The sequence below is a fragment of the Caballeronia sp. AZ1_KS37 genome (assembly GCF_023631165.1).
Lineage (GTDB): Bacteria > Pseudomonadota > Gammaproteobacteria > Burkholderiales > Burkholderiaceae > Caballeronia > Caballeronia zhejiangensis.
Genome location: NZ_JALQDP010000028.1, coordinates 1 through 57,671 on the forward strand (window position 1 = coordinate 1; position 57,671 = coordinate 57,671).

General features: G+C 63.2%; 42 protein-coding genes and 2 pseudogenes (1 of these 44 running past the window's edge). 23 read left to right on the forward strand and 21 right to left on the reverse strand.

Going from position 1 to position 57,671, the window contains the following annotated elements; all coding sequences use genetic code 11:
- From sdhB to gltA, 3 genes and pseudogenes are all read left to right on the forward strand, one after another.
- A pseudogene (sdhB, locus tag NCS00_RS14650) lies at window positions 1–77 on the forward strand (succinate dehydrogenase iron-sulfur subunit); the annotation flags it as partial.
- 1 nt (window position 78) lies between these two features.
- Complete coding sequence (locus tag NCS00_RS14655; protein ID WP_008354055.1) at window positions 79–348, forward strand: FAD assembly factor SdhE; 270 nt, start codon at window positions 79–81, stop codon at window positions 346–348.
- Window positions 349–484: 136 nt separating this feature from the next.
- On the forward strand, window positions 485–1,786 hold the full coding sequence (gltA, locus tag NCS00_RS14660; protein ID WP_008354054.1) for a citrate synthase: 1,302 nt from the start codon (window positions 485–487) through the stop codon (window positions 1,784–1,786).
- A 90-nt stretch (window positions 1,787–1,876) separates the two neighbouring features.
- Here the strand turns inward: gltA and NCS00_RS14665 are convergent, their stop codons facing one another.
- On the reverse strand, window positions 1,877–2,197 hold the full coding sequence (locus NCS00_RS14665) for a type II toxin-antitoxin system PemK/MazF family toxin (RefSeq protein ID WP_008354052.1): 321 nt from the start codon (window positions 2,195–2,197) through the stop codon (window positions 1,877–1,879).
- Entirely contained in the window at window positions 2,191–2,436 is a 246-nt protein-coding gene (locus tag NCS00_RS14670) for an AbrB/MazE/SpoVT family DNA-binding domain-containing protein (RefSeq protein WP_175983181.1), read from the reverse strand. Before NCS00_RS14670 ends, NCS00_RS14665 begins: the two co-directional genes overlap by 7 nt.
- A 343-nt stretch (window positions 2,437–2,779) precedes the next feature.
- Here NCS00_RS14670 and leuC point away from each other — a divergent pair, with 343 nt between their 5' ends.
- The 16 genes and pseudogenes from leuC to NCS00_RS14750 all read left to right on the forward strand — a co-directional run.
- The gene (leuC, locus tag NCS00_RS14675; RefSeq protein WP_008354050.1) at window positions 2,780–4,189 is read left to right on the forward strand and encodes a 3-isopropylmalate dehydratase large subunit; all 1,410 of its coding nucleotides are present in this window, start codon (window positions 2,780–2,782) and stop codon (window positions 4,187–4,189) included.
- Between the two features lie 24 nt (window positions 4,190–4,213).
- Complete coding sequence (gene leuD, locus NCS00_RS14680; RefSeq protein ID WP_008354049.1) at window positions 4,214–4,864, forward strand: 3-isopropylmalate dehydratase small subunit; 651 nt, start codon at window positions 4,214–4,216, stop codon at window positions 4,862–4,864.
- A 22-nt stretch (window positions 4,865–4,886) separates the two neighbouring features.
- Window positions 4,887–5,954, forward strand: coding sequence for a 3-isopropylmalate dehydrogenase (gene leuB, locus NCS00_RS14685; protein ID WP_250440363.1), 1,068 nt, complete (start codon window positions 4,887–4,889; stop codon window positions 5,952–5,954).
- A gap of 384 nt (window positions 5,955–6,338) precedes the next feature.
- Window positions 6,339–7,460, forward strand: a complete 1,122-nt coding sequence (gene asd / locus NCS00_RS14690; protein ID WP_008354047.1) for an aspartate-semialdehyde dehydrogenase — start codon at window positions 6,339–6,341, stop codon at window positions 7,458–7,460.
- Window positions 7,461–7,609: 149 nt separating this feature from the next.
- Window positions 7,610–9,682 carry a motility hub landmark protein FimV gene (locus NCS00_RS14695; protein ID WP_250440365.1) on the forward strand — a complete coding sequence of 691 codons (2,073 nt, stop codon included), beginning with the start codon at window positions 7,610–7,612 and terminating at the stop codon, window positions 9,680–9,682.
- 1 nt (window position 9,683) lies between these two features.
- Entirely contained in the window at window positions 9,684–10,487 is an 804-nt protein-coding gene (gene truA / locus NCS00_RS14700) for a tRNA pseudouridine(38-40) synthase TruA (protein ID WP_250435446.1), read from the forward strand.
- Window positions 10,484–11,152 (forward strand): phosphoribosylanthranilate isomerase, encoded by a 669-nt coding sequence (locus NCS00_RS14705; protein WP_250440367.1) that lies wholly within the window; start codon window positions 10,484–10,486, stop codon window positions 11,150–11,152. Before truA ends, NCS00_RS14705 begins: the two co-directional genes overlap by 4 nt.
- 48 nt (window positions 11,153–11,200) lie before the next feature.
- Window positions 11,201–12,394: a tryptophan synthase subunit beta gene (trpB, locus tag NCS00_RS14710; RefSeq protein WP_250440369.1), complete on the forward strand. Its 1,194-nt coding sequence runs from the start codon at window positions 11,201–11,203 to the stop codon at window positions 12,392–12,394.
- Between the two features lie 11 nt (window positions 12,395–12,405).
- Window positions 12,406–13,281, forward strand: coding sequence for a DNA-methyltransferase (locus tag NCS00_RS14715; protein ID WP_008354042.1), 876 nt, complete (start codon window positions 12,406–12,408; stop codon window positions 13,279–13,281).
- Between the two features lie 76 nt (window positions 13,282–13,357).
- On the forward strand, window positions 13,358–14,161 hold the full coding sequence (gene trpA / locus NCS00_RS14720) for a tryptophan synthase subunit alpha (RefSeq protein ID WP_175983188.1): 804 nt from the start codon (window positions 13,358–13,360) through the stop codon (window positions 14,159–14,161).
- Between the two features lie 70 nt (window positions 14,162–14,231).
- A complete protein-coding gene (accD, locus tag NCS00_RS14725) occupies window positions 14,232–15,104 on the forward strand; it encodes an acetyl-CoA carboxylase, carboxyltransferase subunit beta (protein ID WP_008354039.1) in 873 nt (290 codons plus the stop codon).
- 78 nt (window positions 15,105–15,182) lie between these two features.
- Window positions 15,183–16,493, forward strand: a complete 1,311-nt coding sequence (gene folC / locus NCS00_RS14730; protein WP_175983189.1) for a bifunctional tetrahydrofolate synthase/dihydrofolate synthase — start codon at window positions 15,183–15,185, stop codon at window positions 16,491–16,493.
- Between the two features lie 41 nt (window positions 16,494–16,534).
- Window positions 16,535–17,398 carry an SPOR domain-containing protein gene (locus NCS00_RS14735; RefSeq protein ID WP_175983190.1) on the forward strand — a complete coding sequence of 288 codons (864 nt, stop codon included), beginning with the start codon at window positions 16,535–16,537 and terminating at the stop codon, window positions 17,396–17,398.
- A 9-nt stretch (window positions 17,399–17,407) separates the two neighbouring features.
- On the forward strand, window positions 17,408–17,941 hold the full coding sequence (locus NCS00_RS14740) for a CvpA family protein (RefSeq protein ID WP_008354036.1): 534 nt from the start codon (window positions 17,408–17,410) through the stop codon (window positions 17,939–17,941).
- 143 nt (window positions 17,942–18,084) lie between these two features.
- Entirely contained in the window at window positions 18,085–19,632 is a 1,548-nt protein-coding gene (gene purF / locus NCS00_RS14745; protein ID WP_008354035.1) for an amidophosphoribosyltransferase, read from the forward strand.
- A gap of 113 nt (window positions 19,633–19,745) precedes the next feature.
- Window positions 19,746–19,847, forward strand: a pseudogene (locus NCS00_RS14750) (PLP-dependent transferase); the annotation flags it as partial.
- Here the strand turns inward: NCS00_RS14750 and NCS00_RS14755 are convergent.
- The 10 genes from NCS00_RS14755 to NCS00_RS14800 form a co-directional block, all read right to left on the reverse strand.
- Window positions 19,829–20,626: a helix-turn-helix transcriptional regulator gene (locus NCS00_RS14755; protein WP_250440371.1), complete on the reverse strand. Its 798-nt coding sequence runs from the start codon at window positions 20,624–20,626 to the stop codon at window positions 19,829–19,831. The pseudogene NCS00_RS14750 and the gene NCS00_RS14755 sit on opposite strands and share 19 nt — an antisense overlap.
- 11 nt (window positions 20,627–20,637) lie before the next feature.
- Window positions 20,638–20,979: an FKBP-type peptidyl-prolyl cis-trans isomerase gene (locus tag NCS00_RS14760; RefSeq protein ID WP_008354031.1), complete on the reverse strand. Its 342-nt coding sequence runs from the start codon at window positions 20,977–20,979 to the stop codon at window positions 20,638–20,640.
- A gap of 107 nt (window positions 20,980–21,086) precedes the next feature.
- Window positions 21,087–22,502 carry a hypothetical protein gene (locus NCS00_RS14765; protein WP_008354030.1) on the reverse strand — a complete coding sequence of 472 codons (1,416 nt, stop codon included), beginning with the start codon at window positions 22,500–22,502 and terminating at the stop codon, window positions 21,087–21,089.
- Window positions 22,503–22,586: 84 nt separating this feature from the next.
- Window positions 22,587–22,832 (reverse strand): hypothetical protein, encoded by a 246-nt coding sequence (locus NCS00_RS14770; RefSeq protein ID WP_144403777.1) that lies wholly within the window; start codon window positions 22,830–22,832, stop codon window positions 22,587–22,589.
- 138 nt (window positions 22,833–22,970) lie between these two features.
- Complete coding sequence (locus tag NCS00_RS14775) at window positions 22,971–25,322, reverse strand: polysaccharide biosynthesis tyrosine autokinase (protein WP_008354028.1); 2,352 nt, start codon at window positions 25,320–25,322, stop codon at window positions 22,971–22,973.
- A 506-nt stretch (window positions 25,323–25,828) separates the two neighbouring features.
- Window positions 25,829–26,932: a glycosyl hydrolase gene (locus NCS00_RS14780; protein ID WP_250440373.1), complete on the reverse strand. Its 1,104-nt coding sequence runs from the start codon at window positions 26,930–26,932 to the stop codon at window positions 25,829–25,831.
- Window positions 26,933–26,998: 66 nt separating this feature from the next.
- Window positions 26,999–28,078 carry a glycosyltransferase family 4 protein gene (locus tag NCS00_RS14785; RefSeq protein ID WP_250440374.1) on the reverse strand — a complete coding sequence of 360 codons (1,080 nt, stop codon included), beginning with the start codon at window positions 28,076–28,078 and terminating at the stop codon, window positions 26,999–27,001.
- Between the two features lie 10 nt (window positions 28,079–28,088).
- On the reverse strand, window positions 28,089–29,243 hold the full coding sequence (locus NCS00_RS14790; protein ID WP_250440375.1) for a glycosyltransferase: 1,155 nt from the start codon (window positions 29,241–29,243) through the stop codon (window positions 28,089–28,091).
- 415 nt (window positions 29,244–29,658) lie between these two features.
- Complete coding sequence (locus tag NCS00_RS14795) at window positions 29,659–29,820, reverse strand: hypothetical protein (protein ID WP_160297408.1); 162 nt, start codon at window positions 29,818–29,820, stop codon at window positions 29,659–29,661.
- Window positions 29,821–30,116: 296 nt separating this feature from the next.
- Window positions 30,117–31,400: a flippase gene (locus tag NCS00_RS14800; protein ID WP_033536876.1), complete on the reverse strand. Its 1,284-nt coding sequence runs from the start codon at window positions 31,398–31,400 to the stop codon at window positions 30,117–30,119.
- A gap of 690 nt (window positions 31,401–32,090) precedes the next feature.
- On the opposite strand from NCS00_RS14800, the gene NCS00_RS14805 reads away from it, so the two are divergent.
- Together NCS00_RS14805 and NCS00_RS14810 are read left to right on the forward strand one after the other, a co-directional pair.
- Window positions 32,091–33,212, forward strand: a complete 1,122-nt coding sequence (locus NCS00_RS14805; RefSeq protein WP_250440376.1) for a sensor histidine kinase — start codon at window positions 32,091–32,093, stop codon at window positions 33,210–33,212.
- A 60-nt stretch (window positions 33,213–33,272) separates the two neighbouring features.
- A complete protein-coding gene (locus NCS00_RS14810) occupies window positions 33,273–34,637 on the forward strand; it encodes a hemolysin family protein (protein ID WP_008354020.1) in 1,365 nt (454 codons plus the stop codon).
- A gap of 744 nt (window positions 34,638–35,381) precedes the next feature.
- Here NCS00_RS14810 and treY read toward each other — a convergent pair.
- The 9 genes from treY to NCS00_RS14855 form a co-directional block, all read right to left on the reverse strand.
- Window positions 35,382–38,327: a malto-oligosyltrehalose synthase gene (gene treY / locus NCS00_RS14815; protein WP_250440377.1), complete on the reverse strand. Its 2,946-nt coding sequence runs from the start codon at window positions 38,325–38,327 to the stop codon at window positions 35,382–35,384.
- Window positions 38,324–40,531, reverse strand: coding sequence for a 4-alpha-glucanotransferase (gene malQ, locus NCS00_RS14820; protein ID WP_250440378.1), 2,208 nt, complete (start codon window positions 40,529–40,531; stop codon window positions 38,324–38,326). The genes treY and malQ overlap by 4 nt, the downstream gene beginning before the upstream one ends.
- On the reverse strand, window positions 40,528–42,426 hold the full coding sequence (gene treZ, locus NCS00_RS14825) for a malto-oligosyltrehalose trehalohydrolase (protein ID WP_250440379.1): 1,899 nt from the start codon (window positions 42,424–42,426) through the stop codon (window positions 40,528–40,530). Before treZ ends, malQ begins: the two co-directional genes overlap by 4 nt.
- Before the next feature lie 46 nt (window positions 42,427–42,472).
- Window positions 42,473–44,698: a glycogen debranching protein GlgX gene (glgX, locus tag NCS00_RS14830; RefSeq protein ID WP_250440380.1), complete on the reverse strand. Its 2,226-nt coding sequence runs from the start codon at window positions 44,696–44,698 to the stop codon at window positions 42,473–42,475.
- A gap of 170 nt (window positions 44,699–44,868) precedes the next feature.
- Complete coding sequence (gene glgB, locus NCS00_RS14835) at window positions 44,869–47,094, reverse strand: 1,4-alpha-glucan branching protein GlgB (RefSeq protein WP_250440381.1); 2,226 nt, start codon at window positions 47,092–47,094, stop codon at window positions 44,869–44,871.
- Window positions 47,081–50,491: a maltose alpha-D-glucosyltransferase gene (gene treS, locus NCS00_RS14840; protein ID WP_051079077.1), complete on the reverse strand. Its 3,411-nt coding sequence runs from the start codon at window positions 50,489–50,491 to the stop codon at window positions 47,081–47,083. Before treS ends, glgB begins: the two co-directional genes overlap by 14 nt.
- Window positions 50,492–50,522: 31 nt before the next feature.
- On the reverse strand, window positions 50,523–53,924 hold the full coding sequence (locus tag NCS00_RS14845; protein ID WP_250440383.1) for a maltotransferase domain-containing protein: 3,402 nt from the start codon (window positions 53,922–53,924) through the stop codon (window positions 50,523–50,525).
- Between the two features lie 335 nt (window positions 53,925–54,259).
- Window positions 54,260–55,909, reverse strand: a complete 1,650-nt coding sequence (gene glgA / locus NCS00_RS14850) for a glycogen synthase GlgA (RefSeq protein ID WP_250435462.1) — start codon at window positions 55,907–55,909, stop codon at window positions 54,260–54,262.
- Between the two features lie 307 nt (window positions 55,910–56,216).
- Window positions 56,217–56,873: a DUF1345 domain-containing protein gene (locus NCS00_RS14855; protein WP_008354009.1), complete on the reverse strand. Its 657-nt coding sequence runs from the start codon at window positions 56,871–56,873 to the stop codon at window positions 56,217–56,219.
- 98 nt (window positions 56,874–56,971) lie between these two features.
- Between NCS00_RS14855 and NCS00_RS14860 the strand changes: the two genes are divergently transcribed.
- On the forward strand, window positions 56,972–57,427 hold the full coding sequence (locus NCS00_RS14860; RefSeq protein ID WP_250440385.1) for a sugar dehydrogenase complex small subunit: 456 nt from the start codon (window positions 56,972–56,974) through the stop codon (window positions 57,425–57,427).
- A 36-nt stretch (window positions 57,428–57,463) separates the two neighbouring features.
- Window positions 57,464–57,671, forward strand: partial view of a GMC family oxidoreductase gene (locus tag NCS00_RS14865; RefSeq protein WP_250440388.1) — the 5' portion only. Its footprint extends 1,388 nt past the window's final position; the window shows 208 of its 1,596 coding nt (coding positions 1–208); it begins with the start codon at window positions 57,464–57,466; its stop codon lies off the right edge, out of view.

Here is a 57,671-nt window from a genome sequence, read left to right on the forward strand (position 1 = left end):
ACGTGTGCCCGAAGGGGCTCAACCCGACCAAGGCGATCGGCAAGATCAAGGAATTGATGGTGCGACGGGCGGTTTGAAATGGACGAATCTCACCAGTCCGACCCTCTTCGCCGCGCGCGCCTTCGTTGGCGCGCAAGGCGCGGCCTGCTGGAAAACGATCTGATCTTCGATCGTTTCTTCAGCCGATATGAGCATGACCTCAGCGACGCCGACGTGGCCGCATTGACCCGCCTGCTGGAGCTGAGCGACAACGAACTGATGGACTTGCTGCTGGCGCGCACGGAGCCTGAAGGCGACTTGGCGACGCCGGACGTAACCCGCTTGCTGGAAATGCTGCGCACCGTGTGATTCCAGCAGGAATTCGCGGAGTTTTGCAAAATAGGCCTGTTGCACTGCACACAGGCCGATAAAACAGTTTTGCCGCGCAGCTTCCGTCGTGCAAATTATCGAAAACCTGTATCCATACTTCGATTGAGGATGTGCTATGACCCCGTCAGATGTTAAAGCCACGCTATCGTTCAGCGACAACTCGCCGAGCGTCGAAATGCCGATCTACAAGGGCACGATGGGCCCGGACGTGATCGACATCCGCAAGTTGTACGGTCAGACCGGCAAGTTCACGTATGACCCGGGCTTCATGTCGACGGCGGCGTGCAATTCGGCGATCACGTATATCGACGGCGACAAGGGCGAACTGCTGTATCGCGGCTACCCGATCGAGCAACTGGCCGTGAACGCGGACTTCCTCGAAACGTGCTATCTGCTGCTGAAGGGCGAACTGCCGAACGAGGCGCAGAACAAGGAATTCGTGGACACCGTCACGCGTCACACGATGGTGCACGAGCAGATGCACTTCTTCTTCCGCGGCTTCCGTCGCGACGCGCACCCGATGGCCGTGCTGACGGCTGCGGTCGGCGCGCTGTCGGCGTTCTATCACGACTCGCTGAACATCAACGATCCGCGTCACCGTGAAGTCTCCGCGATCCGCATGATCGCGAAGCTGCCGACGCTCGTCGCGATGGCGTACAAGTTCAGCATCGGTCAGCCGTTCGTGTATCCGAAGAACGAACTGTCGTACAGCGCGAACTTCATGCACATGATGTTCTCGAACCCGTGCGAAGAGTACAAGGTCAACGACGTGCTCGTGCGCGCTCTCGACCGCATCCTGATCCTGCACGCGGACCACGAGCAGAACGCGTCGACGTCGACGGTGCGTCTCGCGGGTTCGTCGGGTGCGAATCCGTTCGCGTGTATCGCAGCCGGCATCGCATGTCTGTGGGGTCCGGCGCACGGCGGCGCGAACGAAGCCGCGCTGAACATGCTCGAAGAGATCGGCTCGGTCGACAACATTCCTGAGTTCATCAAGCAGGTGAAGGACAAGAACTCGGGCGTGAAGCTGATGGGCTTCGGACACCGCGTGTACAAGAACTACGACCCGCGCGCGAAGCTGATGCGCGAGACGTGCCACGAAGTGCTGAACGAACTCGGCCTGCACGACGACCCGCTCTTCAAGCTCGCGATGGAACTCGAAAAGATCGCGCTGGAAGACGAATACTTCGTGTCGCGCAAGCTGTATCCGAACGTCGACTTCTACTCGGGCATCGTGCAGCGCGCGCTGGGCATTCCGACGTCGATGTTCACCTGCATCTTCGCGATGGCTCGTACGGTCGGCTGGATCGCGCAGTGGAACGAGATGATCGCCGATCCTGAGCAGAAGATCGGCCGTCCGCGTCAGCTGTTCATCGGCCAGACGCCGCGTGAAGCGAAGCCGCTGGCAAAGCGCTAAGCTGATCGAGTTTTAGTTGTATCGAAGCTCCGGCGAGAAATCGCCGGGGCTTTTGCTTTTTGCTCGGCGCGCGCAGAGACGGCGCCGGATTCAATCCGCGAACACCTCCTGCAAGGTATGAAGCGCGTCGGTCAGCGTGTTGTCCGCGATGCTGCCTTCCCGCTTAATGAGCCGCAGCTTGTCCACCGTGCGAATCTGATCCAGAAGAATCAATCCCTGCTTCCGCTTGAAAGCAATGGGAATGCGGAAAGGCGCAGGCTTTCCCTTCGACGACATCGGCGCGACGATGACCGTGCGCAGATGGTCGTGCATCTCCGGCGGCGACACCACTACGCACGGACGCGTTTTCTGAATTTCGCTGCCCAAGGTGGGATCGAGCGCGACCGACCAGACTTCTCCACGCACTACCATTCGAGCTCCCCGTCGTCGTTGCCGAATTCGCCCATGACGAGTCCGTCCTCGCCGCTTTGCGCAATCAGCTTGCTGGCTTCGGCCCAACCTTGACGCGCTTTGTCGCGAGGCCGACGCAGGACGATCGCGTCGTTCTCGACTTCCATGTCGACCTCGTTCTCCAAGCCCAATTGCGCGAGCAGCGGCTTGGGAATCAGGATGCCCTGGGAGTTGCCCATTTTTCTGATGGTGGTTCGCATGTCGTCGACTACTGAAGAGTATGGAAGCACGATGTTATTACCTGTCGAAAGAGCCGTCAATACAATGTTATTACTGCGCGGATCGTGAGCGCTGACGACAGCCTATTGCGCGCATCGTGCGGCGAACATTCGGCCAAATGGCATAGGATCTAAGGACAGCGTCGGGATGCGCTCCAGGTTCAGCCGGGTAGTCGTCATCCGGGTACTGGAACCACTATAATAACTATCTGTTTTTAATGGGTTTTTCCCGTATCCTAGTATCCAATTCTCATCGGGTGGTGGCATAATCGATTCACGAGCCGTACACCGATAAATCCCCGCAGTCACACACGAAAGCGCTCACATGGCACAGACTCTCTACGACAAACTGTGGAATACGCACGTTGTCCACACGGAAGAGGACGGCACCTCGATCCTCTACATCGACCGTCACCTGCTGCACGAAGTGACGAGCCCGCAGGCCTTCGAGGGCCTGAAGCTGGCCGAGCGCCCGGTGTGGCGCATCAGCGCGAATCTGGCGGTGTCCGATCACAACGTGCCGACGACCGACCGCTCGCACGGCATCGCCGATCCGGTTTCGAAGCTGCAAGTCGATACGCTCGACCAGAACTGCGACGCCTTCGGCATCACGCAGTTCAAGATGAACGACCTGCGTCAGGGCATCGTGCACATCATCGGGCCGGAGCAGGGCGCGACGCTGCCGGGCATGACCATCGTCTGCGGCGATTCGCACACGTCCACGCACGGCGCGTTCGGCGCGCTGGCGCACGGCATCGGCACGTCGGAGGTTGAGCACGTGCTCGCGACGCAAACGCTGTTGCAGAAGAAGAGCAAGAACATGCTCGTGAAGGTCGAAGGCCAATTGCCGCGCGGATGCACGGCGAAGGACATCGTGCTCGCGATCATCGGCAAGATCGGCACGGCGGGCGGCACGGGCTACGCGATGGAATTCGGCGGCTCGACCATCCGCGCGCTCACGATGGAAGGCCGCATGACCGTCTGCAACATGGCGATCGAAGCGGGCGCGCGCGCCGGCATGGTCGCGGTCGACGACACGACCATCAACTATCTGAAGGACCGTCCGTACTCGCCGCAGGGCGTCGAGTGGAATCAGGCGGTCGAATACTGGCGTCAGTTCAAATCCGATGACGGCGCGCACTTCGATCGCGTCGTCGAGCTGAATGCCGCCGAGATCGTGCCGCAAGTGACGTGGGGCACGTCGCCGGAAATGGTGACGTCGATCGACGGCCGCGTGCCCGATCCCGACAAGGAAAAAGATCCCGTCAAGCGCGACGCGATGGAACGCGCGCTGAGTTATATGGCATTGCAGCCGAACACGCCGATCGAATCGATCAAGCCGGACAAGATTTTCATCGGCTCGTGCACGAATGCGCGCATCGAAGACTTGCGCGCCGCCGCGTACGTCGTGAAGTCGCTGGGCAAGCGCGTCGCGTCGAACATTCGCCTCGCGATGGTCGTGCCGGGATCGGGTCTCGTGAAGGCGCAAGCCGAACGCGAAGGCCTCGACAAGATCTTCACGAACGCCGGCTTCGAATGGCGCGAGCCGGGCTGCTCGATGTGCCTCGCGATGAACGCCGACCGCCTGGAAGCGGGGGAGCGCTGCGCATCGACGTCGAACCGCAACTTCGAAGGCCGTCAGGGCGCGGGCGGACGCACGCATCTCGTGAGCCCCGCGATGGCCGCCGCCGCCGCGATCGAAGGCCATTTCGTCGACGTACGCAAGCTCGCTTAATCGATCGGGACACTGAGAAAGATCATGGAAAAATTCATTGTGCACAGCGGCCTCGTCGCGCCGCTGGATCGCGAGAACGTCGACACGGACGCGATCATCCCGAAGCAGTTCCTGAAGTCGATCAAGCGCACCGGCTTCGGTCCGAACGCGTTCGATGAATGGCGTTATCTCGACGTCGGTGAGCCCGGACAGGACAACAGCAAGCGTCCGCTCAACCCGGATTTCGTGCTGAATCAGCCGCGTTATCAAGGCGCGTCGATTCTGCTCACGCGCAAGAATTTCGGCTGCGGCAGCTCACGCGAACACGCGCCGTGGGCGCTCGATCAATACGGCTTTCGCGCGATCATCGCGCCGAGCTTCGCGGACATCTTCTACAACAACTGTTTCAAGAACGGTCTCCTGCCGGTCGTGCTGACGGAGCAGCAGGTCGACAAGCTGTTTAACGAGACCTACGCGTTCGTTGGTTTCCAGTTGACGATCGATCTCGAAGCGCAAGTCGTGCGTACCGGCGACGGCACCGAGTATGCGTTCGAAGTGCCGGGCTTTCGCAAGTATTGCTTGCTGAACGGCTTCGACGACATCGGTCTCACGCTGCGTCATGCGGACAAGATCAAGCAATATGAGGCCGAACGCCTCGCGAAGCAGCCGTGGCTGAATAACCGGCTCGTTGGATAACCGCGCATAAAGGAAGCGAAAGATGAAAATTGCAGTTCTCCCCGGCGACGGCATCGGTCCCGAAATCACCGCCGAAGCGGTCAAAGTCCTGAACGCGCTCGGCGAGAAGTTCGAGCTGGAAGAGGCGCCGGTCGGCGGCGCGGGCTACGAGGCGAAGGGGCACCCGCTGCCCGATTCCACGCTGGCGCTCGCGAAGGAAGCCGATGCGATCCTGTTCGGCGCCGTCGGCGACTGGAAGTACGACAAGCTCGAACGCGCGCTGCGTCCCGAGCAGGCGATTCTCGGCCTGCGCAAGCATCTGCAACTGTTCGCGAACTTCCGTCCGGCGATCTGCTATCCGCAATTGACGGGCGCGTCGTCGTTGAAGCCGGAGATCGTGTCGGGTCTCGACATCCTGATCGTCCGCGAATTGAACGGCGACATCTATTTCGGCGCGCCGCGCGGCTTGCGAGAAGCCCCGGACGGCCCGTTCGCGGGCGCGAAGGAAGGCTTCGACACGATGCGCTATTCCGAGCCCGAAGTGCGCCGCATCGCGCACGTCGCGTTTGCCGCCGCGCAAAAGCGCCAGAAGAAGCTGACGAGCGTCGACAAGGCGAACGTGCTCGAAACGTCGCAATTGTGGCGCGACACGATGATCGACGTCGCGAAGGAATATCCGGATGTCGAGCTGTCGCACATGTACGTCGACAACGCCGCGATGCAGCTCGTGAAGGCGCCGAAAGCGTTCGACGTCGTCGTGACCGGCAACATGTTCGGCGACATTCTGTCGGACGAAGCGGCGATGCTCACCGGCTCCATCGGCATGCTGCCGTCCGCGTCGCTCGACAAGAACGACAAGGGCCTGTACGAGCCGTCGCACGGTTCGGCGCCGGACATCGCGGGCAAGGGCGTGGCGAATCCGCTCGCGACCATTCTTTCGGCGGCCATGATGCTGCGCTACTCGCTCGGCAAGACGGAGCAGGCGGATCGCATCGAAAGCGCGGTGAAGAAAGTGCTCGAGCAGGGCTACCGCACCGGCGATATCGCGACGGCGGACGGCAAGGTTGTCGGCACGAAGGAAATGGGCGACGCGGTGCTGAAGGCGCTGTAATCGCGAGAAAGACGATCGGCGCGCTGAAGCATTAAAGCGGCCGATCGTCTCTTTTTACCGATGTTCGCGCACGATCCGCCCGATTTTCACGCATCTGCAGCATGACGCCGTCGAAAACGTCCGGTTATCGTGTATATTGCTTTGCTATGGCGAAGAACTCTCAATTCTCTCTGGATTCCATCGGACGCGGCTCAAAGTCGCTCGCGACGGAACTCGCCATCAGCACGCGCATCGTGGCCACTCGAGCCACGGCTAAAACGCGCATTACGAAAATCTCCATCAAAGCGATCACGATTCGCTGATCGTCCCTCGTGTCCGAGCGTCTTCCCCGCGCGGCCACGCCGGGTAAAGATGCGGGGAAGCGTCCACAGTTAAAGGTTAGTCATGAACGTAGGTCTCGTTGGTTGGCGCGGTATGGTCGGCAGCGTCCTGATGCAGCGCATGCAGCAGGAAGGCGATTTCGACTTGATCGAACCGGTGTTTTTCAGCACCAGCAATGCGGGCGGCAACGCGCCGTCGTTCGCTAAAAACGAGACGAAGCTCAAAGACGCAACGAGCATCGACGACCTGAAAAAGTGCGACGCCATCATCACGTGCCAGGGCGGCGACTACACCAACGAGGTGTATCCGAAGCTGCGCGCGGCGGGCTGGAAGGGCTACTGGATCGACGCGGCGTCGGCGCTGCGCATGAAGGACGACGCGGTCATCATTCTCGATCCGGTCAACCTGGACGTCATCAAGGATTCGCTCGTGAAGGGCGGCCGCGACTTCATCGGCGGCAACTGCACGGTCAGCCTCATGCTGATGGCGCTCGGCGGCCTGTTCCGCGAGAACCTCGTCGAATGGACGACGGCGATGACCTATCAGGCCGCGTCGGGCGCGGGCGCGCAGAACATGCGCGAGCTGCTTCAGCAAATGGGCGTGCTCTACGGTTCGGCGAAGGAAGACCTGGCGGATCCGTCGTCGGCGATTCTCGACATCGACCGCCGCGTGCTCGCCGCGATGAACGGCGAGCGCATGCCCGTCGACAACTTCGGCGTGCCGCTCGCGGGCTCGCTGATTCCGTGGATCGACAAGGATCTCGGCAACGGCATGTCGAAGGAAGAGTGGAAGGGCGGCGCGGAAACCAACAAGATCCTCGGCAAGCCGGCAATGGGTACGCCGGGCTCGATTCCCGTCGACGGCCTCTGCGTGCGTATCGGCGCGATGCGCTGCCACTCGCAGGCGCTCACCATCAAGCTGACGAAGGACGTGCCGCTCGACGAAGTGCACGGCATTCTCGCGTCGGCGAATGACTGGGTGAAGGTCGTGCCGAACGAGCGCGAAGCATCGATTCGCGACCTGTCGCCCGCGGTCGTCACGGGCACGCTGACGGTGCCGGTTGGCCGTCTGCGCAAGCTCGCGATGGGCGGCGAATATCTGTCGGCGTTCACGGTCGGCGATCAGCTCTTGTGGGGCGCCGCCGAGCCGCTGCGCCGCATGCTGCGCATTCTGCTCGACAAGTAAAGTAAACTACGCGCCTGAAGCGCGTGTCTTGCTCGAAAGCGTCGCGTTTCACGCGGCGCTTTTTTGTTTTTGTGGAGCTTTGTTGCAACGCCGTGTTTATCGAGCGGTCTTCGCTTTATGTTTCAATTTTTGCCGCACCCGGAGCCTCAATGATCCATCGAACTCGCCGGTCTTTCGTTTCGTCATCGCGTGCGGCGCTCGCCGCGGCAAGTCTCGCCGCATGCGCGATGTTCTGGGCGAATCCCGGCGATGCGCTCGCGCAGGCCTCCGCCGCCACCGGGCAAACCTACGCGGTCAAGCCGGGACAATCGTTGAGCGATGTCGCCGGCGAACTCACCGGATCCAAAGATCGCGACGTCCGCGCGAAAGCCGCGCGTGCCCTGTTCGACGCCAATCCGAGCGCCTTCAGCAGCCACGACATCAACAAGCTGAAACTCGGCGCGGTGCTGAACGTGCCCGCCGATCTGAGCGGCGCGCCGCCGGCCGCAGCGTCGGCGCCCGAGGCGCAGCAGACCGCGCCCGCCGAAACGTCCGCGCCTGCGTCTTCGTCGGCGGATACCGCCACACCGGCGCCGGAGAGCGCGGCGCCCGCATCGGCTGTGGAGCCGCAAGCCAGCGCGACGGCGGCGCCGGAGCGTGCGACGCCGGAGGCCGCATCGGCAATCGCCGCGCCCGCAAGCGCGCCCGCCACGGCCGCACCGGAACCGGCCAGCCGCAGCGGCGTGGCAGCGGCGACCATCGGTTTGTCGCCCTTCATCATCGCGATCGTGATCGTCGTGATCGGCGTCCTGCTGCTCAGAATGCGGCGCAAGAAGCGAGCAGTCGCGACGAACGACAACGACGTCGATCGCGCGCCCCGTACGTTCGCAAGTCTGGAAGAAGCCCAGGCCGACGCCGACGCCCGCAACGAAGCGCTGCGCAAGGCGCGCGAGGCGGCGGCCGGTGCCCAAGGTAAGTCGCCGGCGCGCGATCAGTCCGGACTGGCTGCGGCCGCCGCGAGCATCGGCAACGCTGAAGTAGCCCAGACGCCCGTCGCTCCGTCCGAAGATGCGTTGCCGCCGACGACCGAGGCAAAGCCGTCGACCGCGGCGGATGAAACACCCGTCGAGGCGAACCGCCCGCAACCGGAAGAGCTGTTCGTGCCTGTTGCGCCGGCTGCACGTCATCCCGATTTCGTACCGCCAGCGGGCGAACCGGACACCCACGAACAGCGTGAGCAGCATGCGCGCGAGATCGAAGCGCGCGAAGCGGCGCGCCGGGAAGCCGAGAAATGGGAAGTCGAAGAGCGCGAAGCCGCGGCACGCCAGGCCGCCGCGCGCGAGGCCGAGGAGCGTGAAATCCGGGCGCGCGAAGCCGCCGCGCGGGAAGCACTCGCACGCGAGCAGGCGGGTCATGCCGGTGCGGATCGCGAGGCCGAATTGCGTCAGGTCACCGAACGCGAAGAGCTGGCGCGTGAGAACGCGGCACGCGAGATCATCGCGCGCGAGGCGGAACTGCGCGAACTTCAGGCGCGCGCCGCCGAAGAGCAAGCCGCAGAGCAACGCGCCGCCGAGCAGCGCGACATCGAAGAACTGGCAGCGCGCGAGGCGGAAAAATCCGGCATCGCGCCGGACGAAGAGCCGGTGCTCGCGCATCGCTTCCCAATGCCGAAGTTCCCCCAGGACGCAATCCAGGCGCTCGGTTCGCTCGAAATGGAACTGCCGCCGCGTCTGGAACTGACGATCAAGCCGCCCGGCGCGACCGGACCGGAGACGGCTGCATCGTCGCTGAAAAATCCGCCGCTCGAGACGCCTCCTGCAGCGCTGGAACAGCCGCCTGGCGGCACGCAGCCAATCCAGCAGGCGCCGTTCATGCCGCAGCCGGTGGCGCATTTCGAAGCAGCGCGGCAAGGCCAGTCGCAAGCCCAGTCCGTTGCGTCTCAAATCGAAGCGGGTACGGCGGGCGCGGCATCGGTCGCTGGCCTGGGCGCGACAAAATTCGGCCCGCTCAGTCTCGATTTCGATCTCGGGCCGACGTCGAACGCGACGGAGGCTTTGCCTGCCCTGACGCCGGGCCAACTGGCGACCATCGCGCGCAATAAGCTCGAATTGGCAGCCGAATACATCGAACTGGGCGATCTTTCGGGCGCGCGCACGTTGCTCCAGGAAGTGATCGAATCGAACGATCCGGCGACGCGCCAGCAGGCCGCCACGCTCTTGTCGACGCTTGCACCGCATTCCTGAGATGCGTATCGCTTTAGGGATTCAGTACGACGGCGCGGCGTTTTGCGGTTGGCAGTCGCAGCCGCACGGGAAGACGGTCCAGAACGAACTGGAGCGCGCGCTCGCGCAATTCGCGCAGACGCCGCTTCCGACCGTCGTCGCCGGGCGCACCGATACGGGCGTGCACGGTCTCGGTCAGGTCGTGCATTTCGATACCGCTCTGGATCGCGCCGAGTTTTCGTGGGTGCGCGGCACGAATGCGTTCCTGCCCGACACCGTCGCGGTGCAATGGGCGAAGCCGATGCCCGACGATTTCCACGCGCGCTTCGCGGCTTTCGAACGCACTTATTTCTACGTTCTCTACGTCAATCCGGTGCGTTCGCCCATGCTCGCGAAACGCGCGGGCTGGGTGCACACGCCGCTCGACGTGGCAGCGATGCGCGATTCGGTCGCGTGCCTGATCGGCGAGCACGATTTTTCGTCGTTCCGCGCCGCCGATTGCCAGTCGAAAACGCCAGTCAAGCATCTTTATCAGATCGATGTACGCGAGCAGGGCGACTTCGTCCACTTTCGCTTTCGCGCCAACGCGTTTTTGCATCACATGGTGCGCAATCTGATGGGATGCCTCGTCGCGATCGGACGGGGCCGTCATCCATCGTCGTGGATGGCGGACGTGCTCGCCGCCCGCGACCGCCGCGCTGCCGCGCCGACTTTCATGCCCGACGGGCTGTATCTGGCCGAGGTCGGCTATCCTGAACACTTCGCGGTGCCGCCGCCGCATATCGCCAGCATGCCCTGGAGCGCCATTTGGGCAGAGCCGAAATGACAGACCGAGATTTGCATCGCACCCGCATCAAGCTATGCGGACTTTCGCGCGTCGAGGACGTGCAGCACGCCGTCGCGCTGGGCGCGGACGCCGTGGGTTTCGTGTTCTATCCGCCGAGCCCGCGTTCGGTGAGCGTCGCACAGGCCGTCGAACTGGCGCGGCACGTGCCGCCGCTCGTGTCGGCGGTCGGGCTTTTCGTCAATGCGACGCCCGAATGGATTCGCGAAGTCACGTCGAACGTGCCGCTCTCGCTGCTGCAGTTTCACGGCGACGAAACGCCGGAACAATGCGAGGCGCTGGCGTCGATTGCGGGTTTATCCTATTGGCGCGCATTGCGAATCGGGTCTGATGCGTCCACAAGCCATTTGATAGAATCGTCTCTCACGTTCAAAGCCGCAGGCGGCCTTTTGCTCGACGCGCTCGTCGAGGGCTTCGGCGGCGGTGGAAAGGTATTCGATTGGTCACTTATCCCAACAGATCTCGGGCATCGGGCCGTTTTGAGTGGTGGGTTGAACACGCAAAACGTCAGTGACGCCATTCGGCGTGTGCGCCCGTACGCGGTCGATGTCTCGAGCGGCATCGAAGTGCCGGGCGCCAAGGGCGTGAAGGATCCCGCCCGAATGGCGGCGTTCGTGCGCGCGGTGCGCGAGGCGGACGCCGGGTGAATCGAACGTGGGCCGCGCTGCCGGCTACGTAACCGAGAGAGTGACGCAATGTACAACTTGCCAGACGAAAGAGGCCATTTCGGCCAATATGGAGGCGTGTTCGTCTCCGAAACCCTCATCCATGCACTTGACGAATTGCGCGTCGCGTATGACGCGGCACGTCAGGATCCCGAATTCATCACCGAGTACGAGTACGAACTCAAGCATTACGTGGGTCGTCCGTCGCCGATTTATCACGCGAAGCGCTGGAGCGAGATGCTTGGCGGCGCGCAGCTCTATCTGAAGCGCGAAGACCTGAATCACACGGGCGCGCACAAGGTGAATAACGTGATCGGCCAGGCGCTGCTCGCCCGCAAGATGGGCAAGCCGCGCGTGATCGCCGAAACCGGCGCGGGCCAGCACGGCGTGGCGACGGCGACCATTGCCGCGCGATTCGGCATGGAGTGCGTGGTCTACATGGGCGCGGAAGACGTGCGTCGTCAGGCGGCGAACGTCTATCGGATGAAGCTGCTCGGCGCAACGGTCGTGCCGGTCGAATCCGGGTCGAAGACGCTCAAGGACGCGCTCAACGAAGCCATGCGTGACTGGGTGACGAACGTCGAAAACACGTTCTACATCATCGGCACGGTGGCGGGGCCGCATCCTTACCCGATGATGGTGCGCGACTTCCAGCGCGTGATCGGCGACGAATGTCGCGTGCAGATGCCCGAAATGGCCGGTCGCCAGCCCGATGCCGTGATCGCGTGCGTCGGCGGCGGGTCGAATGCGATGGGCATCTTTTATCCGTACATCGACGATAAAGACGTCAGATTGATCGGCGTCGAAGCGGCGGGCGACGGCATCGACACCGGGCGCCACGCGGCGTCGCTGATGGGCGGCAGCCCGGGGGTGCTGCACGGCAATCGCACGTATCTGCTGCAGGACGAAAACGGGCAGATCATCGAAACGCATTCGGTGTCGGCGGGGCTCGACTATCCGGGCGTCGGTCCGGAACACGCGTGGCTGAAGGACGCGGGACGCGCGGAATACGTCGGCATCACCGATGACGAAGCGCTCAAGGCCTTCCACGACTGCTGCCGGATCGAGGGCATCATCCCCGCGCTGGAATCGAGCCACGCGCTCGCTTATGGCGCGAAGCTCGCGAAGACGTTGCCGCGCGACAAGGTGTTGCTCGTCAATCTGTCCGGCCGGGGCGACAAGGACATGCATACGGTCGCCGAGCGATCGGGCATTCAGTTCTGAGCCTCAGATAGATGCGCAACGTCATCGACGAGCCGTTGTCCGTCGGCGCCCTGCAGGGCGCCGGCAGCGACATCCGCAACCGCGACTTCCTGGCCGATGCCGAGAATATTCCCGACGCGTCGATCGATCTGATCGTCGCGGATCCGCCTTATGGTCTGGGCAAGGACTACGGGAACGACTCGGACATGTTGTCCGGCGACGCTTTTCTCGAGTGGACTTATCGCTGGCTCGATCTCGCGATTCCGAAGCTCAAGCCGAGCGGTTCGCTGTATATCTTTTGCACCTGGCAGTATTCGCCCGAACTGTTCGTGTTCCTCAAGCGCCGCCTTTTGATGATCAACGAGATCGTCTGGGACCGTCGCGTGCCGAGCATGGGCGGAACGACGCGGAAATTCACGTCAGTGCACGACAACATCGGCTATTTCGCGGTATCGAAGGACTACTACTTCGATCTCGATCCGGTGCGCATCCCTTACGACGCAGAAACGAAAAAGGCGCGTTCGCGGAAGATTTTCGAAGGCAGCAAGTGGCTCGAACTGGGCTACAACCCGAAGGATGTCTGGTCCGTGTCGCGTCTGCATCGGCAGCACGCGGAGCGGGTGGATCATCCGACGCAAAAGCCGCTGGAGATCGTCGAGCGCATGGTGCTCGCGAGCTGTCCGCCGGGTGGGCGCGTGCTCGATCCGTTCATGGGCAGCGGCACGACGGCGGTCGCGTGCGCACGTCATGGCCGGCAATTCACGGGCTACGAGATCAACGCGGATTACTGCGCGATCGCCGAAAGCCGCATTGCCGAAGCGCGCGCTGCACGGCTCGAGCCGGCAGAGCCCGCCCGCGTTCGACGCAAGACACTCGTCGCGACCGGCACCGCCGCCCAAGCCGAATAGCGTCTTTTTCGCTGCTGATCGCGTCAAATGCATTCAAATGCGTCCGACGCCAACGAATACGACTAAGAGAAATCTCATGTCCCGCATCAAGAATACTTTTGCGGCGCTCGCCGCACAGGGCAAGAAAGGGTTGATTCCGTTCATCACCGCGGGCGACCCGAATCCGGAACAAACCGTCGAGTTCATGCACGCGCTGGCGAAGGGCGGCGCGGACGTCATCGAACTGGGCGTGCCGTTCTCCGATCCGATGGCCGACGGCCCCGTCATCCAGCGTTCGTCGGAGCGGGCGCTCGCGCGCGGCGTGACGCTCAAGCGCGTGCTCGCCGACGTCGCGCGTTTCCGCGAAACCGACGACAAAACGCCCGTCGTGCTGATGGGTTACGCGAATCCGATCGAGCGCATGGGCGCCGACGCGTTCGCGAAAGCTGCGAAGGAAGCGGGCGTCGACGGCGTACTGGTGGTCGATTACCCGCCGGAGGAAGCGGAGAGCTTCGGCGCGTCGATGCGCGCCGCCGGCATCGATCCGATCTTCCTGCTCGCGCCGACATCGACGGACGAGCGCGTCGCGGCGGTCGGCAAGATCGCGAGCGGCTATGTCTACTACGTATCGCTGAAAGGCGTGACCGGCGCGGCAAATCTGGACGTTTCCAGCATCGCGAGTAAAATCCCGGCCATCAAGTCGCGTGTGCCCCTGCCGGTCGGTGTCGGTTTCGGCATTCGCGACGCCCAGACCGCGCGCGCCGTCGCCGATGTCGCGGATGCCGTCGTCATCGGCAGCCGCCTCGTGCAGCTGCTCGAAGACGCGAAGCCGGACACCGCGGCCGCGTCGCTGACGAGCTTCATCGCCGAAATTCGTCAGGCGCTCGACGCCGCACAGTAAAATACGCGCCGCCGCGGGCCGCCCGATTCGGGCGTGCGCCGCGCGGCAACCGATCAGTCAAGGAAAAACGATGAGCTGGCTCGACAAACTGCTGCCGCCGAAGATCAAGCAAACCGATCCCAAAAGCCGCAAGGGCATTCCCGAGGGCCTTTGGGTGAAGTGTCCGTCGTGCGAAGCGGTGCTGTATCGCAACGACGTCGAGGCGAATCTGCACGTATGCCCAAAGTGCAGCCATCACATGCGAATCGGCGCGCGCGAGCGGCTCGACCGCCTGCTCGACCCGGAAGGCCGCTATGAAATCGGCCAGGAAGTCGTCCCGGTCGACGCGCTGAAGTTCAAGGACAGCCGCAAGTATCCGGATCGCATCAAGGAAGCGATGGAAGATACGGACGAGACCGACGCCATGGTCGTCATGGGCGGCGCGATCCACACGATTCCGTGTGTCGTCGCGTGCTTCGAATTCTCGTTCATGGGCGGATCGATGGGCTCGGTGGTCGGCGAGCGCTTCGTGCGCGGCGCGCGCAACGCGCTGGAGCAGAACGTGCCGTTCATCTGCTTTACGGCCTCGGGCGGCGCGCGCATGCAGGAAAGCCTGCTTTCGCTCATGCAGATGGCCAAAACCACTGCGCTTCTGACCAAACTCGCGGACGCGAAGCTGCCGTTCATTTCCGTGCTGACCGACCCGACGATGGGCGGTGTGTCCGCATCGTTCGCGTTCCTGGGCGATGTCGTGATTGCCGAGCCGAAGGCGCTGATCGGCTTTGCCGGCCCGCGCGTGATCGAGCAGACCGTGCGCGAGAAGCTCCCGGAAGGTTTCCAGCGCGCCGAGTTCCTGCTGACGAAGGGCGCGGTCGACATGATCGTGGATCGCCGCAAGATGCGCGAAGAAATCGCCCAATTGATGGCGCTGATGACGCGGCAACCCGCCGATTCCGTCGCCTGACCCGAATGTACGTAGCGCCGCGCCGCGCGTGAACCCCGCGAGGTTCTGCGCGGCGCTTTTGTTTTTGCGATCTCGAAAATGAACACATTCCCGACTCTCGACGCCTGGCTCGCCCATCTGGAAGCGGCGCATCCGGTCGGCATCGACATGGGCCTCGCGCGCATCGGCAAGGTGAAGGATGCGCTCGGCCTGCGTTTCGACTGCCCGGTCATCACCGTCGGCGGCACGAACGGCAAGGGCTCTACCTGCGCGATCATCGAAACGATCTTGCTGCGCGCGGGGTATCGCGTCGGTTGCCATACGTCGCCGCATCTGCTGACGTTCAACGAGCGCGCCCGCATCGACGGCGCGGAGGCGAGCGACGCCGATCTGCTCGAACATTTCGCGGCCGTGGAAAAGGCGCGCGCCAGCCTGCCCGAGCCGGTTTCGCTGACGTACTTCGAGTTCACAACGCTTGCGATCCTGCATCTCTTCGCGTCGCGCAAGCTCGACGCGGTGATTCTCGAGGTCGGGCTCGGCGGGCGTCTCGACGCGGTGAATATCGTCGATACGGATTGTGCTGTGATCACGAGCATCGACATCGACCATACGGACTATCTCGGCGACACGCGCGAAAAAATTGGCTTCGAGAAAGCGGGCATATTTCGGACGGGCAAGCCGGCAGTGTGCGGAGATCCGTCGCCGCCGCAGACTCTCATCGAACATGCCGAGGCGATCGGCGCGGATCTGTGGCTCGTCGGACGCGATTTCCGCTACGAAGCCCAGCCCGGCAACGAGCGCCAGCAATGGAGTTATATCGGGCGCGAGCAGCGGCGCTCGGCGCTGGCCTATCCGGCGCTGCGCGGCGCGAATCAGCTCATCAACACGTCGGCGGCGCTGGCCGCGCTCGAAGCGCTGCGCGACCGTCTGCCGGTTTCTGCGCAGGACATTCGCCTTGGCCTGGCGAACGTCGAGTTGCCGGGACGCTTCCAGGTGCTGCCGGGCAAGCCGCAAATCATTCTCGACGTTGCGCACAATCCGCACGCAGCCGCCGTGTTGTCGCAAAATCTCGGCAACATGGGCTATTTTCCGTACACTTACGCGGTGTTCGGCGCGATGGGCGACAAGGACATCGAAGGCGTCGTGAAGCAACTCAAGGGCGAGATCGATCACTGGAACGTGACCGCGCTGCCCACGCCGCGCGCCGCGTCGGCGGAGCAACTGGAACACGCATTGCGCGACGCCGGTGTCAACGACAGCGCCGACAGCAGCGTTTCTCGCTTTGAAACACCCGCGGCGGCTTTTCAAGATGCGTTAAGCCGGGCGTCTGAAAATGATAGAATTTTGGTTTTCGGCAGTTTCTACACGGTAGCCGGCGTCATGGCCTACCGTCGAATGCAGCATAACTAGCAGCATCATTGAGACGGTCGGCCGTCAGCACCAAGCGATACATGGGACTCTTTTCGTTCGGCAAGAAAGACGACTCCGGTCGCGACGCATATTCCGATTCATCGCGCGGCTCGCGTCACACCGTCCGCACGGAACGCCGCACGCGCAGATCCGAGCGCACCGACGCCGACGCGATGATGCTCGATCCCACCCTGCCCGAGAAGCAGCGCGCGCGCCGCAGGCTCGTCGGGGCGATCGCGCTGGTGCTCGCCGCCGTCATCGTCCTGCCGATGGTGCTCGATTCGCGTCCGAAGCCCGTCACCGACGACATTTCCATTGATATTCCCAACCGCCCGGCGCCCGCCGCGAAGCAGTCGCGCGACGCCAACGACGCCGACACGCAAGCCGGTGTCGCGCACGACGCGCCGTCGGGTGCGTCGGGCAGTGTTTCCGCCGGCGTGACGCAGCCGCAAGCCGCGGCACCTGCCGCAACGGCAAAGCCCGAGCCGAAGCCGGAAGCGAAGCCTGACGCGAAAGCCGAAGCCAAGCCGGAAGCGAAGCCGTCGAAGCCCGCAGCCGTGGCGAGCCAGAACGCGAAGCCGCAAGCGGCCGAGCCTTCCGAACAAGCCAACGCAAATACCGCGGCGAACGCCGCGGCAGGCGCGGCGAACACGCCGTCGTCGCCGGCGGGCAGCCGCTTCGTGCTGCAGATCGGCCAGTTCGACGACGAAACCGCCGCGCAGAATTGGGTCAACAAGTTGAAGTCCGCGGGTGTGCCCGCATATCTCGAACATCGCAAGCAGTCGGACGGCGCGACCAAGTCGCTGTTGCGCGCGGGGCCGTTCCCGGATCGCGCGTCGGCGCAGGCCGCGCTCGTGAAGGTGCGGCAGGCCGGCCTGGGCGGCGGCACCCGGGCATCGAACTAAGCCGGCTCGATGTTCACCGCTTTTGACTACGCCGTGATGGCCGTGATCGGCCTGTCCGCGCTGCGCGGCATGTGGCGCGGCCTGTTGGCCGAAGCGTTCGGTCTGGTCGGCTGGGTCGCCGCCATTCTGATCGCGGGACGGTTCGTCGGGCTCGTCGTGCCGTATATCCCGTCGACGTGGCCCGGCGGCGCGCTTACGCAGTGGCTCGTGGCGTTCGTGCTGGTGGTCGGGGCGGTGCTGCTCGTATCGAGCGTGCTGTCGGCGCTATTGACGCGCATCACGGAAGTCACCGGCCTGCGCGGCGTGGACCGCTCGTTGGGCTTGCTGTTCGGCCTCGTCAGAGGGGCTATATTGGTAGTTATTCTGGTCGCCCTGGCTGGCCTGACCGAACTGCCTCAGAAAGATTTTTGGCGCAATGCGCTGCTGCGGCCGATGGCCGAGCAAGGCGTGCGCGAATTGAAACCGCTGCTCCCCGATACGCTCGCCGCGTATGTGCACGTCGCTCCCGAACCGGGCGGCCTGGCGCCCAACGCCGCACAATAGACGAACGGCCGGCTACACGAGGAACGCGCGACGGCTCGAAGACGCTTCGCCCCGGCCACGTCACGGCCAGTTTTTGAGAGAAGCGTCGAAGAGATCCGGGCAACGCCTTGTCTACCCGTTTCGACTCTTTGAAGGACCATGCCATGTGCGGCATCGTAGGTGTAGTTTCCCAAAGTCCCGTCAATCAGCTGATCTATGACAGCTTGCTCCTGCTCCAGCATCGCGGACAGGACGCGGCGGGCATCGCCACGGCGAACGGCAATAACTTCCACATGCACAAAGCCAACGGCATGGTGCGCGACGTGTTCCGCACGCGCAACATGCGCAGTCTGCCGGGCAACGTCGGCATCGGCCAGGTGCGGTATCCGACCGCCGGGTCCGCATCGAGCGAGGAAGAAGCGCAACCGTTCTACGTGAATGCGCCGTTCGGCATCATCCTCGCGCATAACGGCAATCTGACGAACTGGATGCAGCTGAAGGACGAGATGTTCCGCATCGACCGCCGGCACATCAACACCGCATCCGACACCGAAGTGCTGCTCAACGTCTTCGCGCACGAACTGCAGCTCGCGAGCTCGGGCCTGCAACTCGATGCGACCGCGCTGTGGAAAGCCGTCGCGGGCGTGCATCGCCGTGTGAAGGGCTCGTACGCGATCGTCTCGCTGATCGCGGGCTACGGTCTCGTCGCGTTCCGCGATCCGTTCGGCATTCGTCCGCTTGTGCTCGGCAAGCTCGAAACGTCGACGGGCGTCGAGTGGATGGTCGCGTCGGAATCGGTGGCGATCGAAGGCATCGGCTTCGAATTCGTGCGCGATGTCGAACCGGGCGAAGCGATTTTCATCGACGCGGAAGGCAATCTGCACAGCCACCAATGCGCCGAGAAGCCCGAGCTCAATCCGTGCATTTTCGAGCTCGTGTATCTCGCGCGTCCGGATTCGTGCCTCGACGGCGTGCCGGTCTACAACGCGCGTCTGCGCATGGGCGATTACCTCGCCGAGAAAATCAAGCGCGTGCTGCCGGATGTGCCGATCGACGTCGTCATGCCGATTCCCGACTCGTCGCGCCCCGCCGCGATGCAGGTCGCCGCGAAGCTCGGCGTGGAGTATCGCGAAGGCTTCTTCAAGAACCGCTACGTGGGCCGCACCTTCATCATGCCGGGTCAGGCGGTGCGCAAGAAATCGGTGCGTCAGAAGCTCAACGCGATGGGCATCGAGTTCAAGGGCAAGAACGTGCTGATCGTCGACGATTCCATCGTGCGCGGCACGACCTCGCATGAAATCGTGCAGATGGCCCGCGATGCCGGCGCGAACAAAGTGATCTTCGCGTCCGCCGCGCCGCCGGTGAAGTTCCCGAACGTGTACGGCATCGACATGCCGACGCGCGGCGAACTCGTTGCGCACGGCCGCAGCGATGAGGAAGTCGCACGCATGATCGGCGCGGATTATCTCGTCTATCAGGACGTGGAAGACCTGAAGAACGCGATCCGCGACATCAATCCGGCGTTGAAGGAATTCGAAGCGTCGTGCTTCGACGGCAACTACATCACTGGCGACGTGACGACCGATTATCTCGATCGCATCGAGTCCGCACGTCTTGCGCCGCAATCGCAGTCGGATCGCGATGCTGCGAGCGACGCGCAAGAGGGCGGCATGGCGCGCTCACAGTTGCATTTGCAACTATCGGTCGAGTAAGTTTTCGGCGCTTCGAACGAGCCCGCTTCGTCTGCAAGGACCAAGCGAGCTTTTTTGCGTCTCGAGCCTTCGAGCTTCTGCTTTTCGAGCGCGGCGGAAGCGGCCAAGCGCTTGCGTGGGTGCTGTTGAATGGCATGGAGACGCTCGGGTTGCGCGTCGAGAAGCAATCGGCGAATGCGCTCGAAATCGCGCGCTATCACGCATCCGTCATACGCGCCGGTCTGTCGCGTGAATCGGATGAACCGCCGTTGCGCCATTGCCCCGGCGAGATGCCGAAGCGTTTCGAGAACGCATGCGTGAACGCGCTTTGATCGGCGAAACCGACATCGAGCGCGATATCGGTGAGCGACGCGCGCGAGTCGGCGAGCAACGTCAACGCGGTGTCGAGCCGCAGCCGATGCAGATAGCGATGCGGCGTCTCGCCGAACGCTTCGTTGAAGAGCTGATGAAAGCGCCGCATGCCGAAGCCGCAATGCGCGGCGAGATCGGCGATACGCAGCGGCGCCGATAGTTGCGAGCGCAACCATTGGTCGATGCGCGCGAAATCGAGGCCGCGCATCGCGTCGATGGAATCGTCGGTGTCGTGCATCAGCGCGCCGCACAGATGCGCAGCCGCTTGCCATGCGAAGCGGTCCGCGAGATGCGCATCCGCGAGATGCGCGCGACGGGCGACATCGGCGACGGCTTGCGTGATGCGCGGATCGATGACGATCGCGCGCGCCCGTTCGAAGTAGCGCTCGGGCACCGCGACGGACGTGGCGGGCAGATCGAGCACGAGCTGGCGATTGTCGCCCTCGGCCCAGTAATCGTGGCGCGCGCCCGCCGGGATGATCCACGCACCCCTGCAATCGATGCGTGCGCCGTTGCCGTCGACGGCCATCTCCATCGACCCGTCGAGGCCGAGCACGATCTGATGAAAGTCGTGCACGTCCGACGCCTGCGCCGCCTCATAGCGGCGCAACGACACGGCAGGACGATGAAGCGGCTCGCTCATGCGGAAAACGCTCAGACGTCGAGCAGTTCCACTTCGAACACGAGCGTGGCGTTGGGCGGAATCACGCCGCCCGCGCCGCGCGCGCCGTAGCCGAGTTGCGGCGGAATCGTGAGACGGCGCACGCCGCCCACTTTCATGCCCTGCACGCCTTCGTCCCAGCCCTTGATGACCATGCCGCCGCCCAGCACGAAGGCGAAGGGGTCGTTGCGGTCCTTGCTCGAATCGAACTTCTGGCCGTCCGTGAGCCAGCCCGTGTAATGCACGCTGACGGTCTTGCCGGCGACGGCTTCAGTGCCTTCGCCAACGGTGACGTCTTCGTATTTGAGACCGGAATCGGTCGTGACAGTCGACATGGTTGCTCCCTGGTTGCCCGGTCATCGGCGATGGATGAACCGGTGGTCGAAACCGACATTGTAGAACGTCGCAGGGAAGCGGGCGGCGCCCGGAAGCGCCGCGTCGATTACAGATGACGGCTGTGCGGCCCGAAGCGCGAACCGATGCGTGTGCCGATTTCCGGCCTTACGTGCCGGCCGATCGCGGTGCCGATCGACGCGCCGTCTTGCGAATCATGCATCGCGGCGGCGGCGGCCTGATCGCCGATCTGCTGCCTCGCGATCTTCAGCGCGCGCACGCGGACATAGGCCATCGCGACGAGCGTCCACGGCGCGAGATAGGCGAACTCGGGCACGGACACCATCATCATCGTCCAGGTCGCGGCGCAGCACTGGCGCAGCGCCATGCCGCGCGGATCCCAGTCGAGCTTGAACGCGGGGTACAGCATCAACGCGCTGATGAAGACCGTGCCGATGATGCCGGTATTGACGAGCAGCGTCGAGAAGAGATCGGTCGAGCGCACATAGCCGAAGCCGATGCCGAAGAGCTTATTGAGCGGCGCGAGATCGAGCCACAGTTGCATCGAGTGAAGGAACAGCAGACTGCGGTCGGAACCCGACTCGGTCTTCGCTTCGAGCTTGTCGGTCACCATCTGCTTGAAGAGCTCGGCGATGTAATCCTGCAGCAGATACCCGATCACGCACAGCACGAAAAGTCCGATCAGCGCCTTCACCGGGTTGATGCCGAGCTTGCGCACGCGGATCAGCGAATACACCGCATAGCCGATCAGCACCGTCGACGAAGTGGTCATCAGAAGCGACAGTCCGATCACCCACACCGGCCAGCGCACGCGCGACGTCGCGTTGAAGTAGACCCAGAACGGGAAGATGGACATGGCGTACATCGACGGCTCGCCTGTCAGCGCTTTCAAGCGCTGGATCGGAAAGCCTTTGATGTCGATCTGCTGGAAGGAACTGCCGTTCACCGTGCCGTCCGAACGCACGATGCCCTTGCCGAACTGATCGCCGAATGCGCGGTTCGAGATGAAGTCGCCCGGCTGTCCCGTCGCGATGAAGTACGCCACTTCGTAAATGCCGTAAATCGCGAGCAGCGTGACGGCCGCGAGAATCCACTGGTCCCAGGTCGGCTTGTAATAGTGGTACACATACGCCGCATAGAGCACGACCGCCGCCACGTAAAGCGACTGCGTGAACATGCTCTTGCGCATGATGAACGTGAGGGGATCGGTGTCGTCGACGAGCGAGATCTTGCTGAAGTCGGGATCGAAGGGCGCCATGACGTCCGCGAGCTGGGAGGTGCAGACCATCAGCAGCCAGACCGCGATCGCCGCGATCACGAAGTGCATCCAGTTCTTGCGCGCGCGCCCGCCGAACAGCAGCACGAGCGGCACGGACAGGAAGCACATCAGATAGCCGATCGTCGTGCCCTGAATCGATGGCATGACGAGAAACGACGTCACCGGCATCGCGAAGGCCCAGATTCGGTAGTAGAGGTCGGTCAGCGACGCTTTATCTTTCATCATCGAAGGGTAGGATGCGCCCGCTTCATGACGGGCTGTCGTTCGTTATCGGGAGCAAAACGCCTGCCGGATGAATCGTCGGCACGCTCACACTCTGGGCCGGAACGTCGCCAGGAGCGCGAGCAGGATCACGAGCGCGGAACGCAGCGACACGAGCGGCGCGCGCCGGATGACGACCGGTTCTTGCACGGGCGGCGGCAACTGCCGCTCGGGTCGCGCCTTTCGCACGCGATGAAAATCGCAATGCGGACACACGCTCAACGTCGCGCCCACTTGCCTGCGGCAACGCGGGCAGTGCACGAGCCGATGCCCGAATGAAAAATGTCCGCTCATATGCGTCTCTCTCATCGACCCGGTTGACGACGTGCTTACATCGGAAGTCCGTGCAGATTCCACCGTTACAACGTGAAGCGCCGCGTGACAGGCACGCGGCGCGATGCTTCATCCGCTGCGCTCGATTATGCGCCGCGGTTAGGTCATCGACTTGAACGTGCTCGTATATGCCGCCGCGTAACCATAACTGCGGCGATTGCTCGGGCGTCGCGGAATCGCGTTGAAGACCGAGCCGACGAGCCTGCCGCCCGAACGCTGCACCTTCTTCACGGTTTCCTCGATCTCTTCCTCGCTCTGGATGCCGGAGCGCAGCACGAGCACGGTCGAACCCGCATCGCTCGCCACGATCGCCGCGTCGGTGACGACGAGGAACGGCGGCGTATCGACGATCACGAGGTCGAACTGATCGCTCATGCGCGCGAGCATGTTGCGGAAGCCCGGCATCATCAAAAGTTCGGAAGGATTCTCCGGATAGCCGCCGCACGACATGAACGACAGTCCCGGCACGCCGACATAACGGATCGCATCGCCGAGCGCGAGTTCGCCCTTCAGCACTTCCGAGAGACCGCCCGGATTCGACTGCTTGAAGAACGATGCGATGTGGCCGCGCCGCATGTCGCCGTCGATCAGCAGCACGCGCAGGCCGATTTCCGCGAGCAGCACCGAAAGATTCGCCGCGACGAAGCTCTTGCCCGCGGACGGAATCGGGCCCGTCAGCATCACGATATTGTTCGGCGCATTGGCGAGATCGCGATACAGCTCGGTACGCACCGCACGCAGCGCCTCGACGGCCGGATCGTGCGGGAAGCGCGTCGCCAGCACGCGGGCGTCGCGGTCCGTGTCGGCGACGTGCGGCATCGCGAACGCGTCGTGCTCTGGCAGATGAATATGCGGCAACGCCTTCGGCGCGCCGCCGTCCTGCGCGCCGGAGTAGGTGAGCGGCGCGTGCTCCACGGGCGATACCGCAATCTCGTGATCGAGCATCGCCTGCTGACGGCTATACAGCACTTCGCCCAGTACCGGCACCGAAAGACGGCGCTCGACGAACATCGGATCGGTCACACCGATCATCGCGTGGCGGCGCAGGAAGATGAAGAACGTGCCGATGAAAAAGCCGAGACCCGTGCCCGCGGCGATCACGAGCGCCTTGTTCGGTTTCACCGGACGATACGGACGCAGCGCGTTATCGACGATATGCGCGCCGCCGCTCGTGCTTGCGCGGCGCACGGACAGCTCTTGCGCCTTGTTCACCATCCCCATGTAGATGGTTTCGGCCACGCGCGCATCGCGCGTGAGCGTCGCGTTCTGGCGCTCGGACGAGGGCATGCTGTCGAAGCGCTGCTGAATCTGCTTGTTCGATGCTTCGAGCTCCGCGATCTGCTGATCGAGATTGACGACTTGCGGGCTGGTGGGCTGGAAACGCTGCAAGAGTTGCGTGCGTTGCAGCTTGAGCGTCGCGAGTTGCTGCATCGACGTGATGCTGCCTTGCAGATAGGCCTGCGCTTCGTTGAGCGGCGTCACCGATTGCGACTTCGAACGGAACGCGCTCAAGTTGCTTTCCGCGCGACGCAGATCGCTTTCGAGGCGCGGCAATTCTCCGCGAATGAATTCGAGCGTCTTCGTGTCGTTGGCCTGACGCGCGTGCACGGCTGCCGTCAGATACGCCTGGCCGAGCGCGTTCGCGACATCGGCGGTCAGCGCGGGATCGTCGGCGTTGAACGTGATCTGCACGACGCCCGTGTCTTTCGCGGACTCGGCGACCTTCATCGTCTTCTTCATCATCGCGATCGCGTCGAGCGTGTTGAGGCGCGTCACGTCGAAGTGCACGCCCGGATGACCGAGCGCGCTATTGACGAGAATGGACACGCCGTTCGCCGATGCCGGACGACCGATCGTGCCACGCACGAGCACCGCGCCGTCGGGGTCGCGGAGTTCGTACTGGTTGTTGTCGAGCAGAACGAAGTCGAGCTTCTGGTCTTCGAGCGAAGGCGGCACATCGAGGCGGCCGATCTGCAGCGACTCGCCGCCCCATCCGTACGAATCCATGCCGAACCATGCCGGGGAGAGATGTCCCTTCTTCGCGAACAACGAAGCGATCTGACCGAGCACCGGGAACGTGTCCGGCTTGACCTTGATGTCGAAGTGGAACTGTTTCACGACCGGTTCGAGCACGGAGCGGCTCTGCATCACGGAGATTTCCGCGGGCGCGAGCTGCGTGGCCGTGGGTTGAGCCTGCTGCATCTGCGCCTGGTTTTGCGGCGCGATGCCGAGCGCGTTCGGATCAGGTGGATCGACCCGCACCACGACATCCGACGAATAGATGGGCGTGGCAAGAAACGCATAGGCGGTCGCGAGCGCGGCCGTGATCCCGATGAACAGGAACAGCATGCCAAGGTGATCGCGCAGGAGCCTGAGCATGTCGCCCGCGGTGAATTCGCCGTCGTCCTTGCCAGGGCGCGAGGATCCGGAGTTGACATAGAGGGTGTTCAATGGCGCGTCCTCAGTTCGATAAGTCGATAAGTTGAGCGTTGTTTCCCGGGCCGAGAAAAAACAGAAAGCCCGCGCGACATGTCCGCGGTACGTCTTACGTGTTATTTGATCCGGCGCAGGGCCGTCGGAACTTCCAGACAGACTAAAGACGCGAAAGGCTCTTAAAAGCGGGCGAAGCGCGCGATGCTTCGAGTTCGCGTGACGAAGCGCGTTGGCTCGTCGGAGTGCGATATTCCTTGGAAGCACACTCCGTGCCTCAGAACCGCGTCTCGGGATTCGGCGGATGAAACTCGCGAAGCCCTACGAATCGCTTGCTGTAAAACGATACGTTGAGTCCGGAAAAAACGGTGCTGAGTCTATCTTCCGGACACAAACTGCATGCGTCTGTTATGTAGCGAACGTTGCGGGCGTTATAAGCGTGGGGTCGCCGGTTGCGCAAGCCCATTTTCACGCGATAATCGCAAGTTCCGCCCATACTTCATTCGTAACACGAATAGATTGCGGTTTCATGGCATCGGATTGGCCTTGATGAAGTCGCGCACCGTATTGAAGCGCGATTTGCGCGTTTTACCGTCATCGTGGATCACGCCGTAGTTGCCATCGCCGCCAAAGCGCTGATCGTCGTATAGCTCGTACAACGTCACGTTCTGGATGTTGTAGGTCTTCGCGAGCGACACGAATCCCTTCAATGCGTCCTTGCCGATGAGATAGCCCCCCGGGTCCGCGTGCGTGGGCCGCACGCCGTACTCGGTGATCCAGATCGGCTTGCCATAACTGTCGCGCAGGCGTTCGAGCACGTTGACCTTCTTGTCGCCCGCCGCCGTGATCGAACCCATGTTCGAATACCAATGCCATGCAGTGATATCCCACTGCGGAATCGGATGGCCGCGCGAGCCGTCGGGCTGCGTGCCCGCATACAGCATGTCCGTGAAGCCGTAATGCAGCCAGCTGAACGATGTCAGCAGGATCTTCGCGTCGGGATTCGTCTCACGTATGCCTTTGATCAGACCGAGGATCGAGCCGCGCGCCTTCATGAACATCGCGTTGTCGTAGTCCTGCGGATGCTCGCCGCTGCGATCCGAGCCGAGTATCGACCAGTTGTCGTATTCGTTGCCGACCTGGTAGTACGTTACGAGTCCCTTCAGCACGCTTCCCGCCGTCTTGCCGAGCGCATAGCCGCGCTCGAAAGTTTCCTGCTCGTTCGCGCGCTTTTCCGGCTCGAAGGGCGTGACGAGCGCGAGTACGCCGATGCATTGCTTCGCCGCCGCGCGCGCGAAATCCGCCACCATATGCGCGCTTCGTTCACTCGATACATCCTGCGCATACATCGTGACGCCGAGATCGCGGAGCTGTGAAATCTGCAAGTCGTAATCGCTCGTGCCGTAGGCGCCGTGATGTTCCAGATGTCCCGCGATGCCGTAGAACACACCCGTCGATCCGTTTCCGCACGCGATCCTGGGCGTCGCGCTGCTCGCGGCGTCCGCCTTGTGGGTTGTCGAGTGCTTGCTGGAATAGGCGTCGGACGTGCCGCTGCGCGCATAGATCAGAACGGATGCGCAGCACAGCGCACCGAAGAGCGAGACGGCAGCCACCAGAGTTCGCATCGACATTCGGCCCTCATGTAAGCGCGCGCCGTGCTTCGGCGGGCGCGTGGGAATGATGTGACGTCGTTGCCATCATGGCTTGTCGATGAACTGCATCAGCAAGCGGGCGCTTTCCGTCCACCGGAAGCGCTCGGCATGCGCGAGGCCGCGACGTCTCAGGTCTTCGCTCAGTTCAGGCGAATCCAGCAGCTCGCGCAACTTGTTCGAAATGTCTTCGACCGAGTACGGGTCGCAATAGATCGATGCATCGCCGCACGTTTCCGGCAATGCGGCCGCGCGTCCGACGAGTGTCGGGCAACCGTTGCGCATGGCTTCGAGCGGCGGAATGCCAAAGCCTTCGTAGATTGAAGGATAGAGGAAGCACGCCGCATTCTGGTAGAGCGCCCGCAGTTTTTCGTCGCTGACATAGCCCGCCTGCTTGATGTTCGGCGCGCTCGACAGATCGTGCGCCTTGCCGAAGATCGCGGCGTTCTTCATGCCGACGATCACGAGATCGATCGACGGATCGCTCAGACGCATGAACGCCTCGACGAGGCGCTTGAAGTTCTTCGTCGGATTCATGCTGCTCACGGCGAGCACGTAACGCCGCTTCGTGAGCTTGAGCTCGTCGATCACCGAAAGATCGGGCGTGATGTGATCGAGGTGATCGGCCGCGAGCGGCACCACGCCGATACGCTCCGCCGGCACGCCGACATGATGCGCGAGCCGGTCGCGCGAGAACTTCGAATTCGTCAGCACGCAGCTCGACGTGCGCGCGAGAATCCAGAACATCACGTGATACCAGGTGCGAAACTTCCACGAAAAATGCGCGGGCGTATCGAACACCGCGGCATCGTGCATGTAGATGATCTGGTTCGGGCGGAAGATGGAACCCGAGTTCGAAAGATTCACGATACGCGAGCGCCCCGCGAAGAGCGGCAGGACGATCTGCTCCCAGAAGACGCCCTTGCCGAAGCCGAGCTTGACGGTCTGAACGCCTTGCACGGGATCGAGTCCGTCCTGCGGCGGCACCGCGAGCGTCACATGCGAGCCTTGCGGCAACTTTCCTAGCGCGGCGACGAGTTCGCGCGCGACGCGTTGCACACCGGTGGTCTTCTGGCTCGTGAAGCGGCCGTTATAGACGAGCTTGTTCGTGGCGATTGTCGTATCCATGTGCAGGGCGTCAGAACTGTGAATCGGAGCTGGTTTCATACGATGCAACCTCGTTCGCGCCGAGCGGTTCGCGCGTGGGCTTGTCGGAGCCGAACTCGTACATCGAAAGCCATTGACGGAAGATCGCGTCCATCGAGAAGCGCTTGCTTGCGGATGCTCTCGCTGCGGCCCCCATGCGTGCGCGCAACGACGGGTCATCGCGCAACATCGCGATGTACTTCGCCATATCCTCCATGTTCGATGCAACGAAGCCGGTCACGCCGTGCTGCACGACATCGCGATTGCCGACCACATCGGTGACGACGGCGGGAATGCCCGCGACCTGCGCCTCGATGAGTGCGATAGGCATGCCTTCCCACCGCGACGTCTGCACATAGATATCGAGCCCAGCCGTGAGTTCGAGCGCCCGATCGCGCGTGACCCAGCCGCTGCACGCGACGGCATCCTTGGGCGTGTCGGCGGGCAATTCGGTTTCGTTGCCGCCGATCCACAGGAAGCGCACCGAAGGGTTGGACAACTCGCTCGCGAGCTTCACGAACGCTTCATGGTTCTTTTGAAACATCGCACGGCCGCTCATGCCGATGACGATGCCGCCCGCGTTCGTGTCGACGCGCGGCGGAATCTCCGGAACGTTCACGCCGTTTTCGATCATGCGGGCACGTCGCGCATGCATCTTCGTTTCGATCTCCGAGAGCTCGCTTTTCGAACACGCGACGATGGTGCCGCCGAGCTTCGCGGCGATGCGCTCGAAGCTCAGATAAGCAAACTGCTTCGCGGGCGACACGTCGCGGCGCAGGAACGCGAGACCGTGCGGCGAATAGAACACGCGTGCGCGCGGCGCGGCGATGCGCGCGGCCGCGCGTCCGAGAACGCCCGCCTTCGACGAATGCAGATGGATCACCGATGGATCGCACTCCTTCAACTTGCGGACGAGGCTCCAGAGACTCGTCAGGTCATTCTTCACGCTCACTTCGCGGAACATGCTGACGTAGGTTAGCTTTACTGCCGGATGGAAGAGCTTGGCGAAATTATTGGGTGTTTCTTGCCGGATCGAATGAAGGATCGTTACGCCGACGCCAGCGGCCGCCGCGCGATTGGAAAGCTGCGTCAGCATGGACAGTACACCGCCGCCGAAGGCTTCGGTGATATGGACGATCTCTTTCATATTCAACTCTTCGAATGGCGTTGCGCCGAGCGCCCGCGGCGATACGCAATGAGAAGGAATGGTCTAGTCGTTATGGAAAAATGACGTGATACGTTCACGCAGGGCGAACGCATCCGAAGCGGCGGTTCATGGCCACTTCGAGGAACGCGTCAAAAAGCCGGGATATGCGTGGCGAGTACTAATCGCACGATTTAAATACGCGTCCGAAAAGCACACACGAGATCCGGCATAGCATTACTCGTTCCTTGCGCACGGGGATGCCAAGAGCCCCGTCAAGCCTGATGACAAGCCTGGATTTACCTGCCGCAAGCTCCCGGACCAATCAGCTTTGGTCGGATGGGCGCCCCGATGTCGGTCTTTTTTGGAAACATCGTGAAGTCAGCGAAATCGTGCTGACGAATACGGAAAATAAAGCTTATTTGGCGGCCGCAGCATTCTGCTGAGCTATCGCCGTCTCGCAAATCTGCAGAAGGATCTGCAGATCCTTGAGCGGTACCGCGACCGACTGCATGCGCAGGCTCTCGGCCTGATCGGCCAGCCTTTGTACATGCTCGACCGACATTTCTTCTGTTTCCATTCTGCAGGCTCTCTTAATTAAATGCTGCTCATACCATTAAGATAACGACTCGACCTGCATAGGTCGGTTCGTTGACTCACATACTTAAATGCAACTTTGGAGTAGAGCGCAAGTCGAAAGCATCCGCTGCGCTCTTCGGGTGCAAAACAAAGCTTTGTTAAAGCGCGTGATTCGATAAATGCGTTACCAATTAGAATCACTTGTTACTGTTTTTAACACGCCAGTTTCACATTTATGGAAAAGCGAATATGCAGCCTGGGAAAGCTTATTAGCTACGACGTATTTCCCGATAGGGTTCACGTCGTTTCAGACCCGGCACTTCCTCCCGCGATCGGGCGCTGACGCTTGAGCAACGGCACGCCTTGCAGATGCAGCGTGAAGGCCATGGCCGCAGCAACCAGCGTCTCGACGATCAGCACCGTAGCCGCCGCGCCCTGCTCGCCGAAGAGCTTCGCCAGCACGGCAAGCAAGCTGAAATTCAGTACCGCGGAGGCCATCAGCACGCGGCTGAACTGTGCCTTCATGCCGAGCGGCAGCATCGTCTGAACACCGAACAGATCCGTCAGGCCGACCATCAACGGCACGAATGCCATCCAGCGCAACACCTCTACGGTAGGCAAGAACTTCGGCCCATACAAGAGTTTTACTGCAAGCGGCGCGCCGAAGAAGATGCACACCGAGATCAGCGACACGATCAGGCCTTGCACGACGAACATCTTGCGCAGGAATGCAAACGCATCATCCTTTGCGTGATGCATGAGAAAGCTCACGCGCGGATAGGCTGCGGTCTTGAGCGGCTGAAGCATGTTCAACGCGGCACGGATCAGCTTGTCGGCCGCGGCGAAATAACCTGCTGCAACATTACCCGAAATAAATGTCAGGAGCACGATGTTGCTCGATGCATAGATGTCGACGATCGACGTCGCCATGAATACGCTCCATCCGTCCTTCAGACGAACGACGATGGTACGGAGCGACACGCGCACGAAGTCGAGCTCGCGCCGCAGATAAAGGTACGTGCAAATTGCGATGCCCGACAGCAGCGGCACCAGAGCATTGACGGCCATCGCCTTATGGACGTCGTCATGCTCGCGCACGAAGAGATACATCGCAGGAATGCTGAGGGCACGTCCGATGAATACGAACAGGCTCAACATGCCGAGATCTTCGATGCCCTGAAAGTACCACGTCGGAATTAACATTGCACCGACTGCCTGACCATAGCCGATGAGAAGCAACTCGCGGTTCTCTTGCAGATAAGGTACGACCGACGTCAGCGCGATGACAACGAAGAAGCCAGCCAATGCAAGCGCGGCCTGCGTGACGATGGTTTCCCAGAACAGCTTCGAGCGCATTTCGCGGCTCTGACGATTGATCGAGATCTTCGGCGTCGCGGTCAGCGAAAAGCTGTAATTGGTGATTGAGATGAAGTATGCGGTGAAGGCGAGGCCGAACGAAAGGCGTCCGTATTCGCTGGGGCCGAGGACGCGCGCGAGCCATGGCAGCGTCAGCAACGGTGCGAGGTATGTGGATACCTGCAGCGTCATCAATATCGTGAAGTTCTTTCGAAATGAAGCCATTGAACGGTTTTTCCCCGGCTTTAGCGCAGCTTGATCTTATGACTATGACGCAGGGCTACGAACCCTGCATGCTCGCCCGTTACGGGCGGGCCATTGCGTGACAACGCATGAAGCGATTAGTTTCGCTCGTACGTATTGCCGTCAATGCGGCGCGGGCCAAAGAGGTCTGCGCACTTGTGCCTTGGCCTGGCATCAAGCGCGCTGAAGTTGAACGAAATGCGCCGGTTCCGGACCGTCGTACACTTCCGGAGAGTGCGCTGTCTGTGCGACAGAAGCTATTTAACAAGGAAAACCCGTATTTGTCAGTGGGTTTGCACACGTAACACGATGATCGGATGCGATCGTTCGATTGAAATTTTCGCGAAGTGCTGGTAAGCGAAAGGCGCGTGAACCACGTGGCCTTCCCTTCCGACACATGACGTGTCGCAATAGTTCGCCGATAGCATCTTGTGCGAGCGTCGAATGAAAACGCATGCGCATGATGCCGAATCGGTCGTGCACGCGAATTGCTGCGAGCGGCGCAGCGGAGCGCGTTGCGCACCGCTGCCGCAGGCGTGGTAGGCGCTCACATATAATGACTTGCAAGGTTTCTCGCGCGTCCTCGTTCGTCAGGCCAATACGCGCACTGCCACTACGCATCCAGCTTCCGCGACATCAACCGCAACACCGATACACCAAGGATCCACAACCGTGACAACGTCATTTTCCAGTACGGTCGAACCCGAAGGCGACAAGTCCTTCGATGCGGCCGTCGCAGGAAACGACGGCGTGCTGGTGCTCGACGCCGCCCAGCGATGCCTCTCCGCCGACTCCGTTCTCGCTCATCTCTTCGATCTTGATCCCGCCGCGCTGAACGGCCGCGCACTCGCCGAGACGCCGTTGCCGCGTCCGCTCACTGCGGTGCTCGCCGAGGCTGCCGATGCCGCGCTCGCAGGCAACGGCACGCGTCGCGCGCATGTGAGCTTCGGCGAAGACGACGCGCCGCGCGCCTTCTCGATCATCGCGCTGCCGGGCCCGGATTGCGTGACGCTGATCGTATCGCCGGCGAACGCGCCGGACGGCGAGCCCAGCGCAAAGGATCGCATCGCGCATCTGCGAGCCGAGGCTGCGCTTTTCATGCGCGATCATGTGCTGTCGGTCGTATCGCACGATTTGCGCGGCCCGCTCAACGCAATTCATAGCTGGGGTTATGTGCTGGAGCGCAAGGTCGACGCCAACGATGCCGCCGCGCAGCGCGCGCTCGCGGGCATTCGCTCGGGCGTCGAGCAACAGGTGAAGCTCATCGAGCAATCGGTCGATACGACGCGCGCCGAGACCAAGGCGCTACAGGTCGCGCTCGCGCCGGTCGCGTTGCGACCACTTCTGGAAAAGAGCGCGGCGCTCGCGCGTGCCGGCGTCGCGCGCGCACGTGACGTGACGATCGACATCGATTCGCCGCTCGCGGAAGAACAAGTCGAAGGCGATGCCGAACGTCTGTTGCAGACGCTCTGGCTCATGCTCGCGTTCGCCGCCGAAGCGAGTCCCGCGGGCGCGACGGTGCGTGTGTCGAGCAACGTCGAGGGCAGCATGTGGCGCACGGACGTGCAATTCACGGCATCGGCACAGGCGCTCGGCGATACGGCCTCACCGCATGTGTTAGAAGCGTTCGCGCGGCGTCAGGCGCTCGAGCCGCGCGAAGGCGGACGCATCGCATGGGGCCTCGCATTGTGCAAGCGCGTGTCGGAGGCGCATGGCGGCGCGTTCGAGCACAGCGATATCGCCGACAACGCCGAAGTGACGTTATCGGTGCGCGTGCCGGTCGCGGGCATGTAATTGACTTTCGATCAGCTGTCACCCATATACTGACGCTTTCCACTTTCGAAGAGAGTTGCTTTGGCTCAGGTTGTCGCGCTGATCGGCGCATTGTTGCTCGTCGCGTTGAATGGTTTCTTCGTCGCGGCGGAGTTCGGGCTCGTCAAGCTGCGGGCCACGCGCGTCAAGGCGTTGGCACGCACTAATGGCTTGCCTGGCCGACTGCTCGCAAAGGTGCACGGGCAGCTCGACGCTTATCTTTCCGCATGTCAGCTCGGCATCACGCTGGCATCGCTCGGACTCGGCTGGATCGGTGAGCCCGCGTTCGCGGCGCTGCTTCATCCGCTCTTTGCACTGCTCGGCGTCGAGTCGGAGAAGCTGATCGACTCGATCTCGCTCTTCTTCGCGTTCTCCGTCATTTCGTTCCTGCATATCGTCGTTGGCGAACTGGCGCCGAAGTCGTGGGCCATCCGTCGCGCGGAACAGGTGGGCCTGTGGCTTGCCACGCCGCTATATGGCTTTTACTGGCTGATGTATCCGTTCATCTGGGTGCTGAATACGAGCGCGAACTTCGTGCTGCGTCTTTTCGGCATTTCGGCCGAACATGGTCACGACGCGCATTACTCCACGGACGAGCTCAAGCTGATCCTGCGCGGGCGCCGTCATGGCGGCGGCTCCTCGTATAACGAGGACGAGTGGAATACGATCGCGCATTCGCTCGATTTCAGCCGCATGACGGTGTCGGATCTGATGCGTCCGGCGCACGAGCTGGTCGGCTTGCGCAATGATCTGCCGATGCGCGACAACCTCGCCGTGATCGCGCGGCATCGTTTCTCGCGCTATCCGCTTTTCGCCGATGCGTCGGGCGAGCGCGTGATCGGCATGATCCATCTGAAGGACCTTCTGCTTTCAGGCGATGGCGGCGCGCGTGGCATCCACTTCAACTTTTCGAAGGATGCGGTCGGGAAGATCGACAAGCTTTCGCGTCATGTGCGGCCGGTGCAGTACGTTGCGCCGAATCTGTCGGCGCTCGAGTTGTTTCGGCGCTTTCGCAAGGGCGCGCCGCATCTGGCGATCGTTGGGCGCAAGGGCGCGAAGCCTATCGGTTTCATCACGCTCGATAACCTGCTTGGCGCGCTCGTGGGGCAGATTCACGACGAGTTTCGTCAGGGCGATGCCGATTGGTCGCGCATGGATGACGGCACGTTGATGGGCAAGGGCAGCTTGCCGGTTGTTTCGCTCGAGCGCGCGTTGGGGATCGATATCGATGAAGGACGCGCGGAGTCGGTTGGCGGGCTCGTAATCAATGCTTTGGGCGATTTGCCCAGTGAAGGGCAGCGGGTGGAGTTCGATCGGTTCGATATCGTGGTGAAGAAGATGAAGGGGCCGAGGATTGTGCTGGTTCGGGTGTATCCGCGGGAGGAGGCGCTTGAGGAAGCGGAATGACCTTTTTGGGGTTTTCTTCGCTTTCGCTAGTGATTTCGCCGGATCCCGTTGTCGTGTCGGTCTATTAGCACTGCCCCTGTGCGGGGCGGCACTCACTTTCTTTGCTGCTGCAAAGAAAGTAAGCAAAGAAAGCAGCTTCCGATACGCCCGCGGTCACACGCAATTTGGGTAGTCCTCTCGTCCATCGTGGGCTGCCTAAAGAGTGCCCTCATAGGCCCCATCGGGCTTGGCTCGCGCACGGTCTGTCACATCGCACCACACAACAAACTGGTTCAGCACCAAATGGCTCCAGCCCGCTTCGCGGCCGATGGGTCAATCGGGGATGCATGTGCTTCTCTACTAACGTCTCCATCTCACCGCAAGTGCCGCACGTTGGTTTCCCTTGCATACCTGGCGGCAGCGCGTAGCGCTGTGCCGAAGCTATTTCGTGCTGAACCAGCGCGCTCGAAGTTATTGGGCGGCGGACCGCGCGCGATCCAAGCCCCGTTATTGTGATGAGGGCACTCTTTAGGCGAGTGCCGCCTGTGACGAGAGGACTACCCAAATTGCGTGTGACCGCGGGCTTAACGAGCTGCTTTCTTTGCTTACTTTCTTTGCAGCAGCAAAGAAAGTGAGTGCCGCCCCGCACAGGGGCAGTGCTAATAGACCGACGCGAAACCGGGATCCGGCGACAAGCGAAAGCAAGAGCGAAAGCAAAAGAAAAAGCGAAAGCAACAAGCGAAAGCGAAAGCGAAAAGCAGAAACCTAAGCCTTAGGCACCCCTTCCTCAACAAGCAAAGCCACCGGCATAACCCCAAGCGCATCGCGCAAAAACAACCTCGCCCCATCGGCTTTAGGCGCATTAGGACTGAGCCAGTCAAACAAAGCCCTTGAATGCAGCGCTTCTGGCAACACGATGGCGGTATCGCCCCAACGCTCGGCCTCGACAAGCGGCACGTCGCGCCCGACGTCCAGCAGCGGCGCTGCAAGCCGCGTCGCAACAACGACAGCAAACGCGCTCCCCGCATGCCGCGCATACGCAATCACGCGCCCCGCATGCTCGCCCTCGACCTCGAGCGGCAAATACTCGCCCTGCGCAAACAACGACTCGCAATGCTTGCGCAATGCCAAAGCTCGCCGCACGATTGCAAGCTTGACGCGCCCATCGCGCCAGTTCGCCAATTGCTCCGAAGGCGGCCCTTGCTCTTCGATCTCGAGAAGCCACTTGCGACGCAACTCATAATCGACAGGCCGACGATTGTCCGGATCGACAAGACTGAAATCCCACAACTCCGTGCCCTGATAAAGGTCCGGCACGCCCGGCGACGTGAGCCGCAAAAGCGTTTGCTGAAAGCTGTTGATCGCGCCGAGCGGTCCGAGCCGCGTGATGAACGCCGATAACTCACGCAGAAAGCCATCGCGGCGCTGCGGCGCGACGATATCGAACAGAAAGTCCCTGCACGCGTTCTCATACGCTTCGTCGGGTGCAAACCAGCTCGTGCGCGTCTTCGACTCGCGCAGCGCCTTCAGTTGCCATCCGGCGACACGTTCGGCGAGTTCGCGAACGCCCGCTTCGTCATCGGGCGCGAGTGTGGTCGGCCAGCATCCGACGAGCGTCTGATACAGCATCGCTTCCGCCGCCGGCCCCGGCGCCCAGTCGTCGATACCGGTGGTTTCGCCATGTCCGCCGCTCGGGCCGCGTCGCAATGGTGTGTTCAATGTCGACCATTGCCTGAGCGTCGCGGCCCATTCGTCGGGAATTTCGCTCAATGCAGCGATGCGCGCGCGCACGTCCTCGCCACGCTTGTGATCGTGCGTCGCCGTGCAAAGCATCGCGTGCGGAAACGCATCGAGGCGTTCGCGATTGCCCGCGTGAAACGCATCGACGGACAACGCGAACTCGCCCGGATCGGCGCCCACTTCGTTGCGCGAAATCAGCCGTCCGTAGCGATAACACGCCGTATCCTCGACCGCCTTCGCCGCCACGGGCGATGTCAGCTGCGAGAACAGCGTCTGCGCCGCGCGACGCTGCGAGCCGCTCGACGACGGGGGATTCGGCCCCGCCTGCGCCTGATTGCGATCGCGCTCACGTTCGCGATTGCGCTCCGCCGCGCGATCCCGGCCGCGTTCGGGACGGTCGTTGCGTTCGCCACGCTCGGGCTGCGGCAGTTCATCGGGCAGCTTGCCGCCGAGCCATTGCGCGACCTGATCCAGCACCACATGGTCCGCACGCGCGAGCACCGCGCGCGCGGCTTCGAGCGCCTGCGCGAAAAAGTGCTCGTCATCGGGGCTGCGCACGCCGCCCACGGGATAGATGCGATACACCGGAAACTGCACGACGAGTTCCGCGACCGCGCGCCGTATCGACGTGAATGTGAAATCGCGCGTGGTCTGCGCATCGCGTGCAATGCGATGCAGCGCGCGCGTCACGCGATCCAGTTCCGCCGCAAGATTCTCCGCGAGGATCTTGCGGCGCGCGGCGAGCGCTTCGTCGGCGAAGCATGCGCTCTTGCCCGTGATCTCGGCCCAAAGCGCGGCAAGCGGCTCCGCGCCCGCCGGATCGTGCAGCAGCGCGCCGACATCGTTCATGAAGTCGTAACCGGTCGTGCCATCGACCTGCCAGTCGCGGCGCAACGGCTCGCCGCGCGCAAGAATCTTTTCGACGACGAAATACGTGCGCCCATTGCCATGCCGCAACGCCTCGGGCCGTTCCGCCGCCAACTCTTCGAGCCGCGCGCGCAGGCGCTGGCAATACTCGCGCGGTTCGGCGAGACCATCGACGTGATCGACGCGCACACCATCGATCAGGCCTTCGGTGAAGAGCCGGAACACGAGCGCATGCGATGCCTCGAACACTTCAGGCCGCTCGACGCGCACGCCGCCGAGCGTGCTCACATCGAAGAAACGCCGCCAGTTCACTTCGTCCGCGGCGGTGCGCCACCATGCCAGCCGATAATGCTGGCGCTCCAGCAGCCGATGCAGCCGGTCGCGACCCGCCGACGTATCCGGCGAATGCGCCGCGAGAATCGCCTCGATCGCGGCCTGGCCGCCTTCCGTCTGCGCGATGGTGATGAGCGCGGTGCGCGCATCGGCGGCGCGCGGCTGATCGGCGGGCTGCGTCGTCAGGCCGACGAAGCGTTGCGCGAGCTCGGGCGCTTCCTGGAACACGGCGGGGTAATCGACCGGACAGACTGGAAACACGTTCGAGTAATACTCAATGACGAAGCGCCCTTCATCCGCGCGATACGCGAGCTTGATCTTGCCGCCCTGCAACTCGTCGCCGTAAGACGCGCCGAGAAACGGCGCGAGCACCTTGCCGCGCAAGGCGGGATCGGGCGAATGCCAGTCGACGTCGAAAAAGCGCGCATGCGCGGCGTGCCGTCCCCATTCGAGGATGTCCTGCCACCACGCGTTCTCCGAGCCGCCCACGCCCATGTGATTCGGCACGATATCGACGATCAGTCCCATCTCGTGCGCGCGCAGCTTCTCGACGAAGCGCCGCAGGCCGTCCTCGCCGCCCAGTTCGGGATTGACCGCCGTGTAGTCCACGACGTCGTAGCCGTGCGTGGAGCCGGCGGTCGCGGTCGTGATCGGCGAGACGTACGCGTGACTCACGCCGAGCAGCGCGAAGTAGTCCACGAGCGCGGCGGCATCGTCGAAAGTGAAGCCCTTGTGAAGCTGAAGCCTGAGCGTGGAACGCGGTACGGTCATGGTGATTCGGGTTTCGATTTGGGTTCGTTCGGTTGCGCGGAACGCTTGCGCGCGGCATCGACGGCGAGCAGGCGATCGGCGAAGGCATCGTCGAGAAACAGTTCGTCGACGGGCCGCGTGATGCGCCTTCTCCAGTTCGGATGCTCGTCGATGGAGCCGGGCAGATTCGGCTGCTCCACGAGCGCGAGCAAATCTTCGAGCGGATAGGTGACGAGCGGCGCGGGCGTCGCGGCGACGAAGGCGAGCGCCTCATCGACGGGCGCATTGTCGATATCGGGCGCCTCCACGTCATCCGGTGCGATGCCCGCGTCCTGAAACGCGCGCCACAGATGCGCGCGATCTTCGCCGCGTTCCTCGAGCGCGGCTTCGACGGCATCGCGGCCATCGGCGCGCGCCATCGTCTGGCCGATCTTCGAGCGCCACACGATGTCCTCGCCGCGCCACCATCCGGTGACGGTCGGCAGATCGTGCGTCGTCGTCGTCGCGGTGACGCCGCTGTCCCATTCGCGCGGCGGTTTGAAACCCGGCCCGTCCACTTCGCGCTCGAACCACAGCACACGAATGCCAAGCAAGCCGTGCTCCTGCAAGCGCTCGGTAAAGCCGGGCGGCACGGTGCCGAGATCCTCGCCGACGACGATCGCGCGATGCCGCCACGATTCGAGCGCGATCAGCCGCAGCATGTCCTCGAGCGGATAGCGCAGATACGCGCCGTCCTTCGCGCTTTCGCCTTCGGGCACGAGCCACAGCCGGCGCAAGCCGAGTATGTGATCGATGCGGATGCCGCCCGCGCATTTGAACGCGCAACGCAGCATGTCGATGAACGCGGCGAAGCCTTGCGTACGCATCGCGCGCGGCGAGAACGTCGTGAGTCCCCACGATTGCCCGGCCTGGTTGAATAGATCCGGCGGCGCGCCGACCGACACGCCCGTGAGCATTTCATCGCGATACGACCATGCGTGGCTGCCCGCGCTGTCGCAACCGACGGCGAGATCCGCGACGAGCCCGACCGCCATGCCCGCATCGCGCGCGGCGTGTTGCGCGTGCAGGAGTCCCTTCGCGGCAAGCCATTGCGTGAAGAGATAAAAATCGACCTCGCGGCGATGCGCATCGGCGAATTCCGTCACCGCGTCGCTGCGCGGATCGCGCAACGCTTCGGGCCAGTTGCGCCAGTGACCTTCGCCGTTTTGCGCGATCTGCGCGGCCTGCAGCGCTTCGAAGCGCGCGTGGTCTTCGAGCGGACGTCCGCCTTCCTCGACGAATGCGGCGAAGTCTTTCGCGAAGGGCGAATCGCGATCTTCGGAAAACGCGTCGAAGAGGGCGCGCAGAATCGCGAGGCGCGCGTTCGATGCGCGCGGCCAGTCGATCAGCGTCAGTCCTTCGAGTTCGGCGAGTTCCTTCGCGACGCCCGCTTTGTCGATCGCGGCGCGCGCGGCAGGCGCACCGAGCACCGCGGCAGGATCGACGTGCGCGATGTTGAGAAAGAGCCGCGACGACGGCGAATACGGGCTGAACTTGTTCGGCTCGGCGCTGAACATCGCGTGCATCGGGCTGATCGCGACGGCATGTCCGCCGCGCTTCGCAGTTTGCGTCGCGAGCGATGCGAGCGCGGTGAAATCGCCGATGCCGCCGTCGCCGTCACGCCGCAAGCCATACACTTGCGCCGCGACGCCCCACAGCGGCGGCGCCTTCGCCGCATCTTCGTGCAGCGTGCGCCACGCATCGTCGATGGTGTAGCAGCGCGCGGGCGCGACCGCGAGCGTCGTGCGATGGTCGTTGATGACGAGCGTGTGATAGCCCGGCTCCGCGATCGGCGAGAGCAGCGCGGTCTCGCCCTTCGGCGACGTGAAGCGCCCGTCGATCACTTCGCCGCTTTCGAGTTCGATGCGATAGCGCGCGCCCTGTTTCGCCGCCGACACCGGCAGCGCGATGCCGCGATCCACTTCGGCCGTGATGAGCGGCGGCAGCTTGCGGCCGCTCATTTCGGCATCGACGGCGTTCATGCTCTGCTTGATCTGCGCGGCGTTGCCACACGGCAGGCCGAGCTTTTCGAGCAGAATGCGCAGCGTCGTTTCAGGCACGCGCTGCGTGTTCTTGTGCGCGTCCTGCCATTCGATCTCGAAGCCCGCGCGCTCCGCGAGCGCCTCGATGCTGCTCACGGAACGCGTGGCGCCCGTCTGGGTCGTTTTCGTCGCGGCGGCGTTCACGAGACTTTTCCTTCCGCGGATGCCGGTTCGAAGCGGCGCGCGTCGTGCGCAATCGCATATTCGTTCACTTCGCCGGTGATCCACGCGATGAACGTGCGGGCGCCGAGTTCGCCGTTACGCACGCGATCCTGCGCGCGCGCCGGCGTCTCGAAGATGATCTTGCCCGGCGGCTGCTTGTCGAGCGCGACAGCCGCGTCGCCGAGATTGAGCGCGATGGAGAGCGTTTCGCCGTCGCCGAGCTTCCAGCGCGCGACGAGCGCCTTGTCGCCGAGCACGTCCGCGCCGAGCGCTTTGGCGCCCTTCAGACGCGGCGTGATGAGCTTCGCGCGCACCGTCAACGCCGATCGATAGAAGTGCAGCCATTCGAGCCGGTCTTCTTCGTCCTGCTTGTCGCTGATCTTCGGCGAGGACATGTCGAACGTTTTCTCGTCGTTCGGATCGGGAATCTGCGCGCGGCGCTTTTCGTCGGTGAATGCGGAGAACTTCGCGAATTCCTTGCGACGGCCTTCGCGCACCGCATCGGCGAGTTGATCGTGATAGTCGGTGAAGAAGAGGAACGGCTGCCTCGATCCGTATTGCTCTTCCATGAAAAGCAGCGGAATCTGCGGCGAAAGCAGCAGAAGGCCCGTTGCGGCGAAGAGCGATTCGTCGTCGGTCAATGCGCGCAGGCGATCGCCCATCGCGCGATTGCCGATCTGATCGTGGTTCTGCAGGAACGCGACGAAGCGCGTGGGCGGCAGATGCGCGCTCGGTTCGCCGCGCGGCTTGCCGTCATGAATCGGCGACGGATCGCCCTGATACGCGAAGCCTTCGCTGAGAATGCGCGCGAGCTTTTCGATCGGCTTGTCGGAATACGCGCCGTAGTAGCTCTCGTCCTCGCCGGTCAGCAGAACGTGCAGCGTGTTGTGCGCGTCGTCGTTCCATTGCGCGTCGAAATGCGTTTCCAGCAGATTCGCCGTGTTGTGCTCGTTCTCGAGCACGAGATGCACATGACGCCCCGCCTCGACGGAACTGCGGATGCGATGCGCCAGTTCGCGCAGCCATTCGTCATCGTTGATCGCGTGCACCGCGTCGAGGCGCAGGCCATCGAAACGATATTCGTTGAGCCAGTACAGGGCATTGTCGAAGAAAAAGTCGCGCACTTGCGGGCGCTCGAAGTCGATCGCCGGGCCCCACGGCGTGTTCACGCCTTCGCGGAAGAAGGTTTTCGCATACGCGTGCAGATAATTGCCGTCTGGTCCGAAGTGGTTATAGACGACATCGAGAAAGACCATCAGGCCGAGACCGTGCGCGGTGTCGACGAGCCTCTTCAGATCTTCGGGACGGCCATACGCCGAGTCAGGCGCGTAGGGCAACACGCCGTCGTAGCCCCAGTTGCGCGTGCCGGAGAAATCGTTGAGCGGCATCAGCTCGATGGCCGTCACGCCGAGTTGCGCGAGTTCGGGCAGGCGCGCGGTGACGCCCGCGAAACCGCCCATCGCGCCGACGTGCAGTTCGTAAAGCACGGTTTCTTCCCACGGCCGGCCGTGCCAGTTCGTGTGCGTCCATCGATACGCGCGCGGGTCGATGACTTCGCTCGGTCCATGCACGTCCTGCGGCTGATAGCGCGAGGCGGGATCGGGCACGGCGAGGTCCTCGTCGAGCCGATAGCGATACAGCGTGCCCGCGCCGCCATCGGCTTCGGCTTCGAACCAACCGTCGCCGGTCGGCTGCATGTCGACGCGTTCGGGCGTGCCGCCCGCGCGCAGGATTTCCACTTGCACGGCATCGCGCGATGGCGCCCAGAAACGAAAGCGCGTGCGCGGATTGTCGCGTGCGGCGCCCGTTAGATGAGCGCCGAAAGGAAGGCAATACGCATATTGATGCTTGTGCGGATCGATCGGACGTTCGGACATGATTTCCTGCCTCTAATGCTGCGGTGGACTGCGTATGGGTTGTGCGTCAGTGAGGCGAATCGATCTCGGAATCGCGATGCGAGGGCATCGTGCCCGGATCGGGCGGCAATGCCGTCAGAAGACGCGGCCCCTGATGCGCGCCCGCCATCCAGACCGCTTGCCAGTCGGCATCGCCGGTCGGCTCGGCCAGCATCACCACGACGCTGTGCGCGGCCACTTCCAACTCGTTGCCGACGAGAGGCCGCGTCACCGAATCGGGCTCCGCGCTATCCAGGAGCACGTTCCATTCCAAGTGCGGCGCGGGCGGTGTGAACACGAGCGTTTGCGACGATGCATTGAACATGAGCAGCAGCACGTCGATTTCACCGTCGACGCCCGGGCCCGCGCGCCGCAGCGTGAGCGCGCGGCCTTCCGGGTCCTGCCATGCTTCGATCGCGAGCGCGTTGCCGCGTTCATCGAACCAACTGACATCGTAGAGTCCCGGCAGCACTTCGCGGTCGCCGTAAAGGAAGCGCGTTTCGCGCAACACCGGGTAGTTTTTGCGCAGTGCAATAACTTTCGCGACGAACTCCGTCATCTCGACGCCGGCGGGCCTTTGCGCCGCGTCCCAGTCGATCCACGAAATCTCGTTGTCCTGGCAATAGGCATTGTTGTTGCCCTGCTGCGTGCGGCCGAATTCGTCGCCGCCGAGAAGCATCGGCGTGCCGAGCGAGAGCAGCGTCGTCGCGATCATCGAGCGGGCGAGACGCGCGCGCACTTCGAGAATCGCGGGATCGTCGGTCGGACCTTCGATGCCCCAGTTCGCGCTGCAATTCTCGTTGTGGCCGTCGTTGTTGCCTTCCTGATTCGCTTCGTTGTGCTTGTGCGAATACGCGGTGACGTCCGCAAGCGTGAAGCCGTCGTGCGACGCGACGAAGTTCACCGACGCCCATGGTTTCCTGAAGCGCCGGTTGAAAAGTTCCGCCGAGCCGGTGAGACGCGCGGCGAGATCGGGGCGCATGCCGGCATCGCCGCGCCAGAAACGCCGGACGCCATCGCGATACTTGTCGTTCCATTCCGCGAATCCCGGCGGATGATTGCCGACCTGATAGCCGTCCGGCCCGATATCCCACGGCTCGGAGATGAGCTTGCGCGTGGAGAGAACGGGATCCTGGCGCACGGCATCGAAGAAGCCCGAGCCGGGATCGAAGCCGTGGCCTTCGCGGCCGAGCGTGACGCCGAGATCGAAGCGGAAGCCGTCGATGTTGAACGCCGTGCACCAGTAGCGCAGCGAGTCCATCACCATCTGCAAGACGCGCGGATGCGACAGATTCACCGTATTGCCGCAGCCGGTTTCGTTGATGTAGTGACGTTCGTCGCCGGGAATGAGGCGGTAGTAGCTTGCGTTGTCGAGTCCGCGCCACGAGACGGTCGGGCCGAGTTCGTTGCCTTCGCAAGTGTGGTTATAGACGACGTCGAGAATCACTTCGATGCCCGCCGCGTGCAGTTGACGTACGGCGATACGCATTTCGTTGAGCCGATGCGTCGACAGATAGGAAGGCTCGGGCGCGAAGAACGCGGCGGTGTTGTAGCCCCAGTAATTCCTGAGACTGCGTTCGACGAGAAAGCGGTCGTTGAGAAACGCGTGCACCGGAAGAAATTCGACGGCGGTGATGCCGAGCTTCTGCAAGTGCTCGATGAACCAAGGCGACGATAGCGCGGCGAAGGTGCCGCGTTCGTGCTGGCGGATGTCGTGGCGCATCATCGATGCACCGCGCACGTGCGTTTCGTAGACGATGGTTTCGCCCCAGGGCGTGTCGGGGCGCACGTCGCGCGACCAGTCGAAGGCGTCGTCGGTGACGATGCATTTGGGCATCGCGGGTGCGGAGTCGCGGCGATCCATCGACATGTCGAGGCGATTCGAATGCACGCGATAGCCGAAGAGGGCGTCGGACCATCGCCAGGGGCCGACGAGCTTTTTCGCGTAGGGATCGAGCAGCAGCTTGTGGGGATTGAAGCGATGACCTTGCTGCGGCTGATACGGGCCATGCGCGCGAAAGCCGTAGACGGTGCCGGGGTGCGCGCCGGGGAGATAGCCGTGCCAGATTTCGTCGGTGCACTCGGGCAGGTCGAAGCGCATCAGTTCCTTGCGGCCGGTGCTGTCGAAGAGACATACCTCGATGCGATGAGCATTCGATGAGAACACCGCGAAGTTGACGCCCAGACCGTCCCAGTTGGCTCCGAGCGGGTAGGGCGCGCCCGGGAGCAACTTGTCGGGGAGTGCATTTGCCATGTTGGCGCATCCTTTTGGGGTTTTTCTGCCTTTGCTGTTTCCTGCTCTTGCTCTTCGTATTGCTTGCGCTTCTATGGAATCCCGGTTTCTTAGTGGTCTATCAGCACTGCCCCTGTGCGGGGCAACGCTGATAGACCGACGCGATTACGGGATCCGGCGAAAAAAAACCATCAATCGGCCCGCAACACGATGGTTGCCAACGGCGGTAATGTCAACGCCGCCGACTGCTCCCTCCCATGACTCGGATAGTCATCCGTATGAATCACCCCGCCATTCCCCATATTCGACCCGCCATAAATGGAAGCATCGGAGTTGAACACTTCGCTCCACCGCCCGCGCCGCGGCAACCCGATCCGATAAGCCAGACGAGGCACCGGCGTCATATTGCACACCACGACGAGATCGCGCCCTTCGGCATCCGTACGCCGATACGCATAAACGCTATTCGCGTTGTCATCCCCGACGAGCCATTCGAAGCCGCGCGAATCGCTATCCAGCTTGTGCAACGCCGGCTCGCTCGTATAGAGATGATTCAGATCGCGCACGAGCTTCTGCAACCCGCCATGCATCGAATCATCGAGCAGATGCCAATGCGGCGATTCATCGTGATTGAACTCCGCGAACTGGCCGAACTCGCCGCCCATGAACAACAGCTTCTTGCCCGGATGCGTCCACATGAAGCCGAAGTAAGCGCGCAGATTGGCGAACTTCTGCCACCGGTCGCCCGGCATCTTGTTGATCAAAGACCCCTTGCCATGCACGACTTCATCGTGCGACAAAGGCAAGACGAAGCGCTCGGAATACGCATACACCATCCCGAACGTGTACAGATGATGGTGATACTGCCGATACACCGGATCTTCCTGCATGTAGTGCAGCGTGTCGTGCATCCAGCCCATGTTCCACTTGAAGTCGAAGCCGAGTCCGCCGCTCTCGACATTTGCCGTCACGCCCGGCCATGCAGTCGATTCCTCCGCAACCGTGATCGCGCCCGGAATCTGCCGCACTTCATGATTCAGCCGCTTCAGGAACGCAATCGATTCGAGATTCTCTCGCCCGCCGTAAATGTTCGGCACCCACTCGCCGGCCTTGCGCGAATAGTCGCGATACAGCATCGACGCAACCGCATCGACACGCAAGCCATCGACGTGATAGCGCTTCAGCCACGCCAGCCCCGATGCGATCAGGAACGCGCTCACCTCGTTGCGGCCGAGGTTGTAGATCATCGTGTTCCAGTCCTGGTGATAACCCTCGCGCGGGTCCGCGTGCTCGTACAAAGGCGTGCCGTCGAACTGCACGAGACCGTGCGCGTCGTTCGGAAAATGCGCCGGCACCCAGTCGATGATGACGCCGAGCCCCGCCTCGTGCGCGCGATTCACGAACTCCGCGAACTGCTCTGGCGTGCCGAAGCGCGCGGACGGCGCGAACTGCCCGAGCGGCTGATAACCCCACGAACCGCCGAACGGATGCTCCGCGATCGGCATGAATTCGAGGTGCGTGAAGCCCATGCCCTTCGCATACGGAATCAGACGCTCGGCCAGCTCGTGCCAGTTCATGCCGCGATTGTCTTCCTCCGGCACGCGCAGCCACGACTCGGCATGCGCCTCGTATATGGTGATCGGCGATTGCGGCGTCTGCTTGCCGCCGCGCGTGTTCATCCACTCGGCGTCGGTCCATGCGTAATGATCGATCGCATCGGCATCCGCGACGACCGATGCCGTCGACGGCGGCTTCTCGCTCTGCATCGCGCACGGATCGGCCTTGAGCGGCAGCGTATGACCGTCGCGCGTGACGATCTCGTACTTGTAACGCGTGCCCGCGCCGATGCCCGGAATGAACAGCTCCCACACGCCTGCGTTGTGACGCAGGCGCATCGGATGGCGCCGCCCATCCCATGTGTTGAAGTCGCCGACCACCGAGACGCGCCGAGCATTCGGCGCCCACACCGCGAAGCGCACGCCCGCGACGCCGCCATGCGTGATGGGCCGCGAGCCGAGGCATTCGAGCACCGCATACGGATCGGCTTGCGAGAGACGGTGGAGCCATTCGTCGCTGAGCACAGGGCCGAACGAATACGTGTCGTGCGTTTCCTGCGGCGTGCCGTGCCAGTCGATCTTCAGGCGATACGCCGCCGGCCTCGTGACGAAGCCCGCGTAAAGCCCCGCATCGTGGACGCGCGCGAGCGAGCCGAGATGCTCGCCGTTGCCCGCATCCGCGACGCTTACTGACGATGCGCCCGGCAGGAACACGCGCACGACGTGCCCCAGATCGGTTTCGTGCAGGCCGAGCATCGAGAAGGCATCGGGATGCCGGGCCTCGACGAGTGCGTCGATATCGAGCGGATTGAGGCCGTGCGCGGGGTTCCTGGTATCCGCCGGATCGCTACGAGTGTTCATGGTGAGTTCCATCCGGATTGTCCTTGTTGGCTCCGAATACGGGTCGCGTGCCCGGAGCGGGCGGCTCGCCCGTATCTCCCAGCAGGCGGCTCGCGAGCGACGCGAGACCCCGCAACGGAAGGCCGATCCAGGTCGGCCGGTTCGCTGCTTCGTAGCGGATTTCGTAAGCGGCCTTCTCGATCAGGAAAAGATCGAGCAACGGCTGAAACACGTCTTCGGCCGCGATCGTTTCGGGCGACGTGGCGATCGCCCCGGTGTACTCCCGCAAAAAGCTCTCCTCGGCGAACGCGCGCAGGCGTTCGAACAGCGCCCGCTTGCGATCCGCCGTCTGCGCGGGCGCGTTTTCCGTCGTCGATTGCGCTGCCGCGCTCGCATACGACAGCGAACGCAACAGGCCCGCGACGTCGCGCAGCGGACTCGTCTTTTTGCGGCGTTCGTCGAGCGGGCGCGCGGGCTCGCCTTCGAAGTCGATGAGATACGCATCGCCTTGCGCCATCAGCACCTGGCCCAGGTGGAAATCGCCGTGGATGCGGATGCACAACGCATCGGCATCGGGCGCGACGAGCTTCTTGACCGTATCGACGAGCAGTTCACGCCGGTCGAGCAGACTTTGCGCGAGGAAACGGTCGTGCTCGTTGAATTCGCCGATCTTCTGCGCGAGGATGTCGAGCGCCGATTCGAGCAGCTTCAGCGTGCCGTCGATCCAGCCCTCGACGTCCTCGGCCGATGCGCGCTGCGGCGAGAACGCTTCGTCTTCCGTCGGTGATGCGAGCGCGACGTGCAGTTCGCCCAGCCGCTTGCCGATGATGCCCGCGATGTTGCCGTAGCCCGCTAAACCTTCCGCCTGCGCGTCGCGTTCCTGCGCGTGCTCTTCGGATTCGACCGCGACCGCGAGCTCATCGACGGTGCGGCGCAGATAGTCGAGCGCGTAGTTCCACGCATCGCCCTGATTGTCGATGTAACCCTGCAGGATGATGAGCGTATGCGGCACGCCCTGCGGATCGACGCGCACGACTTCGCCGTAGAGCGGGCCGGTGTTCGCGTAGCCGAGTTGCGTCAGATAGCGGCTCATTTCCGCTTCGGGGTGAATGCCGCCCACGACGCGACGCACGAGCTTGAGCACGATCTTGTCGCCGATCACGAGCGAGCTGTTGCTCTGTTCGGCGGCGAGCCAGCGGATCTCGGGCGGATCGGCGGGATAGAGATTGAGCGTGTCGAAGAGCTCGGTCGGAATGAAGCGGATCTCGCTCTTTTGCACCGTCGGCACGACCGCGCGCTCCTTGAGCTTGCGGATCACGCCATAGGTGAATTGCGGCACCGAGAACGCATCGGTCAGATGCCCGATGTTGCGGTTGCGCCGCACGCGCGCGAGCGCGAGCTGCATGTAGAGCGGCGACGTCGTCTCCGTGCCCCACGCGATCGACAGCGGCAACACGTAGCGCTCGCAATGATCGCCGACATCGGCTTCGATCTCGGTGAACGCGAAGCCCGCGCCTTCGATCGTGGTCAGCGCGGCGAGGCGCACCGCATGCAGCTTCTGATCCTTCGATGCGAACCAGCGGCGCTTGCTCAGATAGTTCGGCAGCACTTCCGATTCGAGCAGCCGCACGTTTTCCGGCGTCGGGCCGGTCTGGCCGGCGCGAATCACCATCGTGACGAACTCGGGCAATTGCTCGGACGGCGCCTGCGCCCACGCGGGCCGCATGTTGCCCGGGCAAAGCTGGAACCACAGGAAGCCGTAGGGCGGGAACGTGAGCAGATACGTGAGCTTGCCGATAGCCGGGAACGGCGAATCGGCGGTCATTTCGAGCGGCACGGAGCCGTCGAATTCCGACAGATCCAGCTCCACCGCTTGCGGCGCACGCGAAAGATTCGCGACGCACAGGATCGGCGGCTCGCCTTCGAGTTCGCGCAGATACGCGAGGATCTTGCGATTCGCGGGCCGCAAGAAGCGGATCGTGCCGCGGCCGAACGCATGCTTCGAGCGGCGCACCGCGAGCATCTTGCGCGTCCAGTTCAGCAGCGAATGCGGATCGCGGCTTTGCGATTCGACGTTCACCGCGTCATAGCCGTAGAGCGAGCCCATCACGGGCGGCAGCACGAGTTGCTCGGGATCGGCGCGCGAGAAACCGCCGTTGCGGTCGGACGACCATTGCATCGGCGTGCGCACGCCGTCGCGATCGCCCAAGTGGATGTTGTCGCCCATGCCGAGCTCGTCGCCGTAATAGATCACGGGCGTGCCGGGCATCGACAGCAGCAGCGAATTGATGAGCTCGATGCGGCGCCGGTCGCGTTCCATCAGCGGCGCGAGACGGCGGCGAATGCCGAGGTTCAGGCGCGCGCGGCGATCGCTCGCGTATGTGTTCCACAAGTAGTCGCGCTCGGAGTCGGTGACCATTTCGAGCGTGAGTTCATCGTGATTGCGCAGGAAGATCGCCCATTGATTGGTTTCGGCGAGGTCCGGCGTCTGCCGCATGATGTCCGTGATCGGGAAGCGATCCTCGCTCGCGATCGACATATAGATGCGCGGCATCAGCGGGAAGTGGAACGCCATGTGGCATTCGTCTTCGTCGCCGAAGTATTCCTTCACGTCTTCCGGCCACTGATTCGCTTCCGCGAGCAGCATGCGGTTCGGATACTCCGCGTCGATGGTGGCGCGAATCTTTTTGAGGATCTGGTGCGTCTCGGGCAGATTCTCGTTGTTCGTGCCTTCGCGCTCGACGAGATACGGCACCGCGTCCAGCCGCAGCCCGTCGATGCCCATGTCGAGCCAGAAGCGCATCACGGAGAGCACTTCCTTGATGACCGCCGGGTTATCGAAGTTCAGGTCGGGCTGATGCGCGTAGAAGCGATGCCAGTAATACTGGCCCGCGACCGGATCGTGCGTCCAGTTCGAAGGTTCCGAGTCGATGAAGATGATGCGCGTCTCTTCGTACTTCTTGTCCGTGTCGGACCACACGTAGTAGTTGCGATGATTCGATCCCGGCTTCGCATGACGCGCGCGCTGAAACCACGGATGCTGATCCGACGTGTGATTGATGACCAGTTCGGTGATTACGCGTATGCCGCGCGCGTGCGCTTCCTGAATGAAGCGCTTGACGTCCGCGATCGTGCCGTAGTCCGGATGCACGTTGCGATAGTCGGCGATGTCGTAGCCGTCGTCGCGGCGCGGCGACGGATAGAACGGCAGCAGCCAGATCGCATCGACGCCCAGCTCCGCGATGTAGTCGAGCTTCGCGAGCAGGCCGGGAAAATCGCCGATGCCGTCGTTGTTCGCATCGAAGAAAGACTTGATGTGAACCTGATAGATGATCGCGTCCTTGTACCAAAGCGGATCGTCGTTGAGAATCGACGCCTTCTTGTTGCGCTTCACCCTTGTATCCACGTTTCGCTCCAATGTTCTTGGTGTGCTTTCGTACGTCGATGAATCACGCTGCGTCAGGCTGCGGCTTCGGCAAACCCCATGTCGGCGATATGCGCCAGATCGCGAATGGCAGCGAATGCGGATTGAGCCGCACATGCTGGCGCCGTCCGCGCCATTCGAATTGCTCGCCCGTCACCTGATCCTCGACCGCGATCGCGTCCCACTCATGCACGCCCCAGCGTTCGAGCGTCTGCCAAGGCAGTTCGATATCCGCGCCTTGCTCGTTGAACGGATCGAGGTTGATCGCGACGAGCACGACGTTGTCGCGCGATGCGTTCGCCTTTTCGAAGAACAGGATGTGATCGTTATGCGCGGGCAGGAAGTTGACGCCCAAATGCGTCTGCAACGCGGGATTCGCGCGGCGGATGCGATTGAGCGCGGTGATTTCCGTGACGATGTTGCCGGGCCGGTTCCAGTCCCACGCCTTCAGTTCGTACTTCTCGGAGTCGAGATACTCCTCGCTGTTCGGCAGCGCCGCCGATTCGCACAGCTCGAAGCCGCTATACACGCCCCACAATCCGGATAGCGTGGCCGCCAGCGCCGCGCGAATCACGAAGCCCGGCCGTCCGGAGCTTTGCAGGAAGCGCGGATTGATATCCGGCGTGTTCACGAAGAAGTTCGGGCGGAAGAATTCCTTCGCATCGGTCTGCGTGAGATCGTGCATGTACTCGAGAAAATCGCGCTTGCTCTCGCGCCAGGTGAAGTACGTGTACGACTGCGAGAAGCCGAGCTTCGCGAGACGGTTCATCACGCGCGGCCGCGTGAACGCTTCGGCGAGGAAGATGACATCGGGATGGCGCGCGCGCACGTCGCCGATCACCCATTCCCAGAACGGGAAGGGCTTCGTATGCGGATTGTCGACGCGGAAGATTCGCACGCCCGCCGCGATCCAGTGCAGGAACACGTCGCGCAACGCGAGCCACAGATCGGGTTTCGCGTCCTGCGCGTAGAAGTCCGGATTCACGATGTCCTGATACTTCTTCGGCGGATTTTCCGCATAACGCAGCGTGCCGTCGGGACGCCATGCGAACCACGTCGGATGCTCCTTGAGCCACGGATGATCCGGCGAGCATTGCACCGCGAAGTCGAGCGCGATCTCGAGCCCGTGTTCGTGCGCGGCTTCGAGCATGCGCTTGAAGTCGTCGAGATTGCCGAGTTCGGGATGCAGCGCGTCGTGGCCGCCTTCCTTGCCGCCGATCGCATATGGGCTGCCGACATCGCCCGGCTGCGCGGTCAGCGAGTTGTTCTTGCCCTTGCGGTTCGCGACGCCGATCGGATGGATCGGCGGAAAGTACAGCACGTCGAAGCCCATCTCGCGGATGCGCGGCAGCTTGCCGATCACGTCGATGAACGTGCCGTGACGATTCACGTCGTCGCTCATGGAACGCGGGAAGATCTCGTACCAGCTCGCGAAGCGCGCGGCGGCGCGTTCCGAATCGATGCGGTACACGACCGGATCGCGCGACAGGAACGGACGATGCCGCGCCGCTGCAACGGCTTTCGCGGTCGCGCTCGCGAGCACGAGTTCGAGCTTGCGCGCGTCGTCGGCCTTCGTGAATTCCTTGACGATCGCTTCGAGCGGCGCGCTGTCGCTGTCGGCATCGTCGGAGGTTTTGACTTCGGCGAGGATCAGCGCGAACAGATGCTTCGCTTCCTCGACTTCGAGCTCCACCGTCTGACCGGCCTTCAGCTTCTTCTGCATGTGATCGACGAGCGACGCGTAATCGTCGCGCCACGCCATCACGACGAATTCATGGCGGCCCACGCGTTCGAGCGGAATGCGCGTGCTCCACAGATCGAGGCCGGCGGGCTGCACGGCGGTCATCGGCGCTTCGTGCCACTCGGTTTCATCGGCGGCGCGCCATTGCACGGCGGCGGCGATTTTGTCGTGGCCTTCCGCGAAGATCGCTGCCTGAATCTCCACCGCCTCGCCGACGATGCGCTTCGCCGGAAAGCGTCCGTGATCGACCGAAGGCGTCACGCTCTCGATCGACACGCGCGGCGCGGCGATCGCCTCGGCGACGGACTTCTTGTCGGCGGCCTTCGCGCCGCGCTTCACTTGCGGCTGCGCGAGCAGGATGAACGGCTCGGCTTCCGCGCGATACAGGCGCACTTCGCCCGCCTTGAGCGTGAAGGGTGCGAGGCGCTCGGGCTTGCCCATCGTGTCGTCGATCAGCGCGAAGCGCGTGTAGTTGCCCGGCACCGATTCGAGCAGATGCAACGTATCGACGTGCACGGGCGCGACGAGATCGGGATTGATGACGGCGAGCACGGCGTCGCTGCTATGGCGCAGATCGCCGCCATCCGCGCGAATCAGCGCCGCGTAGGGCGTGCCCGCCCCCGTCAGCGCGCGCAGTTCGCCGACGCTCGCGAGCGTGCCGACGTTGCGCTGCAACTCGTTCGCACGCCGGATGCGCGCGGTGAGATCGATGCGCTTCTCGCTCTTCGCACGCTCGTATTCCGCCGCGATGCCGTATTGCGGCGACATCGGCAGGGCGACGCCGTATTCGAAGCCCATCGGCACCATGATGCCGGTGCCGAGCGCGGCGGCGGTGTCGAGCGCGCGCGTGTAGGCGCGTTCGACGAGCGCGGTGTCGCTCGTATCGGCGAGATCGCTGATGAGCCGCGCGCCGAACGGATCTTCCGGAAACGCGATGGGCGGTGCGATGCGCGACAGCGCCGCGTGCTCGTCGAAGAGCCACGCGCTCTTGAAGTCCCACCAGCGCGTCGATGCGAACACGGCGTCGAAACCGGCGTCGGCGAGACCGTGCAGATCATGCCGCGTGACGCCGACGGTCCACGCGAGCCAGCGCGTCTCCGGATGCTTTTCGCGCACCGCCGCGCCGAGCCTGCGCCACACATGCGCGGGCACCGCGTCCGGCGCATCGAAGCGAAACCCGCCCACGCCCGCATCGGCGAGCAGGTTCAGCTCGCGCGCCCACCATTCGGTCAGATGATGCGCGGCCTCGCCATCGGCGAAATTCGCCCACGCGACGTCGCGCTGACGCGGCGGCTTGCGCGGATCGAGGCGCGCATCCGCGCTTTCGAACGGCTGAAACCAGTGCTTGTTGTCCTGATAAAGCCCGCCTTCGGCGCTCACGCGGTCGATCACGATATCGACGAGCAGCGTGAGCTTGTGCTTTTTCGCGGCGTCGGCGAGCTGGCGCAGGCCGTCGGATGCGCTCCCATCGGATTCGAAGACGGAATGCAGCCGATGATGATCGGCGACCGCCTCGCGATGCCCGTTGCTGCCGGGCGTGAACGGCGAGCCGATCAGGACGTGATCGAAGCCGAGCCCTGCCGCGTGCTCGAACTGGGCGGGCCAGTTCGCGAGCGGGCCGACGAGCAGGGGATCGATGAAGTAGATACGCGGCGCGTACGCATGAGGAGCTTGATGGTTTTCCATCGTTCGTCTTTTCCAGAGTCGTCCTGCGGTGGCGGGGATGCGGGCATCAATCGCGATCACGCTCACGGGCCAAACTGGCTGAAGAGCTGGTCCGCGCGTCACGAATCACGCGAACTCTCAGGCGGAACTCAGATTACACCTTGGCGCCGGATTTCGACGCCTGCCTGGCCGCGTTGTCGCGATGCACCGTGCATCGAATGCCTTCTTGCATCACGGTGGGCGCCACGGTCCCCAAGTGATTTCCTTCGGGCTCATGCACGGGCGGGACAGCACGTTGCGTGCCGCGCCCGGTTCGAACCCTGGTCGTTACTATGGAGCAACTGCCGCCGGCACGCTCACGCGGTGCGCGCCATCGAATGCGCGTCCTGTGCCCGTGCGGGCGTCGGCATGACATCGGCCACGCGGCGCGCACGCAATGCGGTGCGGCTCGGACGCGCGCCGCTCAGGCCGACGTACAGTGCGACCATCGTCGTCACGGCTTCGTTCCATCCGAAATCGCAGGACATCGCGTTGCGCTGCAACGCGCGCCACACTTGCGGACGCATGTAGGCGTCGAGCGCGCGGCTCGCGGCGTAGACGATATCGTCCGCGCGTTCGCCATCGAAGAGAAAGCCGGTAGGCGCGTGCGAGGAGCGCGGCGCGGGGACCGGCGCGACAGGCAGATCATGCGTGCCGTCGCGCAGCCACGCCGATGGACGGAGCACGTCGCGCATGCCGTGCAGTTCGTTTTGCGCCGCATCGACGATCGTGTCGGCGAGGCCGCCCACGCGCGATGCGACCGGCAGCGTGCCGTAGCGCATCGCATACATCTGCGTGAGGCCACACGGCTCGAAGCGGCTGCCGTGCAGAAGGATGTCCGCGCCGGCGTGCAGGGCATGGGCGCGCCGTTCGTCGTATCCGATATGCACGCCCACGCGATCCGGCCATTCCTGCGCGAGCTTCCTGAAACCGGCTTCGATATGCGCCTCGCCCTTGCCGATCACGGCGAGCTGCAGACGCGGATGTCGCGCGAGCAGACGCGGCAGCGCATCGAGCACGACATCGGCGAGTTTCTGACCGGTCATGCGGCTGCCGATCGCCATCAGCGGCGCGAACGGATCGACGGGCAAGCCGAACATGCGTTGCAGCGCGCGCTTGCACGCGTGCTTGCCGCGCATATCGTCGAAGGAATAGGTGCGTTCGATGAGCGGATCGGCGGCGGGATTCCACGTTTCTTCGTCGATGCCGTTCACGACGCCCGACAGCTTGTCGGCGCAGCTTTGCAGCACGCCTTCCATCAGATGACCGAAGCGCGGCGTGAGAATTTCGCGCGCGTAAGTTTCGGAGACGGTCGTTACGCGATCGGCGTGGACGATGCCCGCTTTCATCAGACTCAATGCGCCATAGAACTCGATGCTCTTCGGGTCGCTCAACGCATGCACGAGCCACTTTTCCGGCACGCCGAGCGACGCACCAAGCGAGAGCGCGTAGTTGCCCTGGAATGCGAGATTGTGGATCGTGAATACGCTCTTTGCGTGCACGTCCGCGTGCTTCATCAGAAGCGGCGTCAGGCCCGTGTGCCAGTCGTGTGCATGAACGATGTCCGGCTTCTTCACGCCGCGCACGCCTTGCGCGATCCGCACCGCGGCGGCGGAAAGCGTCGCGAAGCGAAGCGCGTTGTCCTGATAGTCGCGGCCCTGTTCGTCCTGATAAAGCCCGTCGCGCGCGTAGAGCGTGTCGCAGCGCAGCAGCAGAACCGGCACGCCGGTATCGGGCATGCGGCCGCGCAGCAGCGCCGCGTTGCCGCCGGGCAGGCCGGTGAGCGTGCCGATCTTGCTCAGGCCTTCGGCTTGGGCAATGGCGTTCGGATAGGCGGGAAGCAGGATGGTGGCATCGACGCCGGCTTCGCGCAGCGCGGCAGCATAGGCGCTGACCATATCGCCGAGTCCGCCGGTCTTGGCGAGCGGGACGGCTTCGGAGGCGACCAGCAGAACGTTCAAAGGCAAAATGGGCTCTCCTGTGCATGCGGAACGCACGAGCGCGAGGCCGCGCGAGCGAGTGCTGATCCGGGTTTCTTCTGATTGGGCTGGCGCAATGCAGCAATCGCTGTGCCACCGAGCGGGGGCGTGTGTGCGCTGCGGCACGTTCATTTCCGCCTATGGCACGACGAGACCGCCGGCGCCCACGTCCCGCAGAGCAAGAAAGGCACGAACGTGCCGCGTGTAAAACTGACTGCGGCGCGCGCCGCGTTTTTACACGGCGCGTTCGATGAGCCGTTCGTCGAGCTTATGGCGCGCGCGTGACAGCGTCGTTTCAGCCGCCGACCATGCTCGCGGCGATGTTGATCGAAAGCCCGAGCACCGCGAGATTGAAGAAGAACGACAGCACCGATTGCGCGAGCGCCGTGCGGCGCGCCGACGTCGATGCAAGCGCGATATCGGCGGTCTGCGACGCGACCGCGATCGTGAAGGAGAAGTAGAGGAAGTCCCAGTAACCCGGCTTCAGATGACGGTCGGGAAATCTCAGCGCGGTATCGTTGTCCGGCGACTGATAGTAGTGCCGCGCGTAGTGGAGCGTGAACATCGTCGGGATCAGGAACCATGCGCCGAGCATCGTCGCGCCGGTGAGCACGTAATGCAGCACCGCGCCGGCGCCCATGTGCTTCGCGGTCGACAGCTCGACGACGATCGCCACGATGCTCGCAATCGCCGCGACGCTCACGACCATCAGCACGGTCGCGGCGTTTTCGTCTTCGCGCTCGGCGAGTTCCTGCACGTCGCTCTGGCGCGCGGACGCCATCTTCACCCAGATGAGCGCGAGGTAGAGCCACACGGCCGAGTCCCAGCCGATCAGCGCGCGCGCCGTCGGCCGCACGTGCGCCGGAACCAAAGCGGCGGCGACGCAACCAACAGCCAGGCCGATCAGCGCGCGCGGCCGGTTGCGCAGTACGGGCGGGAAGATCGGCTTCATTTCGTTTTGTCCGCATGTGAGGCAGGCATCGCCCGACGCTGCGATTATTGCCCGATCGCCTTTCAACAAGCTGAGTGCCAGAGATGACGTCGTTTGCGATGCGAAGGGGAATCATGGCGGGCGCGTGCGCGCTGCTCGTGCCGGCGCGCGCTCAGGAACCGCCCGCGAGCGGAATCGGCGCGTTTCTCGCCGTGTCGATGAAACTCACCGGCCGCACGCACTTCGATCCGCTTCTCGCCGAACGCGTGCACGCGGCGCTTGCCCGGCACGATGCGGACTTCGCCGCGAAGATCGCCGCGCTCGACAAGTGGATCGCGACGCACGGCGGCACGCCCACCGACATCATCACCGCCGCGCTCGAAGCCACGCGTCCCGAGCTTGCGAAGACGGTCGGCAGCGTGATGCGCGCGTGGTATCTCGGCGTCGTCGGCGAGCCGCCGCATGTCGAAGTCGTTGCGTACGAACGCGCACTGATGTTCGATCCCGTCGGCGACATGCTCACGGTTCCCTCATACTGCCGCGGCGAGCCGGCCGACTGGGCGAAGAAGCCCTGAGCGCCGCGCATCGCCATTCAAGACAAGGGCACGCGCATGGCGGGTTCCACTTCGGCGGACGTCGTGGTCGTCGGCTCGGGCGTGGCGGGCAGTCTCGTCGCGTACCGGCTGGCGAAAGCGGGCGCGTCGGTGATTCTGCTCGAAGCCGGGCCGCGTCTTGCGCGCTGGCAGATCGTCGAGAACTTTCGCCGCGCCGCCGACAAGCGCGATCTCTGCGCGCCGTATCCGCTCGTGCGTCACGCGC

Bases quoted from the DNA above. Each gene is read 5' to 3' on its own strand.
- NCS00_RS14655 (WP_008354055.1), top strand. From the start codon at position 79: ATGGACGAATCTCACCAGTCCGACCCTCTTCGCCGCGCGCGCCTTCGT.
- gltA (WP_008354054.1), top strand. From the start codon at position 485: ATGACCCCGTCAGATGTTAAAGCCACGCTATCGTTCAGCGACAACTCG.
- NCS00_RS14665 (WP_008354052.1), bottom strand. From the start codon at position 2,197: ATGGTAGTGCGTGGAGAAGTCTGGTCGGTCGCGCTCGATCCCACCTTG.
- NCS00_RS14670 (WP_175983181.1), bottom strand. From the start codon at position 2,436: ATGCGAACCACCATCAGAAAAATGGGCAACTCCCAGGGCATCCTGATT.
- leuC (WP_008354050.1), top strand. From the start codon at position 2,780: ATGGCACAGACTCTCTACGACAAACTGTGGAATACGCACGTTGTCCAC.
- leuD (WP_008354049.1), top strand. From the start codon at position 4,214: ATGGAAAAATTCATTGTGCACAGCGGCCTCGTCGCGCCGCTGGATCGC.
- leuB (WP_250440363.1), top strand. From the start codon at position 4,887: ATGAAAATTGCAGTTCTCCCCGGCGACGGCATCGGTCCCGAAATCACC.
- asd (WP_008354047.1), top strand. From the start codon at position 6,339: ATGAACGTAGGTCTCGTTGGTTGGCGCGGTATGGTCGGCAGCGTCCTG.
- NCS00_RS14695 (WP_250440365.1), top strand. From the start codon at position 7,610: ATGATCCATCGAACTCGCCGGTCTTTCGTTTCGTCATCGCGTGCGGCG.
- truA (WP_250435446.1), top strand. From the start codon at position 9,684: ATGCGTATCGCTTTAGGGATTCAGTACGACGGCGCGGCGTTTTGCGGT.
- NCS00_RS14705 (WP_250440367.1), top strand. From the start codon at position 10,484: ATGACAGACCGAGATTTGCATCGCACCCGCATCAAGCTATGCGGACTT.
- trpB (WP_250440369.1), top strand. From the start codon at position 11,201: ATGTACAACTTGCCAGACGAAAGAGGCCATTTCGGCCAATATGGAGGC.
- NCS00_RS14715 (WP_008354042.1), top strand. From the start codon at position 12,406: ATGCGCAACGTCATCGACGAGCCGTTGTCCGTCGGCGCCCTGCAGGGC.
- trpA (WP_175983188.1), top strand. From the start codon at position 13,358: ATGTCCCGCATCAAGAATACTTTTGCGGCGCTCGCCGCACAGGGCAAG.
- accD (WP_008354039.1), top strand. From the start codon at position 14,232: ATGAGCTGGCTCGACAAACTGCTGCCGCCGAAGATCAAGCAAACCGAT.
- folC (WP_175983189.1), top strand. From the start codon at position 15,183: ATGAACACATTCCCGACTCTCGACGCCTGGCTCGCCCATCTGGAAGCG.
- NCS00_RS14735 (WP_175983190.1), top strand. From the start codon at position 16,535: ATGGGACTCTTTTCGTTCGGCAAGAAAGACGACTCCGGTCGCGACGCA.
- NCS00_RS14740 (WP_008354036.1), top strand. From the start codon at position 17,408: ATGTTCACCGCTTTTGACTACGCCGTGATGGCCGTGATCGGCCTGTCC.
- purF (WP_008354035.1), top strand. From the start codon at position 18,085: ATGTGCGGCATCGTAGGTGTAGTTTCCCAAAGTCCCGTCAATCAGCTG.
- NCS00_RS14755 (WP_250440371.1), bottom strand. From the start codon at position 20,626: ATGAGCGAGCCGCTTCATCGTCCTGCCGTGTCGTTGCGCCGCTATGAG.
- NCS00_RS14760 (WP_008354031.1), bottom strand. From the start codon at position 20,979: ATGTCGACTGTCACGACCGATTCCGGTCTCAAATACGAAGACGTCACC.
- NCS00_RS14765 (WP_008354030.1), bottom strand. From the start codon at position 22,502: ATGATGAAAGATAAAGCGTCGCTGACCGACCTCTACTACCGAATCTGG.
- NCS00_RS14770 (WP_144403777.1), bottom strand. From the start codon at position 22,832: ATGAGCGGACATTTTTCATTCGGGCATCGGCTCGTGCACTGCCCGCGT.
- NCS00_RS14780 (WP_250440373.1), bottom strand. From the start codon at position 26,932: ATGTCGATGCGAACTCTGGTGGCTGCCGTCTCGCTCTTCGGTGCGCTG.
- NCS00_RS14785 (WP_250440374.1), bottom strand. From the start codon at position 28,078: ATGGATACGACAATCGCCACGAACAAGCTCGTCTATAACGGCCGCTTC.
- NCS00_RS14790 (WP_250440375.1), bottom strand. From the start codon at position 29,243: ATGAAAGAGATCGTCCATATCACCGAAGCCTTCGGCGGCGGTGTACTG.
- NCS00_RS14795 (WP_160297408.1), bottom strand. From the start codon at position 29,820: ATGGAAACAGAAGAAATGTCGGTCGAGCATGTACAAAGGCTGGCCGAT.
- NCS00_RS14800 (WP_033536876.1), bottom strand. From the start codon at position 31,400: ATGGCTTCATTTCGAAAGAACTTCACGATATTGATGACGCTGCAGGTA.
- treY (WP_250440377.1), bottom strand. From the start codon at position 38,327: ATGACCGTACCGCGTTCCACGCTCAGGCTTCAGCTTCACAAGGGCTTC.
- treZ (WP_250440379.1), bottom strand. From the start codon at position 42,426: ATGTCCGAACGTCCGATCGATCCGCACAAGCATCAATATGCGTATTGC.
- glgX (WP_250440380.1), bottom strand. From the start codon at position 44,698: ATGGCAAATGCACTCCCCGACAAGTTGCTCCCGGGCGCGCCCTACCCG.
- glgB (WP_250440381.1), bottom strand. From the start codon at position 47,094: ATGAACACTCGTAGCGATCCGGCGGATACCAGGAACCCCGCGCACGGC.
- NCS00_RS14845 (WP_250440383.1), bottom strand. From the start codon at position 53,924: ATGGAAAACCATCAAGCTCCTCATGCGTACGCGCCGCGTATCTACTTC.
- NCS00_RS14855 (WP_008354009.1), bottom strand. From the start codon at position 56,873: ATGAAGCCGATCTTCCCGCCCGTACTGCGCAACCGGCCGCGCGCGCTG.
- NCS00_RS14860 (WP_250440385.1), top strand. From the start codon at position 56,972: ATGCGAAGGGGAATCATGGCGGGCGCGTGCGCGCTGCTCGTGCCGGCG.